Genomic DNA, 56,859 nt, shown 5'->3' on the forward strand with positions numbered 1-56,859 from the left:
GCGTGCGCCGCCGACGGCGCGCCCGATGGGCGTACCGGTGGAAAGGAGTGCGGGAAGGGGTGTGCTAGAGCGCGATGCCGCGACAACAGGCGGCGCTGCACATTCGCATCATGTCCACGTGCCGTCGCCGGGTCAGTGCGGGCGAGGGCCAACCGGCGCGGACGTCAACGACGTCGGTCGGTGCGGGGCTGCTGAGGATGCGCATGGTTCTCCCGGGTCTGTGCTGACCTGGGTGCCAGGCCACGCTTGCACCGACGTCGTGCCGGTGCCTGGTCTTCACCCGGGGCACCCCACCGCGGAGGAGGGTTGCCGGCCAGCGAGCCGGGGCTTCGCGCTGGCGCTCATGACCTGCGCCGAGGCTAGCAGCAGGAACGGGTGTGTCGTCCAGTCGTTATGACCACGCTCACCGTCCGCGACGAGCTGACCGCTCGCAGCTCAGCCGGCGTGCACGTGCGGTCGCCGGTGCGGGTCGGGCTCCTGGCGACGCAGGATCTCCCGGGTGACCGAGGCGATGGCGCCCTGCCCGAATGCCAGGTAACGCAGGAAGTTGCGAACCGGGCCGCCCTCGGACCACTCGAAGTAGATGTGTGGACGCCGACCACTGCGGTCACGGATCTCCAGCAGCAGGGCGGCGAGCGCGGTGGGCACCGACGAGCTGGCCAGACTGAGCACCGGGAAACGGCCGTCGAGCACGCTGCCGCGGACCAGCAGCTCGGTTTCGAAGTCGGACGGGTCGGTGACCTTCACCTCGACGAATATCACGTCACCGTCGTCGGGGAAGTCGTTGTCCGCCACGGTCTGGGCCAGCTTGGCGCGGTACTCCGTCTCGTCCCGCCGATCGGGCTCGTGCGCGATGAGGCGGATCCGCCGGCCGGCGCGCTCGTCGATCATCCGGGCCGCCGTGGGATCCAGGTCGACCCGGTCGACGCGCAGTTCGTAGGCCCGCATCAGCCGGGACAGCACCGACACCACGATGATCGCGCTGATGAAACAGATGGCGATCTTGACGCCGTCCGGGCGTTCCACCACGTTCGCCAGCGTGGTGTAGACGAAGATCACCGCGATGACTCCGAACGCGACGCCCCGGCCGCGCTGACGCCGCCGTAGCGTCGCGAGCGTCACCGCCGTCGCGGCCGAGGTGATCAACACCAACACACCGGTGGCGTACGCGCCGCCCTGCGCGTCCACGCTGGCCTCGAAGACGATCGTGATCAGGAACGCCACGGCGGTGAAGACCAGCACCAGCGGCCGGACGGCTCGCGCCCAGGTCGGCGCCATGCCGTACCGGGGGAGGTAGCGCGGCACGAGGTTCAGCAGACCGGCCATCGCCGAGGCGCCCGCGAACCAGAGGATCCCGATGGTGGACAGGTCGTAGACGGTGCCGAACACCTCGCCGAGGTGCGCGTGCGCCAGGTAGGCCAACGCCCGGCCGTTCGCCGGCCCGCCCGGCTTGAACGCCTCGGGTGGGATCAGCACGGTGGTCGTCACGCTGCTGGTGATCAGGAAGACGCTCATGATCAACGCGGCGGTGGTGAGCAGCCGGCGGGCGCCACGGATCCGGCCCAACGGTCGCGCCTCCGAGTCCTGCGGGTCGCCCCGGACGCTCGGCATCACCGCGACCCCGGTCTCGAAGCCGGACAGGCCCAACGCCAGCTTCGGAAAGACCAGCACCGACAGCCCGACCACCAGCCACGGATCGCCGTGCCCGGTGGTCAGCATGGTGGTCCAGTCCCGGACCGCGGTCGGATGCGTCACCACCCGCCACAGCGCGTCGACCACCACCACCGCGTTCAACGTCAGGTAGACCGCGACCAGGACGACGGCGATCCCGATGGCCTCGGTGAATCCCTTGAGGAACACCGCGCCCAGCAGCGACACGAGCAGCAGCGTGACCAGCACCTCGTGCCCCTTGAGTCCGTTCGGCCAGAACGGGTTCTCGTCGATGTGCGCGGTCGCGTCGGCGGCCGAGAGGGTGATGGTGATGATGAAGTCGGTGGCCGCGAAACCCAGCAGCACCAGCACCAGCAACTTGCCCGGCCAGTAGCCGAGCAGACGTACCAGCATCGCGATGGAGCCCTCACCGTGCGGGCTCTCCACCGCCACCCGCCGATAGACCGGCAGCGCGCCCAGCAGGGTCACCAACACCAGCACCAGGGTCGCCACCGGCGACAGCGCCCCGGCGGCCAGCGCCGCGATGCCCGGCTGGTAACCCAGCGTGGAGAAGTAGTCGACACCGGTCAGGCACATCACCTTCCACCACGGGTGGTGCCGGTGCTCCGGCGGGCGCCCGTGCGGCCCCGGGTGCTGCACGGCCTGGTCCGAGCCAGCGGCGAGCAGCCACCCCCGCAACCGGCCGGCGCGTCTGTCGACCTTCACCGGCGCGTCCCCCGTCATCCCGCCCACGGTCACCGTGAGTATCCGCCCGTCGGGTCGTCGGCGTCCGCCGGTGCGCGGAACCCGGCCGACGCCACGGCGGGTTTCGGGCCCAGGACAGGGGGGAAGCAGCGCTCCGGGCTGGACCGGACGGCACCGGGGGAGGGGACAGGGCATGGTCGGCGGCCGTCGCTTCCGCCCGGGTGGTGGCTTCGGCCGCCAACTCGACGAGTACGAGACGAGGGTCGGCGTGCCGCCGCCCACCGAGTCGCCCGCCCCGCCGCCCGGCGGCCTGGTGGACAGCGCGGTCTACCTCCGAGGGCACCGGTTCGCCTCGCCGTCCGGTCTCGCCGAGACGTACCGCTGTCTCCAGGAGCAGGACGGCGCGATGGCCTGGATCGGGTTGTACCGGCCCGACATCGGCCAGATCACCTCGCTGGCCCGTGAGTTCCGGCTGCACGACCTGGCGGTCGAGGACGCGATCAACGCTCACCAGCGGCCCAAGCTGGAGCGGTACGGGCACACCCTGTTCGTGGTGCTGCGCGCCGCCCGCTACGACGACCTCCGGGAGGAGGTCGAGTTCTCCGAACTGCACCTCTTCATCGGGCCGGGCTTCGTGGTGACCGTCCGGCACGGTGAGGCACCGGACCTGGCCGCGGTGCGGCGGCGGATGGAGATCGAGGCGCAGATGCTCGCCCGGGGCCCGGAGGCGGTCCTGTACGCGATCCTCGACCAGGTCGTCGACGGGTACGCGCCGGTGGTGGCCGGATTGGAGAACGACATCGACGAGATCGAGACCCAGGTGTTCGGCGGCGACCCGAACGCCAGCCGGCGCATCTACGGCCTCAGCCGCGAGGTCATCCAGTTCCAGCGGGCCGCCCGCCCTCTGCTCAGCGTGCTCGACGCGCTGGCCGACGGCGCCGGCAGCGTCAGCGCCGACGAGGAGCTGCGCCGCTACCTGCGCGACGTGACCGACCACCTGACCCAGGTGGTGGAGCGGGTGGACGCTTTCCGGCACCTGTTGCAGAACATCCTCACCGTCAACGCCACCCTCGTCTCGCAGCAGCAGAACGAGGAGATGCGCAGCCTCACCGCGGCCAGCTACACCCAGAACGAGGAGCTGAAGAAGGTCTCCTCCTGGGCGGCGATCCTCTTCGCGCCCACGCTCATCGGCACCGTGTACGGGATGAACTTCGTACACATGCCGGAGCTGAACTGGCGCTTCGGCTACCTGTTCGCGCTGCTGTTGATGCTGCTGGTCTGCGGCACCCTCTATGTGATCTTCAAGCGGCGCGGCTGGCTGTGAGCGGCGCGGCCGAACTCACTCGATGCCGCGCAGGATGTGCCGTTCGTCCTCGACGTCGTCGTCGCCGGCCGCGATCCGGCCGAGCAGTACGGCGGCCGCCCAGATCGTCAGTGGCGTGGCCGCCCCGGTCATCCCGCCGCCGGTCCGGTCGTCCCGGGTCTGGCTCCGCTCCGTGCGCGGTGGCCTGCGCTGAGCCTGCATGGGCCCTGCCTCTCCTCGTCGAAGCCGCCGTGGGCGGCACGGAGTGAACCCCGCGCCACCGGCCGGGCGAACCGCACGCGAGCAGCCCGCCACCGGTACGACAGCCACCCGAACCATCCCACGCCCGGCCGCATCCGCACCGCTTGTTTTCGGGTTTCCGACTGAGGCCCGCCAAACCGGACATTACGCGCCGACGGTCGAGAGACGGTCAAGGCAGCGAATGGCCGATACCGCGGCCACGACCCCACCGCGTCGACCATTTGATCACCGAGCGGCCGAGGTTTGCCCGCCGGTCTCCAGCGGTACCTGGTCGGGAACCAATCAGGAGGGCGTACCCGTGAACGTGAGTGACCTGCTGACCGAGGCGTACGACCGGCTGCCCGACCTCGTCCGCGCGGCGGTCGACGGCCTCGGCGCGGAGCAGCTGCGCCACCAGCCCGCGCCGGGCGCCAACTCGATCGGCTGGCTGGTCTGGCACCTCACCCGGGTGCAGGACCACCACGTCGCCGACCTGCTCGACGCCGACCAGCTCTGGGTGAGCGGCGACTGGGCGGGTCGGTTCGGGCTCGCCGCCGACCCCGACGACACCGGCTACGGGCACTCGCCCGCCCAGGTCGCGGCGGTGCGGCCGGAGAGCGCGCAGGCGCTGATCGACTACTACGAGGCGGTCGCGGCGCGTACCGGAAGCTTCCTGGCCGGCCTGGGCCCGGCGGACCTGGACCGGGTGGTCGACGAGGCGTGGGATCCACCGGTCACGCTCGGCGTCCGGTTGGTCAGCATCGTCGAGGACGACCTGCAACACGTGGGCCAGGCCGCCTACCTGCGCGGCCTGATCGAGGCCGGCTGACGATCGGGCCGACGTCCGCGCGGCCGTGGCGCTGCCTCACCCGTTTCGGGTGAACCGGGCTCACCCCGGCGCGGGTGATCCTGCGGGAGACCGTGGGGAGGGGACCCGATGGGCGTGACGGCGGAGCAGTACCTGCGACACCTTGACACCGGTCGGCGGCCCGACCTGCCCGAGACCATCGCGGGCACGCTGCGGCTGGATGTCCGCAGAGACGGCAGCACCGATCACTGGTACCTGACCATCGCCGACCAGCGGGTCCAGGTGGCGCGGTCGGCCGACGACGCCGACCTGGTGGTCCGCGCGGACCGGTCGGTGTTCGACCGGATGGTCAACGGTGAGCTGCATCCCGGCGCGGCGCTGCTGCGCAACGAGCTTGCCCTACAGGGCAACATGCGACTGCTGATGCTGCTGCGGCGGATCTTCGCGGGGCCGAGCGGCGCCCGTCATCCGCGCGAGCTGGGCCGGGATGCCATGGCCGCGCGAGCCTCGAGCCGGAGCGCGGCGGATTCCCGGGGGGAACGGTCGTGAGGCAGGAACTGCTCCACGTGATCGCCGGCAACGTGTTCGCGATCAGCGACGCCCAGGGCGACATCGAGGCCGACGCGCGGTCTCCGATCGGGCTCTTCGCGTACGACACCCGCTTCCTGTCGCACTGGGTGCTCAGGATCGACGGCGAACGGATCAACGCGCTCTCCCGGGACGACATGACGTACTTCGAAACCCGGTTCTTCCTGGTCCCCGGCGCGGCCAGCCACTACGTCGACGCCGACGTGTCGATCATCCGCCACCGCTCGATCCACGACTGTCTGCACGAGAACATCACCGTGCTCAACCACTCGCCACAGCCCGCCGACTTCACGATACGGCTGGAGATGGGCAGCGACTTCACCGACATCGCCGAGATCGGGCACCTGCGCCAGCGGGCCGTCGAGGTCACTGCGGACTCGGCGAACCGGCAGCTCGTGTTGCGTTACCAACGGCAGCGGTTCGTCCGCCAGACCACCGTGCGGAGCACTGTTCCGGTCGAGGTGGACGAGGGTGGCATGACGTTCCGGATCCGGGTCGCCCCGGAGGGGCAGTGGGAGGCCGACCTGCACGTCGCCATGACCATGGGCGGTGAGGACGGGCAGGACGTACGCGACGCCCTGGAATCCCACCAGCGGGCCGTGCGTACCGGGATGCGCGAGAGCCTGGCGGACTGGATGGGCCAGGCACCGCAACTGGTGGCCGAACGCGACGGGCTGGAAGACATGTACCGGGGCAGCCTGGCCGACCTGGCGGCACTGCGGTACCAGCCGCTGTCGTACGACGCCCAGGTGCCGATCGCCGGTCTGCCGTGGGAGATGTGGTTGCAGGGACGGCACAGCATCATCACGTGCCTGGAGACGTTGGCGTTCACCCCCCAACTGACCCCCGCGACGCTGCGGATGCTGGCCACCCTGCAGGGAGGCCAGCTCGACGACGATCGGGACGAGGAACCGGGCAAGATCCTGGCCCACCTCCGCTACGGCGAGTCCGGCGTGTTCGACGACCGGACGAACGGGCTGTACTACGGTGCCGCGGACACCAGCCCGCTGTTCGTCGTCCTGCTCGACGAGTACGAGCGGTGGTCCGGCGACGTGGACCTGGTGCACCAGTTGCGTCACCCGGCCCGGATGGCGCTGGACTGGATCGACGAGTACGGCGACCTGACCGGGGACGGCTACGTGCGCTACCAGCGTCGCAACGAGCGGCACGGCGCGATCAACCAGAGCTGGAAGGATTCCCCGGATGGGATCACCAGCGCCGACGACAGGCAACCAGCCTTTCCCCGCGCCACCTGCGAGTTGCAGGGCTACGCGTACGACGCGAAGAGGCGCGGGGCTCGGCTGGCCCGGGAGTTCTGGGGCGACCCCGCGTACGCCGACCGGCTGGAGCGGGAAGCCGCCGCGCTGAAGGACCGCTTCAACCGGGACTTCTGGCTGCCGCACCGGGAGTGCTACGCGTTGGCGCTCGACCCGTACGGTGAGCCGCTCGACGCGCTGGCCTCCAACATGGGGCACCTGCTGTGGAGCGGGATCGTCGCGGACGACCGGGCGGAAGCGGTCGCCGAGCACCTGGTCGGGCCGCGGCTGTTCAGCGGTTGGGGAGTGCGCACCTTCGCCACCGGGCAGCGCCCGTACAACCCGTTGGGCGCACACCTGGGCGCGGTGTGGCCGGCGGACAACGCTCTGATCGCCGCCGGGCTGCGCCGTTACCACTTCGACACGCACGCGGCCACGATCGCGGGCGGCATCTTCGACCTGGCGCAGACTCTCGGTGGTGCGGTGCCGGAGGCGATCGCCGGCCACGAGCGCAGCCTGACGAAGTATCCGGTCCAGTTGCCCGGGGCCGGCCGGCCGCAGGCCTGGTCGTCGGGCGCGCTGCTGATGCTGCTGTCCACCACAATGGGGTTGCGACCCACCGGCGACAACCTGTTGGTGGACCCGGCGGTGCCCGAGGGGTTCGGTCGGTTGGAGCTGCTGGACATCCCGGGCCGTTGGGGCCGCTCCGACGCCTACGCCAGGGACCGGACCAGCGAGGGCCGGCACCGCCCCCGACTCCGCTGAGGCCCGTCGGCGATCAACACCCCGACCCGTCGACCGCACACGCCGGGTCAGCCCATGGTCTTGGCGCCGTCGATCGACTCCCGCAGGATGTCGGCGTGCCCGGCGTGCTGGGACGTCTCGGCGATCAGGTGCAGCAGCACCCGGCGGACCGTCCAATTCGCCCCGGGCTCGAACCAGGGCGCCTGCGGCAACGGGTGCGCCGCGTCCAGGTCGAGGGTGGCGACCAGCTCGTCGGTCGCGGCGGCCACCTGCTGGAAGCGCTCGACCAGCCCGGCGAGGGTGTCGCCCGACGCCATCTGGAACTGACCGACCCAGTCGACCTCCTCACGGGCCATCGCCTCCGCGCCGCCCACGGCGAAGAGCATCCACCGGTGCTCGACGCCGGTCACGTGCTTGATCAGACCGCCGAGGCAGAGGCCGCTGACGGTGGGGCGGCTGGCCGCCTGCTCGTCGGTGAGCCCGTCGACGGTCTGCAAAAGGAAACCGCGGTGCCTGCGGAGCGCCTGCAGAAGGTCGGTGCGCTCACCGGTGAGCTGCCCAGTGCTGGTCATGCCGCCACCCTTCGTTGATGTCCAACCGGTGCCACCGTAGGACGATGCACCGACACTTCCCGGCACGACACCGGTCGACGGAAGATCGCCCAGCGGTTGCCGATCCGCGTCGATGGCGGTCCACTGAATGACATGGGTGTGATTAAGGTGGGCACGTCGTCCTGGGCGGACCAGTCCCTGTTGCGCTCCGGGTGGTATCCGCGCTCGGCCAGCACGCCGGCCCGCCGGCTGGGCTTCTACGCCAGCCAGTTCCCGTTGGTCGAGGTGGACACGTCCTACTACGCCATTCCGGTGCCGGAGACAACCCAGGGCTGGGTGGACGCGACGCCTGACGACTTCACCTTCGACGTCAAGGCGTTCAGCCTCTTCACCGGCCATCCGACCCCGGTCGCGGTGCTGCCCCGGGACCTGCGTCCAGCCGCCGGCCCGAGCCGGATCCGCCGCCGTGACCTGCCGGAGCGGACGTACGACGAGCTGTGGGCCCGGTTCCGCGCGGCCCTCGACCCGATCGCGGCGGCCGGCAAGCTGGGTGTGGTGATGTTGCAACTTCCGCCCTGGCTGGTGCGCAGCCAGGCGGCCGAACGCCGGATCGTCGAGCTGGCGCGGCGCTGCCGGCCGTGGCGGGTCGCGGTGGAGCTGCGGCACGGCTCCTGGTTCGACGACGGCGCGGCGACGGACACCGTGGATCTGCTCCGCGCCCACGACCTGTCCCTGGTCTGCGTCGACATGCCACAGGGTCACCCGTCGTCGGTGCCGCCGCTCCTGGCCATGACCGCGCAGCCGGCGATCGTCCGGTTCCACGGTCACAGCGACGCGTGGGGTGACGGCGACAAGCAGGACAAGTTTCGGTACGCGTACGCCGAGGACGAGCTTCGGCACTGGGCCGGGCTGCTCGGCGAGTTCGCCGGTCTCCCCGACGAGTTGCACGTGCTGTTCAACAACTGCTGCGCCGGGCAGGCCCAGCGTGACGCCACCCGACTGGCGCAGCTGCTCGCCGAGACGATGATCGACGATCACGCCGTCCCGGCGACCGGATGACCGTCGGGCAGGTGACGCCCGGCCGGGCTACGGCCGGGTGCGAACCGCTCTAGGAACGCCGTCCCCGGCTGCGCAGCGCGTCCTGAGTCGACTCACCGATGTCGGCGTCGTCGGGGAAGGTCCGGCCACTGGGGGCGGGGTCGGGCGGGGCACCCGGTCCGGCCATCGTGGTACGGGTCGGCTCGACCGAGCCGAAGCCGTGCCGGCCCGCCGGGTCCGACCGCCCCGCCGGGTCCGACCGCCCCGCCGGGGCGCCCGCGCGCCGCTCGCCGCGGCGCCCCTCGGGCACCGCGGTCTCCTCGCTGCCCTCGTCCATGGGTGCGTCGTCGTCCACGCCCCAGGGCGCGTCGGCGTCGAAGTCGTCGCCGGTGCCCCACGGCTTGGTCGCCTCCGGCTCCTGCCGGTCGTTGTCACCGCTGCGTCCCCTGTGCGCCGTCATGGCCACCCCGCTCGTCGGTCCGCCGCTGCCGGCGGACGGTGTGCCGTCCTCGGGCCGGGACTGCCCGCCCGACGCCGTCGCACGACGGCCACCAGCCCGCCGGTGCGGGTGGCGGCGCTCGTCGTCGCGCCGGTTCTGTCACCGTTGCGCTGGGCGCTGCCGGACCCGTCGTCGCGCTGCGTCGTCGTCGCTCCGCCGGGAGCGCTGCGTCGTCGTCGCTCCGCCGGGAGCGCTGCGTCGTCGTCGCTCCGCCGGGAGCGCAGGGCCGGCCAGCGCCCCGCCGTCGAGGTGGCGGCGGGACGCCGGCCGGCCCGACGTTCAGCGTCCGGCCATCGCCATCGGCCGCTTGCCGTTGCTCATTCCCGCCATCTTGATCATGGTCTTCGAGGCGCCCTTCATCCCACCGGCGCGACCGAACATGCCCCGGAACACCTGGCCGGGCTTCTGCTGCTCACCCATGTACGCGGTGACCACGACCAGCGTCCCGGTAAGCGCCGGAATGGCCCACTGGAGCAGCTTCATCTGCCGCTGCGAGGAGGCCACACTGGCCGGGGTCTGGTGGTTCGGCTCGGTGGCACCGCTCACCGGCGGGCCACCCGCCTTCTCCAACCGCATGCCGACCAACCGGCTGTAACCGGTGACCGCCAGCGCGCCGATCGTCAACGCGGTCTTGATGGCGCTGGCCCGGCCCACGCCGGACTGGGCGGCCACCCGTGGGCTCTCGGTCACCAACTCACCGACGGCGCCGGCCAGGTGGGCGCCGATCGCGGCCGCGTTGACCGGGGTCCACCTGGACCATCCGGCCGAGGCGACCGGGAGTCGCTGGGTCGAATCGCTGATTTTCGCCGCTGCGCCGTTGACGCCGAAGGCACCCATGAGGGAGCCGCCAAACCAGGCCGCCAGGCCCAGATCGTGCATCGAGCGCAGTGCGGTGTGCCGTTCGGACATGTGATCCCCTTCCGCCGTGTCGGGCGGTGCGGCTTACCCGCCGGTCGGGCGGCTAACCCCGCCCCGAGCGGGCCGATCCGGGCCGTGGCGGGCAGTTACCGGACGTTCGCACCGTTGTGGGTCGGCCCCGACGCCGGCAGGAGTCGTTCGCCCGGTGGCGGGTAGATCCCGAGCGATGCCGACGAGAGGGGAACACGATGTCGCAGCCGGACGAGAGCCGGGAGAAGACCCCCAAGACAGACGCGGTGCTCATGCACCCCGACAACGACCCACACCGGAACACCGCGGAGGTCGCGCCCCGCAAGGAACACGGAGAGATCCAGGTGGAGCGCGACGGTGACCTGGTGCCCCTGGACCAGGACGAGTGAACCGGGCGCCGCGACTCAGCGGGGCGGCAGGTCGCCGACGAACCCGGCGATCCGCCGCGCCAGCGGGGCGCTCGCGCGTACCCAGGTGAAGTGGTCCAACGACGCGCCCGCCTCCGCCACCGTGAACCGTTCCCGGGTCACCGGCGCGCCGGCGAGCTTCGCGCAGAGGTGGTCCATGGTCTGGTGCGGGGTGTACTGGTCGTCGTCCACACTCACGGCCAGCACCGGGGTCCGCACCGCGCGGACCGCCGACTCGGTGTCCGTACCGTTGAGTCGGGGGAACCGGCCGGTGCGCGCGGTGTGGGCCCAGTCGCGGATCACACCGCGCGCCTGCCGACCGCCGAAGCCCCAGCCGGGCCAGACCCCGAGCAGCCTCGCGGTCGCGGCGATTCCCTGGGTGTACGGCAGCACGCCGAGACCACGCCGGCCCGGATAGCTGCGCCAGTACGGGATGCCGACCGCGATCAGCGCCAACCCGTCCACCTCGGCGTCGCCGTGCAGGGCGAGGTGCAGCAGCGCGGCGTGCCCGCCGAGCGAGTGCCCGAGCAGCAGCCGGGTGCGCCCGTCCAGCCGTGGCTTGAGGGCGGCCAGCACGGCACCGACATCGTCGGCCAGCTCGGCGTACCCGTGCCGGTCGACCCGACTCGGCGCGGGCGTGCTCGCCCCGGTGCCACGCAGGTCGACCACGACCACGGCCAGCCCGGCGGCGCGCAGCGCGGCGGCGAAGGGCCGGTAGTACCGGGCGCGAACACCCATCGCGGGCCAGATCACCACCACCGGCGCGGCCGTCGTGCCAGCCGGCTCCGGATAGACCTGCACACCCAGCCGACCGCCGTCGACGTCGACGTACTCCTGCGCGTACTCCGGGTCCCCGTTCACCGGCCCAGCCTACGGCCTGACGTTACCGGCCGGTAGCCACAGGCGGTCGGACACGACGGAGGCCCCGCCGGGCGGCGGGGCCTCCGACGGGCGCTGCGGTCAGGAGACGGAGATCGTCCCGTTGCTGGCGCGCACACAGGCCACCGACCGGGCGCTGGTCGAGGCCGCGCCACTGAGGCACTGGCCGAGCACCTGGTGCCCGGTGGCGTTCGGGTGCCACGACTCCTGGCAGGTCTGGAAGTAGCTGACGCAGGTGTTGGCGATCCGCTGGATGGCGATCTTGTCCTTGCCGGCGAGGCTGGTGACGAAGGTGCCGTTCGCGCCGTCCTGAAGCCGGATCGGGGTGGCCAGCGCGCCGCTCGGGCTGCTCGTCTGCTCGCAGAGTCGGGCGCCGTTGAATGCCTGCTGCACGTTCAGGTACACCAGGTCGTCGGCCGGGAACTCGGCGGCCAGCGTGTCCCTGGTGGACTTCACGATGCCGCCCAGGCCCTGCGAGAAGCGGTGTCCCGGCGCCAGGCTGGCCCGGTGGATCGGGCAGCCGGCCGCGTACCGCTCGGCGCCCAGGTCCCGGAACTTGTCCCGGGTGTCGTCCCGGCTGTCCTCCTCGTGGAACTGCGGGTTCAGGTCCAGCGGCAGCGGGTTCGTGTAGTCCTGGAACACCACCCGGTGCTGCCCGTCCGCGTCCACCTGGTCGAGGGTGGTGAGGATCTGGCGTACGGCGGCGGTGGTCTCCGCGGTGGCGGCGCTGAGCTGCGCGGCGGTGGCCAGGTCGGCGTCACTGCACGGCTTCTGCTCGACCGGCCCGTTGAGGTACGCCCAGAACTCCCACCAACCGGTCCAGGCGTCGGCGATGAACCGGTTCGCGCACTTCTCCGCGACGCTGCCGAAGGTGAACGAGCTGTTGTTGGAGCCCAGGCCGACCAGCACCAGGTCGATGTCCTGGGTCTGCGCGACGGCGCGCAGTTGGTCGAGCTGCGCGGCCACGGTCCGGCCGTTCGCCCGTGCCTGCGAGGCGTTGGCGATGTCGTGTGGCTGACCGCCCGAGCAGGCCAGGTTGAACCGGTTCTGGATGCCGGGCAGGTTGGCCTGGTTGAGCGAGGCGTTCGCGGATCGGTGGCAGAAGAACGCGTTGTTGTTCGCCGCCGTCCAACCCGGGAAGCCCTGGCTGACGCCGTTGACATCGACCACCGGGGTGTACGACCCGGCGCCCTCGCCACTGATGAAGCTGTCTCCGAGCGCCACCGCCGCGGTGGGCAGCGCGGCGGACGCGGGTGCGGGCAGCGCGACGGCGGTCGACAGCGCGGCCATGGCGATCGTGAGTCCCGCGGCGAGCGCGGTACGCCGGAACCTGGGCATGGGGCCCCCATCCATCGAAAGATGAAAGATTCTCTGAGAGCGCGATCACATCACCCTTGTGCGACGGGCGTCAATGGCCCGTAACAGTTTCGTTCGATGAAAGACACGCGCGCGTAGGCAGCACGCCCTACCGCGCGGAGATCGCGTGTCGGCGCCCGTCGCCGCGCGACGCTACCGGGAGGGCAGGTCGCCGCGGCGGTCGCGCAGGGCTGCGCCGACGGCGTTCAGACCGACACCCCAGATCAGCAGTACGCAGAGCCACTGCGCCCACCGCAGCACGCTCATCTCTCCGGAGAGCAGGTTGCGCACGCCGCCGAACGGGGTGAGCCACGGCTGCGCCGGACGGAGGGCGTCCACGGCGCCGAGCAGCGCGAACAGCCCCAGTGGCAGGACGATGGTGGCCAGGAACGCCACCACCACCGAGCGCAGCAACAGGCCCAGTCCGGTGCCCACCAGGCCGGCGACGATCTGCACCAGCACACTGCCCACCGCGACCGTCCCGGCGAACCGCCACGGGTCGTCGGCGACGTCGGCCGGGGCGAGGGCGAGTGTCGCGGCGCAGATGAGCACGCCGACGACGCCGATGACGACCGCCGGCAGCCCCACCGCGAGCACGGTGGGCAGGACCGGCACGCGGACGGGTGCCCGGCGCAGGTCGCGTACCAGCAGGATGCCGAAGAGCGGGGTCGTGACCGACATCAGGCTCTGGACCGTGCCCGAGAGTTCGGTGAAGGTCCGGTCGGCGGGAGCCGCCGCCGCGACCAGCGCCACGGCCGCCAGCAGCCCCGCCAGCAGGGTGCCCACCAGCAGCCAGCGCCGGGCCCGCGTGCCGAGGGAGCGCCGCAGCGCGTCGCGAGTCGTCCCGTCCACCTCGACCGCCTCCTGATCTCCCCGACCCGGACCCGCGCGCATCCCGCGCGCACCGGCCGCGATCACGCGCAGCGTACCGGCGGTGGTGTCTCTGCGTGGTCCCATGATCACCCGCCGGCTGTTCGTTGGCTCACGTCCGGAGGGCCGCGCGCGGCGGGTCGTGCGGGGCCTCCGGGAGTTGTCCTAGCCTCGGGCTAGGCTCGCTGCGGCGCGCCACGCCGGCTGATGTCGCCGGTGAGCGGCAGCACACCGCCGAGACCGGGGAGTACGACCAGTTGACCGCAGAGCCTGACACCCTGTACGGGGCCGATGACCTCACCCACCTTGAGGGGCTGGACGCTGTCCGCAAGCGGCCCGGCATGTACATCGGTTCCACCGACAGCCGTGGCGTGGGTCACCTCGTCAACGAGATCCTCGACAACTCCACCGACGAGGGTGTCGCCGGTCACGCCACCCATGTCGAGGTGATCCTGCACGCCGACGGCTCGGTGCAGGTCGACGACGACGGCCGGGGCATCCCCACCGACGTGCACGCCAAGTCCGGCATCTCCGGCGTCGAGCTGGTGCTGACCCGACTGCACGCGGGCGGCAAGTTCGGCGGCTCCGGCTACAAGACCTCCGGCGGTCTGCACGGCGTCGGCGCGTCGGCTGTCAACGCGCTGTCCCGCCGCTTCGACGTGACCGTCCGGCGAGCCGGCAAGATCCACACGATGTCCTTCCGGCACGGCGTCCCGGGCATCTTCGACGGCGACGGGCCGGACGCCCCCTTCACCGCCGGCCCCGGGCTCCAGGTGACCGGCGCCATGAAGCGCAGCCAGCGCACCGGCACCTCGATCCGCTGGTGGCACGACGCCCGCTACTTCGAGACCGGCGCCGCCCTCGACGTCGACGCCGTCCGGATGAAGCTGCGCAACACCGCCTTCCTGGTCCCCGGCGTGACCTATTTGCTGCGTGACCTGACCGGTGAGGCGCCCGCCGAGGAGCGGTTCCACTATCCCAACGGGCTCAGCGACATGGTGGAGTTCCTCGCCCCGGCCGGCGACCGGCCGGTCTCCGGCATCCTGCTGGTCAACGGCGAGGGCACCTACCGGGAGAACGCCGCCGACGCCAACGGCGTCATGCAGTCCAACGTGCAGCGCCGCGCCGAGGTCGAGGTGGCGTTCCGGTGGGGCACCGGTTACGAGCGCACCGTGGAGTGCTTCACCAACACCATCCGCAACGCGCACGGCGGCACCCACCGCAAGGGCTTCGAGCGGGCCCTCGTCCGCGCGCTCGCCGACGCGATCCGCAACACCCGCGGTCTCCTCAAGCCCAAGGAGGAGCCGCCCACCCTGGACGACGTCCTGGAGGGGATGACGGCGGTGGTGCACGTGCGGATCCCCGAGCCGCAGTTCACCTCGCAGACCAAGGACGAGCTGTCCACCACCGGCATCACCAAGGTCCTCCAGACCCTGGTCGACGCGCACGTCAAGACCTGGCTGGAGGACCGGCGCACCAAGGCCGAGGCGCGCACCGTCCTCCAGAAGATCGTCGACGCCGCCCGGGTGCGGCTCACCCAGAAGCAACAGAAGGACGCCGCCCGGCGCAAGACCGCCCTGGAGGGCGCGTCCATGCCGCCGAAGCTGGTCGACTGCCGGGCCACCGGCATCGACCGCAGCGAACTGTTCATCGTCGAGGGTGACAGCGCCCTCGGCACGAGCCGGATGGCCCGTTCCTCGGAATACCAGGCGCTGCTGCCGATCCGCGGCAAGATCCTCAACGTGCAGAAGGCCAACCTCCAGCAGGTTCTGGACAATGCCGAGTGCGCGGCCATCGTGCAGGTCCTCGGCGCCGGCTCGGGGCGCACCTTCGACCTCTCCGCGCTGCGCTACGGCCGTGTGCTGATCATGGCTGACGCCGACGTGGACGGCGCCCACATCCGCACGCTGCTGATCACCCTGTTCGCCAGGTACATGCGACCGTTGATCGAGGCCGGTCGGCTGTACGCCGCGATGCCGCCCCTGCACAAGATCACCACCAAGGGGCGCAACCCGCAGACCGTCTACACCTACACCCAGGCCGAGATGGAGACGACGGTCCGCAAGCTGGAGAAGGCCGGCAAGCAGATCGTCACGCCCATCCCACGGTTCAAGGGTCTCGGTGAGATGGACGCCGACGAGTTGTGGGACACCACGATGAACCCGGCCACCCGTGCCGTCCGCCGGATCACCCTCGACGACGTCGACGCCGCCGAACGCATCCTGGAACTGCTGATGGGCGAGAAGGTCGAGCCGCGCCGCAACTGGCTCATCGACTCCGCCGACCGGGTCGACCGGGACGCGATCGACGCATGATCACCTGTCTTGTGCGAGTGGAGAGCTGAGTCATGGCACGCCGTAAGGAAAACAAGGTCGACCTCTCGTCGTTCGACCAGGCCGGCGCGCGGGTCTTCGACAACCCGCTGGTCACCGAGGTCTCCGACTCCTACCTGGAGTACGCGTTCTCGGTCATCCACTCCCGTGCCCTGCCCGACGCCCGCGACGGCCTCAAGCCCGTGCACCGGCGCATCCTCTGGTCGATGTACGAGCAGGGCTACCGCCCCGACCGTGGGCACGTGAAGTCCGCCCGAATTGTCGGGGATACGATGGGTAAGTACCACCCGCACGGCGACACGGCGATCTACGACGCCATGGTCCGCCTCGCCCAGGACTTCTCCCTCAACGTGCCGCTCATCGACGGGCACGGCAACTTCGGCAGCCCCGACGACGGCCCGGCCGCCTCGCGCTACACCGAGGCACGGATGTCCCGCGAGGCCATGCTGCTCGTCGGTGAGCTGGGCGAGGACACCGTCGACGTCGAACCCAACTACGACGGGTCGCTGACCCAGCCGACAGTGCTGCCGGCAGCCTTCCCCAACCTGCTGGTCAACGGCGCGTCCGGGATCGCGGTCGGGATGGCCACCAACATGATCCCACACAACCTGGCCGAGGTCGTCTCCGCGGCCCGCTGGCTGATCAACCACCCGGACGCCACCCTGGACAAACTCATGGAGTACGTCCCCGGCCCCGACCTGCCCACCGGCGGCGTGCTGCTCGGCCTGGACGAGGTGCGCAGGGCGTACGAGACCGGGCGTGGTGTGGTGCGGATGCGCGGCAAGGTGGAGATCGGCCCGATCGAGGGCAGCCGGGGTCGTCAGGCGATCACCGTGGTCGAGCTGCCCTACGGCGTCGGCGCGGAGAAGGTCATCGCGGCGATCACCAACGAGGTCACCAAGACCAAGCGGTTGACCGGCATCGCCGACGTCAAGGACCTCACCGACCGGGAGAGCGGCACCCGGCTCGTCGTGGAGTGCAAGGTCGGGGTCAACCCGCAGGCGCTGCTCGCCGACCTCTACCGGCTGACTCCGCTGGAGCAGTCGTTCGGTGTCAACAACCTGGTCCTGGTCGACGGGCAGCCGCGCACGCTCGGGTTGAAGGCGCTGCTGGAGGTCTTCCTGGCCCACCGGTACGAGGTGGTCACCCGGCGCACCTCGTACCGTCGGCGCAAGCGGCAGGAGCGGCTGCACCTGGTCGACGGTCTGCTGATCGCGCTGCTGGACATCGACGAGGTGGTCCGGCTGATCCGGGGCAGCGACGACGCGCAGGCCGCGAAGGACGGGCTGATGAGCCGGTTCGGCCTCTCCGACATCCAGGCCACGTACATCCTGGACACTCCGTTGCGCCGGCTGACCAAGTTCGACCGGATCGAGCTGGAGGCCGAGCAGGAGCGGCTGCGCGCCGAGATCGCCGAGTTGAGCGCGATCCTCGACGACGAGCGGGTGCTCAAGAAGCTGGTGTCCGACGAGTTGGCGGCCGTGGTCAAGCAGTTCGGCACCGAACGTCGGACGACGCTGGTCGACGGTGACCTGAAGGAGGTGCTGGCCGCGTCCGCGCCGGCCGGCCCGCTGGAGGTCGCCGACGACCCGTGCCAGGTGATCCTCTCCGCGACCGGGCTGGTCGCCCGGACCGCGGCCGAGTCGGAGGAGAGCGCCGAGGGGCGCCGCCGCAACGGTCGGGTCAAGCACGACACGGTACGCGCCATCGTGCACTCCACCGCCCGTGGTCGGGTGCTGCTGTTGACCAGCGCCGGTCGGGCGTTCAAGGTCGACGTCCTGCCACTGCCGGTGTTGCCCGAGCAGGCGGGCACGGTGTCGCTGCGGGGTGGCATGTCCGCGGCCGAGCTGGTGCCGCTGGCAGCCGGGGAGACGGTCGTCGGCCTGGCCCCGCTCGGCGGGCAGGCGGAGGGCTCACCGGGGTTGGCGCTGGGCACCCGGCAGGGTGCGGTGAAGGTCTGCGCTCCGGAGTGGCCGGTGCGCTCCGACGAGTTCGAGGTGATCGGTCTGCGCGACGGGGACGAGGTGGTCGGCGCGACCTGGCTGACCGACGGCACCGAGACGCTGACCTTCGTCACCTCGGAGGCGTCGCTGCTGCGCTTCCCCGCCGCCCTGGTCCGTCCGCAGGGCCTCAAGGGCGGTGGGATGGCCGGCATCAACCTGCCGGCCGGCGCGCGGGTGGCGTTCTTCGGCGCGGTACGCACCGACGACCCGGGGCATGGCGAGCCGATGGTGGTCACCTCCACCGGGGCGACGGTCAAGGTGACGCCGTTCAAGGCGTACCCGGCGAAGGGCCGGGCGACCGGCGGTGTGCGCGCCCACCGCTTCCTCAAGGGTGAGACGGACGTGGCCGTCGCCTGGGTGGGCCCGCGACCCGTCGGCGCGACCGCGACCGGCGACCCGGTGGAGCTGCCCGCGGCCGATCCCCGTCGCGACGGCAGTGGCTTCGCGGTGATGCTGGGCCCAACGGTGGTGGGCCACCTCATCGAACGCGACTGACCAGCCGACCTACGCTGTCCTCGGGCACACCCGACGTGCACGGTCCCCCCGAGGCGCTCGACCCTCTCGACGCGGCGGTGGAGACTCCCACGGTCGGCCATGGCCACAGCCTGACCGTCGCGGTAGCCGGCTCCCTGGTCCTCTACAAACTGGCCGGGCCCCTCTGGGCCCCGGATCAGGCGACGTTGTGCGGGCGGAACTGGACGCTCACCCGGGGGCCGACCGGGCGGGTGGTCTTGGGGATGGCGTGTTCCCAGGTGCGTTGGCAGGAGCCGCCCATGACGATCAGGTCGCCGTGGCCGACCGGGAAACGCAGACTCTCACCACCACCGCGGGGGCGCAGCAGCAGCGGTCGGGGTGCTCCGAAGGAGACGATCGCGACGATGGTGTCGGTGTGCGCGGATCGGCCGATGGTGTCACCGTGCCAGGCCACGCTGTCGCGCCCGGAGCGGTAGAGGCACATGCCGGCGGTGACGAAGGGCTCGCCCAGCTCGGGCGCGTAGTGCTCGGTCAGCGCGGCCCGCGCGGCGGCGAGCACGGGGTGGGGGAGCTGCCTCTCGCCGTCGTACCAGCAGAGCAGGCGGGGCACGTCGACCTCGGTGTCATACATGGTGCGTCGTTCGGCGCGCCAGGGCACCTCGGTGAGCAGGGTGTCGAGGACCGCGTCGGAGCCGCGCACCCAGCCGGGAAGGTGGTCGACCCAGGCGCCCCGGCTGAGGTGGTGCCGGCGGATCTGTCCGGGCAGCGGCCCCAGGGCCGGCCCGGCGTCGGCCAGGTCGAGCATCGACGGCTGGTAGGCGGCCTGCGTCATACAGCCACCCTAGCAGCACTTTCGTACACCCGTGCTAGCCGTGGACCGCGTCGGCCCGCTCCGGCTCGCCGGGATCGGGTCAGCCGGCGACGGCGGTGGTGCGAACGGCGTCGAACACCGCGTCCACGACCCGTGCCCGGCCCTGCCCGTCAACGGTGGACCAGGCGCGCGCGGCGAGCTTCGCCCGTCGCTGCGGTGAGCTGAGCAACCCGTGCAGGGTTCGCGCCGCCGTCGCGCGGGCGGCTCGTCCGGCCACCCCGGCGGCGGTCAGCTCCGGCAACTCGCCGAGGCCGGCGGCCAGGCCGTGCCGCACCACCCGGGTGTACGACTCTCGTTGGTTGTCGACCACGCAGACCAGTGCGCTGGGTGCGCCGAGGCAGCAGAGTTCCCAGGTGGACGTGCCGGCGGCGCTGACCACCAGGTCGGCTTCGGTGATCAGGGCCGGTAGCGAGGTGGTGGGCGGGACCGGTCGGATGAGCTGCCCCCGTCCGGGGGTGACGTCCTCGACCTCGGCCTCGATCTCGGGTCGGCCGACGATGACCGTGAGATCCATCGGGTGACCGGTGGCCACCAGCACCCGGGTCAGGACCGGGGCCGCGCCGACCGCGTCGGTGCCGCCGAAGAAGGCCAACACCCGGGGACGGCTGACCGCCGTGGCGGGCGGGGGGACCGGCGGCCGGGCCTTGATCACGGTGTCGCGCAGCAGGGCGTACCCGCTGCCGGCGAGCATCCGGCCGGGCAGCTCGGCTGGGGCATCCAGTCCTGGCAGCTCGGCTGGGGCATCCTGCCCCGGCAGCTCGGCTGGGGATGATCCCGGCGCCGGCAGCTCGGCTCCGAAGTTCTGGTCGAGGTAGAGGTCCGCGACCTGGCCCCGGCTGTCCCCGTCGATGATGGCGAGGGTGTACACGCCGGCGGCGCGCAGGGCACCCGCCCCGGCCGGGTCCAGTTCGTAGGAGTCGAGGACCAGCACGTCCAGCTCGTGTCGGCGGGCTGCCTCGACCAGCTCGGACGCCGAGTCCGGGCCGGGGAGCAGGGGGATGCCCCGCGCGGCCAGCTCGGCGGTGGCCCAGTCGAGCCGTTCGACGGTGCCGAACACGGCCACGTCGGCGCCCCGGGCGAGGAACTCCTCGGCGAGCGCCAGGCAGCGGACGAGATGGCCGACGCCCCGCCGTGGCCCGGCGTCGCAGCGCAACCCGACCCGCAGGGTGCTCAGGACTCCTCCAGCTGCTTCTGTCGTACGTCGGCGTTGAGCGCGCGCAGCCGGGGCTGACCCTCCAGCCAGTCGGTGAGCTTGGCGATCGGCACGCTGACGTCACCGAAGTGGTCGATGATCGCGCTGACCAGGGCCCAGTCCTGTTCGGTGTCGAGGGTCAGTCGCAGCGCGGACCGGTCCGGGGTGAGCGTCACACCGAGCACCCGGAACAGCTCCGGGTGGGTGTACGCGTACGAGGTCACGTGCACCCGGTGGTGGTCGGTGGCGAGCCGGCCCAGGGTGCGGAGCGTCTCCGCCCGGATGATCTCGACGTCCAGTCCGCGGGGCAGGGTCCGGGCGATCGACGTGCTGGCGTAGTCCAGTCCGGGGACGGCCCGGTACACCGACGCGACCAGGGTGATGATCTCCGGGTCGAGCAGCGGGCAGTCGGCGGTGAACCGCATGACGGCGTCGCCCGGGTGCGCCGCCAGGGCGCCCACGAACCGGTCCAGCACGTCGTCGACGGGCCCGCGGTGGCACGGCACGTCCAGCCGTTCGCACTCGGTGACCACCGCGTCGTCGACCGCGTCGGTGCTGGTGGCGACCACCAGGTCGGCGAGGACGCCGCTGTCCCGGGCGGCGCGTACCACCCGGCCCAGCACGGAACGTCCGGCGAGCGGGCGGAGCACCTTGCCGGGCAGCCGGGACGACCCCATGCGGGCCTGCACGATGCCGACGATCCGTGGCCCCGGGTCGGGCGCGGGGAAGAGTGGGGGCACCGGTACGCCGGTCACTGCTGCTCCTCCTGTTTGTTGGCGAGCGCCGCGGTGGCCCGGCGTTTCGCGGCGCGGGCACCGCGCTTGGCCAGCCGGGCCGGGGTGATGGCGAGCCGGCCCACCCGGTAGCTGATCGACCCGCTGAGCAGGTTGATCGTGGTCTCGGCCCGCCGCAGCGCCCGTTCCCGCGAGGTGAGTAGCTCCTCGGTCCACGCGGTCAGCGCGGCCAGCCGGGTGAGTTCCTCGCGCTGGCGCAGCCACGCCTCGCGCAGCTGCTGGTAGCTGTGCCCACCGACCGGCGGGTCGGTCGGCGCGACGGCGCGCAGCTCGGCAGCGAGGTCGCTCCTGCCGTCGGCGTCCAACCCGTGCAGTGCGGCGGCGATGGCCGCCTCGGCCTCCACCGCCTCGCCGACGGTCGCGCGGTCGAGGTCGTGGCCGGCCAGGCCGCCGAGCACCACGGTCAGGCCCGCGACGTCGAGGGTGGACGACCACGGGTGGGCGTACCCGCCGGTGAGCAGGCTCGCCGCGAAGCGCCACAGTCCACGGGCGAGCACCACGTCGGCGGGCAGCGCGGCGGTGGCCCGCCAGCTCGGGTCGAGCACCGCGTACCGCTCGCCGTCGACCACCACGTTGTCGGTGCCGGCCAGCGCCGCCGCGCCCGCGATCCGGCCGTCGGTGTCGGCCTGGTCGGCGAGCCAACCCGCGTACCCGTGCAGCAGCGCGCGTAGCGTCGCCAGGTCGCGGCGCAGGGCCGCGTCGAGCAGCAGGGTACGCAGCAGCCGGCCGGACGGCACCGGCCCGGAAAGCGCGTCCGCGTCCCGGTAGGCGGCCTCGCGGCTGGCGAACGGCGCGGCGGCCGGTGTCTTCGCCCCGGCGGTCGGGGCGAGCCCCCAACGCCAACCGGAGGGGCCGTGCAGCACCTCCTGTACGCCGATCCCGGGACGTCCGGTCTGCACCAGAGCCACCGGCAGGTCCCCGTCGGCGGTCGGCGTGGTCGGGTCCGTGGGGTCGGCGGGCCGGCGAGCCAGCGTCAACCAGCCGGGCGCGAGGTCGGCGGCCCGCCCGGCGTGCAGCGCGTCCACCGCCAGCCGGGCCGGGTCCTGGAGCACTGTGGCGCTGGTGAAACCGCCGGCGCAGGCGCCGTGCAGCACCGCGTCGAACAGGCCGGAGCCCGCGTCCCGGTCGAGGTGATCGGCGTCGAGCAGCGCCGTCGGGGTGCTGACATCGGGGTACGCGGCCCAGCAGGCGACCGGTTGCAGCCCCGCCGCGCCGAGCCGCTCGCGCAGCTGGTCCCGGTTGGCCGGGTGGGCGCGGTCCAGCACGCCGCCGATCACCCAGGCGGAGTCGTCCCGCAGCGCGTACCAGGGGGTGGTGTCGACCAGCCGGTTCAGGCCGAGCGGGTTGTCCAGGCGCACCAGCAACGCGCCACCCGGTCGTACCGCCGCGACGAGTCGCGCCAGCACACCGTCCCAGCCGAGCCGGGTGCCCTCCACCGACTCCACCGGGTCCAGCCCGGCGGCGGCGATCACCACGTCGTACGTCTCGTCGTCGGGCAGCCCGGCCGGGCTGCCCACCACCAGCCGGGCGGCCCGGTGCGCCAGCGCCACCGCGTCCGGGTGGCTGCGCAGCAGGCAGGTCACCTCGGCATGGGCGAGCTGGTCGAGCAGCGCCGGGTCGTGTGGACCGGCCACCAGGACCCGGGCGCCGCGCGGCACCAGCCGGGCGGCCAGCGCGGCGAGGGGCCCACCGTCGGCCAACCGTTCCTGCGGCAGGTCCGACCAGGCCAGCATCTCGCCGCCCGGCAGGGTGATCCGGTCGGCGGGTGCCGTCTCAGTCGTCACTGTCGTCCTCTTCTTCTTCCGGGAGGTTCGCCCAACCGAGCAGCTCGCGCAGCTCAGCCGGTGTGCAGCGGTGGTCGGTGCCCAGCTCGGCGCGGGCGGTCTCCACCGCGGTGGGCAGGTCGACAGTGGTGCCGTGCAGCTGCGGCCACTGCCGGCGGATCCGCGCGGTGCCGCCGAAGGTCGGGTCCTCGTTGGACAGGATCATCGGGTCGCCGTAGACGGCCGGCTCGCACCCCGCCGCGATCCCGTAGAAGATCGCGCTGGTCAACCGGTTGGATGCTACCCGGCGGTGGCGGCGCAGCTCGGTGAGCTGCCGGTCGAGGAACTCCGGGTCGGTGTCCTTCCACCAGTGCCCCCGGTAGCCGTGGCAGATCACCCGGAACCCGGCACGCTCGTAGAGCCGGCGCACGTTGCGCATCCGGTACTCGTGCCAGTAGAGGCAGACGGTGACCGGGCCGGGCTCGGTGTCCTGGATGAGGGCGATCAGTTTCCGGTGGTCGCCCTTGACGTGTTGGCCCTCCCAGCCGTGGAACGGGTACCAGATGGTGCCCTCCCGCTCCTCGGCCGGCGGTTCCTCGGGTCGCATGGCCAGCAGGTAGACGAACGGCGCGCCGATGACGACCACGTTGCGTCGGCCCACCGACCAGGCCCGGCGGCGGGTCTGTTCCGACCAGAGCAGGCTGGGTGTGCGCTCGGCGTACGGGTGGCCGGGCGCCAGCCCGTCGCCGATGTTCCAGCCGTGCTGCACGTACCCGTTGATCCGCGGTGGGTGCCGGTCGCCGAGGCCGGCGTAGCGGGCCAGCACGTGCGCGTGGCCGTAGAAGTGGTTGGCGTGGTGCATCAGGTCCCCATCAGGCGGCGGAACGCACCGCGCCGACCCGCACCGCCGCGGTCAGCGCGTCGATGACGCGATCCTGGTCGGCGTCGCTGAGCCCCGGGTAGAGCGGCAGCGACAGCTGTTGCGAGTAGAACGACTCGGCCACCGGGCAGGACCCGCGCCGGTACCCCAGGTCGGCGAAGGCCGGGTGCCAGTGCACCGGGATGTAGTTGACCTGCACGCCGATGCCGGCGGCCCGCATCCGGTCGTACACCTCGCGGCGACGCCCGTCGAGCACCCGGATCGGGTAGAGGTGCCAGGCCGGGTCGGCCCACGACCGGCGGTTCGGCAGCAGCACGCCGTCCAGGTCGGCCAGTGCCTCGTCGTACCGGGCGACCAGGGCGGTCCGGCGCGCCTTGAACTCGGCCAGCCGACGCAGTTGGCTGCGGCCCAGGGCGCAGAGCACGTCCGGCAGCCGGTAGTTCAGCCCGAACTCGTGCACCTCCTGGTGCCAGCCACCCTCGTCGGGGAAGCGCAGGTCGTCACGTTCGCGGACCACGCCGACGCCACGGAACCGGCGGGCCCGCTTCAGGATCTCCGGGTCCAGCGCCGCGACGCCGCCGCCCTCGGCGGTGGTCAGGTTCTTCGTGGGGAAGAACGAGAAGGTGGTCAGGTCGGCGAGGGAACCCACCGGCCGACCGTGGTACGTCCCGCCGATGGAGTGCGCCGCGTCGGCGAGCAGCAGCGCGTCGGTGCCCTCGACCGTCTTGCGCAGCGCGTCGTAGTCGGCGGGGTGACCGGCGTAGTCGACCGCGGCGACGACCTTCGTCCGCGCGGTGACCGCGGCGGCGGCCGCCGCCGGGTCGAGGCAGAACGTCTCGTCGTCGACGTCGGCGAACACGATCTTCGCGCCGAGGGCGACCGCGCTGCTCGCGGTCGCCACGAACGTCATCGGCGGGACGACCACCTCGTCGCCCGGTCCCACCCCGGCCGCCGCGTACGCCACGTGCAGCGCAGCGGTGCCGTTGGAGACGGCGGCGACGCCGACGCCGCCGGTCCACTGGGCGAGGTCGGCCTCGAAGGCGTCGACCTGCGGCCCGGTGGTGAGCCAGTCGCCGCGCAGCACGTCGGCGACGGCCGCGACGTCCTCCTCGCTGATCGACTGCCGGCCGTACGGGAGCATCCCCGTCATGCGGTGATGCCGAGCATGTCGCGCAACTGCTCGACGGTGAGCCACTCGTCGTTGGTGTCCGACTGGTAGGCGAAGCCGTCCGGCACCGGGTCGCAGTCGACCGGCGGCTGGTAGCCCCAGGTGGCGATGGTCGGCTGGACGATGAACCGACCGTCGGCGCGCAGCGTCCGCCGGCTGTCGTCGGGCGCGATCATCTCCTCGTGCAGCTTCTCGCCCGGCCGGATCCCGATCTCGTGGGTGGTGGCGTCCGGGGCCACGGCCTCGACCAGGTCGAGGATGCGCATGCTCGGGATCCGCGGCACGAACAGCTCGCCGCCCTGCATCTGGTCGAACGAGTCCATGACGAACTGCACGGCCTGGTCGAGCGTGATCCAGAAGCGGGTCATCCGCTTGTCGGTGATCGGCAGGCTCTTGCCCTCGGCGGCGAGCCGGCGGAACAGCGGAACGACCGAGCCGCGGCTGCCCACCACGTTGCCGTAGCGCACCACGGCGAACCGGGTGGGGTGCTGGGCGGCGTAGTGGTTGGCCGAGACGAACAACTTGTCGCCGACCAGCTTCGTCGCGCCGTACAGGTTGATCGGGCTGGACGCCTTGTCGGTGGAGAGCGCGATGACCTTCTTGACGCCGGCCTCGATCGCCGCGTCGACGACGTGCTGCGAGCCGGTGATGTTGGTGGCGATGTACTCCGAGGGGTTGTACTCCGCGGTGTCCACCTGCTTGAGGGCGGCGGCGTGCACCACGTGGTCCACGCCGTGCATGGCCCGGGTCAGGCGGTGCCGGTCTCGGATGTCGCCGATGAACCACCGCAGCCGCGGGTCGTCGCCGAGTTGCTGGCGCAACTCGTACTGCTTGAGTTCGTCACGGGAGAACACCACCACTCGGGCGGGGTCGGCCTCGTTGAGGATGTGCCGGAGGAACGTCCTGCCGAAGGAACCAGTTCCTCCGGTGATCAGAATGGACGATCCATTCAACTCACTCAATGTGGTGCTCCCGTGTTCGTGGATGAACGAGCGGCCCTGGGCCGGCCGACCGGGGTGACACGCTAGCCATGGCGGGTTAACTCCTCGGCGCTCGCGGGTGAACCACAACCTCTGCTCCCGTGAATGCCGGGCACCGGGTAGGCGAACACTTCCGACCGAACGGGATGTGGGCTGACCTGGCCGGATCGGGCCGCTACAGTGACCGCGCGAACGACCCGGCGGCCCTACGCGCAGCCGGCTTCCGCGTTCGCCCGACATCCCACCAGCTCGGCGCGAGCGGGCCGCCCCGACCGTCACACACGTGGGCCGACGGGCCCGTCGGATCCGCGCGGGCCCGGTCGGCAGGCAACTCTGGAGGCGTTGATGGCACCCGGTAGTGACGTGATCGACCGGCCGGTGGTGGTGGCCGGGACGTCGAGCGGCGCGCCCGCCCGGCGTTGGCTGGTGCCGTTGCTGCTGGTCGTCGGCTGGGTGCTCGGTGTGGCCTGGCGGATGTGGTTGTCCCGGCACATCGTGCTGCCGATCGCGCACACCGACGAGGACAGCTACCTCAACACCGCCCGCGCGCTGGCCGGCGGGCCGGGCGGCTTCAGCAGCGAGAACGAGCTGTTGCGCCGGGTCGGCTACCCGATGCTGATCTCGCCGGCGTTCCTCGGGGACCGGGACTTCGGCGACAGCTACCGGATCGTCCAGCTGATCAACGCGATGGTCAACTCGGCGCTGCTGCCGCTGGCGTACCTGCTGGGGCGCCGGCTGTTCACGTTGCGTCGGTCGTACGCGCTGCTCGGCGCGGTCGTGGCGGCGACCCTGCCGGCCACCGTCTTCTACGCGGGCGTCGCCATGATCGACGCGGTGATGGCGCCGCTGGTGGTCGCCTGGCTGCTCGCCGTGCACCGCTGGATCACCCGGCCCGGTGCGCTCGCCGCGGCCACCGTCGGCCTGCTCGTCGGCGGCTTCCACCTGCTGCACTCCCGCGGCCTGGTGATCGTGGCGGTGCACGCCGGGTTGGTCCTGCTGCTGTTCGTCCGCCGCCGGATCAACCCGCCCGTGGTGCTCGCGGCGCTGCTGCCGGTGCTCGCGATGGCACTCGTCAACGAGGCCGCCATCCGGTACCTCGGCAGCAGGGTGTACCTGCTGGGCAACACCCCCGGCGGCAGCACGATCGAGGCGGTCGCCTCCGTCCAGGGTGTGGTCCGTGCCGGCGCTGCCGTCACCACCCAGCTCTGGTACCTCGTAGTGATCACCTTCGGGTTGGCGGGGGTGGCCTGGGCCGCCGCCGTCCGCGAGCTGTGGCGCCCACGCCACGGCGACCCTGCCCGCTGGACGCTGGGCGTGGCGCTGGTGGTGACCGTCGGAGTCGCCGGCGGCTCGTCGGTGATCCTGGCCGGCATCACCGGCAAGCCGCTGGACGCGATCTACGGCCGCTACGTGCAGATGCTGGCGCCGTTCTGGCTGCTGGTCGGGCTGGGGGTGCTGTTCACCGCCGGCCGCCGGGTGGTGGTGCGGCGGGCGGCCGTCGCGGTGGCCCTGCTGGTCGTCGGCGGCACGGTCATCGCCGTCCGGCTCGCGTACGTGGCCGCTCAGGGGCACTCGCTGCGCTACGGCGGGTTCAGCGCGCCGGAGTTGATGGTGTTGACCGGGGGGTGGCGGGAACTGCGGCCGGTGACCGGGACGCTGGTCGGCGTCGCCGGCTGTCTCCTGCTCGTCGGCGCCGCGTTGCTGCCCCGGCTGCGGCTGCCGATCCTCGGTGCCCTCGTGGTGGTCAACCTCGTCACGATGCAGGTGATCGAGCAACGGATCGTGCGGCCGTTCGTCGCGAGCGCCACGCCGACGCCTCAGGTGGCCGACGTCGGCGTACGCCCCGGCGAGCGGGTGTGGGCCTCGACCGGCGTGCCGTACATCCTCCGGTTCAACCTCAGTCACCAGGTGACCTGGACCGACGTCCGGTGGTTCGGCGACGGGCAGCCGCCGGCCGCGGCGCAGGTGGTCTTCGTGCGGTGGGCACCCGGGCAGGCCGACGACTGGGACGGCGCGGCGTACGGCTTCGTCCGGCTCGGCGGCAACCAGGCGCAGCACTGGGCGGCGTGGCGGCGGATCTGACCCGCCCCGCTCCGGTGGACGCCGCTATTCGTGAACGGCGGATGTCCACCGGGGGCATGGCCGGTTAATGGTTTACGTCCATTGCGGAGAAGTGCCCGACAATCAGCGCTGACGGCGGTCCGCCCGAGCCAGGGAAATCGGGATGACGGTGATTTCCCGACCGTCGGACAGCTCCTGTCTCGGGGTGCCCTCGACGAATCGGAAACGCCGGTTCATCTGCCGTACGACGGTATTGTGGCCGAGCACTTCGCCGTCGAGTCGGTCCAGGTGCAGCCCGTCGAAGGCGTACTCGACGGCCTCCCGCATGACCCCCAGCCAGGCGGGCAGCGTCTCGCCCCGCAGGTCCAGCCCGTCGGCGTCCAGATAGAAGCCCCACGCGCCGGTGCGGGGTCCGTCCAGGCGCAGGTCGAAGAAGGTGACCACACCGCAGGGCAGGTCGTCGCGGACGTACATCAGCACCCGCCGGGACGGGTCGTCGCGGACCGCCGACCACCACCGGGTGTGCTCCTCCTTGGTGATCTCGTGACTGGTCTTGCTGACCTGTCGATTGGTTTCCTGATTACGCCAGGACAACATCAGATGAACGTCGTCCGCCGTCGCTTCGCGCAGCACCTGCGTCTCGCTTTCCTAGCTGAACTCGTCGGGTCTGGGCACCTTACCCGGGCCCACCGGGAAATCAGATATCCATTCCGTGGGTTGTAGACTGCGGCGCATGAACGAATTGAGTCGCGCGCAGATCCGCGACCTCATGGCTCAGGTGCTCAAGAACCAGGACAAGGAGCTGCCCGCGGACGACGCGGCGCAGTTGCGGGAGATCGGCTTCCGGTCGCTCGACTTCTCCGAGTTGGCCCTGCGGGTGGAGGACGAGACGGGGGAGGAGCTCAACTTCGACGCCCCCGGCCTGCGTCGCATCGCCACCGTCGGGGACGTGCTCGACTTCCTCGTCGAGCTTCAGCACCAGTGACCGTCGCGACGTCGCGCGACCGGGCCGCCGCGCACCCGGAGCCGGCCGGTGTGGACAACCGCCTCGTCGTCGGTGGCGCCGCGCTGACCTGGCGCTCGCTGCCAACGCCTGACCTGCCCGATCCGGCGGCCGTGCTTGCCCACTCCGCGTTGCACGCGCTCACCGCCGCGCGGCAGCACGCCGCGCACGGCACCGAACTGTTGCTCAGCACCGCGAGTCGGGTCGACGCGGCGATGCGTACGGAGCTGCTGGAGGCCGGGTTCACCGTCAGCGTCCTCGACGACGACGGCGTGCACCCCGACGCCCCGGCCCGGCCGCGCGCCGGCGAGCCCGGTCGGCTCTGGCTGCTGACCTCGGGCTCGACCGGGCGTCCGAAGCGGGTCGGACACACCCTCGACACGCTGACCACGGTGCGGGCCGACCAGCCCGACCGGACCTGGCTGTGCCCGTACGCCCCCGGCACGTACGCCTGGTGGCAGGTGGTGACCCTGTCGCTGACCCAGCCCGGTCAGCATCTCGTGGTGGTCGAGCCCGACGAGTTGGACGACTGGCCGACCGTCGCGGCGGCGCACGGCGTCGATGCGGCCTCCGGCACCCCGACCTTCTGGCGCCGCAGCCTCTACCGCGACGCGGACGCGCTGGCCCGGGTGCCGCTGCGCCAGATCACCCTTGGCGGAGAGCCGGTGGACCAGGCGATCCTGGACCAGCTGCGGGAGGTCTTCCCGACGGCCCGGATCTCCTGGATCTACGCGTCCTCCGAGGTGGGGGCGTCCATCGTGGTGCATGACGGACGGGCCGGGTTCCCGGTCGACTGGCTGGACCGGGAGACCCCGGGCCGGCCGACGCTCTCCGTCCGGGATGACGAGTTGGTGGTCACGTCGCCGTACCACGGTGTCGGTCTGGCCGGTCCGATCCGCACCGGGGACCGGGTGCAGGTGCTCGACGGCCGGGTGCTGATCACCGGTCGACTGGACTCCGACGAGATCAACGTGGGCGGCAGCAAGGTGTCCGCCGGCGTGGTTCGCGGCGTGCTGGCCGGGCATCCGGCGGTGGCCTGGGCCCGGGTGACCGGGCGCCGTGCCCCGGTGCTCGGGCGGATGGTGGTCGCCGAGGTGGTCCTCACCCCCGCCGACCCGTCCGGGCCGGCGCCCGCCGACACCGGTGTGCCCGACGAGGCCGCGTTGGTCCGCTGGTGCGCAGACCGGCTTCCCGAGCACGCGGTGCCACGTCGCATCCGCGTCCTGACCGACATTCCCGTCAAGGAGACCCTGAAGAGCGATGTCTGAGCCCGTCGACACCCAGCTCGTCCCGCCCAGCTCCGTGGTCCTCGTCTCCGGCGGTTCCCGTGGGCTGGGCCTGGCCATCGTCACCGACCTGCTCGACGCGGGCGTACGGGTGGCCGCGTTCGCCCGGACCATCACCCCGGAGCTGGAGAAGCTTGCCGCCGAACACCCCGACCGGGTGCACGTCGGCTCGGTGGACGTCACCGACCTGCGCGCCGCGCAGAGCTTCGTCCGTGAGGTCGAGCAGCGCCTCGGCCCGATCGACGGCATCGTCAACAACGCCGCGATGGGGCAGGACTCGCTGCACGCGCACACCTCCAGCGACGACATCGCCCGGATCATCGAGACCAACCTGACCGCCCCGCTGCAACTGACCCGGTTGGTGATCCGCCGGATGCTCGCCAAGGGTTTGCGCGGGCGGATCGTCAACATCACCTCGATCTGCGGGCAGCGCGGCTTCCCGGGCCTCGTCGCGTACTCGGCCACCAAGGGCGGCATGGACGCCGCCACCCGTTCCCTGGCCCGGGAGTTGGGCGGGCGGATGCTGGTCAACTCGGTCGCGCCCGGTTTCTTCGCCTCGGAGATGTCCGCCGTGCTCGGCCCGACCCAGCTCGACCAGATCGTGCGCCGCACCCCGACCGGTCACCTGACCGAGCCGGTGGAGGTCACACCTGTGGTGCGGATGCTGCTGCGGGAGCACACCAACATCAACGGCCAGGTCATCGTGGTGGACGGTGCCGCCTCCATCTGACCTGGACCGGCTGCTCCGGCCCCGTCCGGTGCCGGGGCTGCTCGCCGCCGCCGAGCGGCACCTGCGCGTCGGCGCCCCCGCCGACCTGGCCGACGCGGTGACCCGCAGCCACCTCGACGACGGCCGGTGTGTCGGCTGGTACGGCCCGCCGACGCCCGGGTGGCGGGTGGCGATCGACGCGGAGCGCGCGAACGCCGCGGTGCCGCCGGCCCTGGCCCGCCGGTTCGGGGTGCAGGACTTCTGGGCGCGGTGGACTCGCGCCGAGTGCTGCTGCAAGCTGACCGACGTGCCGGTCGCGGCCTGGTGGCGGCGTCACGGCCTGGGCACGCCGGCCGACGGATCGGCGGTCTGGCGGACCCTCACGATGGCCGACCTGGTCGTCACCGTCGGCTTCGCCCCCGCCCCGGCGCTCGCTCCCGCCCTGCCACCTCGGCACCAGGACCTGCGGGAAGCTGCCGCCGGTCGGTAGCCGCCTCGTGTGGTGGGTGCCCTGTCGAGCTGCCCCGTTTCTGGGGCAGCCGCCTGCGTCGTCGGTAGGCCGAACGCCTGTCGAGCTGCCCTATTTCTGGGGCAGCCGCCTGCCTTGCCGGTAGGCCGAACGCCTGTCGAGCCGCCCCATTTCTGGGGCAGCTCGACAGGCGTTCAGCACTGCTCTACCGGGTTGCTGCGTGGGGCGGCCGTCCCGGCACAGTCCGGAAAGCCCGGCAGCCCGGCAGCCCGGACGGGTCAGATCAGGTCCCAGCTCAGCGGAGTGCCGCGCGGGACGTCGGTGGCGAACGTGCGGCCGAGCACCCGGTCGATCTCCACGGGGGCCAGCCCGCCGGCCGGGCGGATCGAGCGGACATTGTCCGCGGTCACCGGGTCGCCGGCCCGAACGTCGGCGACCACGAACAAGGAACGGCGGAACCGCAGCCCCTCCTGCTCGGCGGGGGTCGGGCCGATCGCGGTGCCGCCCAGTGCCGCGTACGCGCGTCCCGACTCGGCGACCAGGGCGGTGAGCTCCGCCGGGTTCAGCGAGAAGTCCGAGTCCACGCCGCCGTCGGCCCGGTCCAGCGTCACGTGCTTCTCGATGAAGCAGGCGCCGAGCGCCACCGAGGCGACCGCCACCCCGATGCCGGGCGTGTGGTCGGAGAGCCCGACCGGCACGTCGAACGCGCCGGCCAGCACCGGCAGCCGGCGCAGGTTGCTGTCCGCCGGCGGCGCCGGGTAGGACGCGGTGCAGGCCAGCAGCACGATGCCCGCCGCGCCGCCGTCGCGCGCGGTGCGTACCGCGGCGTCGATCTCGGCAACCGTCGCCATGCCGGTGGAGATCACCATCGGCTTGCCGGTGCTGGCCACCAGGCGGATCAGCGGCAGGTCGACCAGCTCCGACGAGGCGATCTTGTACGCGGGCGCGTCCAGCGACTCCAGCAGCTCCACGGCGGTCGCGTCGAACGGCGACGAGAAGACGGTCAGGCCACGCTCGCGGGCCCGCTCGAAGATCGGGGCGTGCCACTCGTACGGGGTGTGCGCGCGCTCGTAGAGGCGGTACAGGTTCTCCCCGCCCCACAGCTCGTGCCCGCTGGAGATCCGGAAGGCCGGGGTGTCGACGTCGATGGTGATCGTGTCGGGCCGGTACGTCTGGAGCTTGAGCGCGTGCGCGCCGCTCTCGGCCACCGCGTCGACGATGGCCAGCGCCCGGGACAGATCGCCGTTGTGGTTTCCGGACATCTCGGCGACCACGAACGGTCGCTCGCCGGCACCGACCGCGTGCGGTCCGATCTTGATTGTCGCCGTCATTCCGACCTCTGCTCAGGTACGTCCGCACCGGAGTGCGGTGGTGCTGTCGTCGTCCGCCCGGCGGGCGGACAACCTGGAAAACCAGGGCGCCGGGAGCCGACCCGGCCCCCGGCGTGGTGTGCGTCGGGGTCGATCACGGCAGGCGGCCACCGGTCAGCGCGTCGCGCCGCTCGGGCGCGAGCCCACCGTCGCGCACCGTCGTGGCGGCCCCCGCTCGGCCGGGGTCCTCGTCGGCGGCGAGTGAACCGGTGTCGACGCCGCCCACCGTGCCAGGCCGACGCAGCCGGCCAGCGACCCGGTGGGCCTGGCGCAGCGCCGAGTACGCCAGCCAGTCACCCCGCCCGACGAGGCGGTGCTTCAGCCCGGTCACGCCCGGCGGCAGCGGGTAGCCGCCGGCCGGCAGGTACCGACGGTAGTGCGCGGCGGCGCGGTGGAAGAAGTCCCGCCGCAGGTGTGGGTGCAGCCGCCCGTCGTTGCCCACCACCACCAGGTAGTGGCTGATCATCAGCTCGAACAGCTCGGCCTGCAACCGCTCGTCCGGGTGCCGGCGCGCCACCCAGTCCATCAGCCGCTCGTACTGGGTGAAGGCGTCGAAGTGCCGGCCGCTGCGGGTGGAGGTGATCGCTCCCTGCCGACCCTGCCGGTACAGGTAGCAGACCCGGTCCAGCACCGAGACCTTCTCGGCCCCGATCAGCAGCGGGTGGCTGAACGGGATGTCCTCGTACCAGCCGGGAAAGAAGCGCAGGTCCAGCTCGTCCATGAAGTCCCGGCGCACCACCTTGTTCCAGGCGGTGTGCTGCACCCGCAGCAGCTGCGGCTGGTCGGCGAGGCGGGTCACGCCGGAGATGCCGCGCAGCAGGTGACTGCTCGCGTCGACCTCGCGTCGGCCGTCCTCGTGCACCCGCAGGTGGTCCAGCATCAGCACGTCGGGCTGGTGCTGGCGCAGCCGGTCCAGCACCGCCGCGATCGTGCCCGGTGGCAACCAGTCGTCGCTGTCGACGAACCAGACGTACCGGCCGGTGGCCACGTCTAGCCCGGCGTTGCGGGCCAGCCCCAGACCCACGTTGCTGCTCAGGTGCACGACGCGGACGCCGTCGCGGCCCGCCGCGTACGAGCGGAGCATGTCGCCGCAGCCGTCCGGGGACGCGTCGTCGACGGCGATCAGCTCGACCGCGGCCGACTCGCCCGCCGGGACGTCGGCCCGAATCGACTCGAGGCACTGGTACAGGTACGCCTCGACGCCGTACACGGGCACGACGATGCTCAGCAGCGGTGCGTGCGTCGGCTCATTGACCACGTCCGCCACCTTCGACGACCCGGGTGGCCGGCCCCGAAACCTGACGTTGCCGCCGATGGTGGAGTCGCTGAACTCCCGCCCAGCGGAAGGTTAACGACCCGATAGGGTGCCTCGGTGCGGCCCTGCTGGGCCGTCGCGGGCGTCGCCGTCGCGCCGTCCGACGCCGCGCCGAGGAGGATACGACCGTGCTGGTGACCCTGCCGAACGTCGGGATCCCGGCATGACGAGCACCGCCGCGGTGTCCGCCGGGCCCGTGACCGCCCCGCCCCGGCTGCCCTCGCTGACCGGGCTGCGCTGGATCGCCGCCCTGCTGGTCTTCGGTTTCCACGCCGGGACGATGCGGATCATCGCGGAGCCGGACTACAAGGCGGTGGTCGACGCGCTGTTCACCCTCGGCCTCTCCGGGGTGCAGTTCTTCTTCATCCTCAGCGGTTTCGTGCTGGTCTGGTCGGCCCGCGTGGGGGACTCACGGCGTACCTTCTGGCGGCGACGGTTCGCCAAGATTTACCCGAACCACCTGGTGTTGTGGGCGGCCACGCTGGTGGTCGCCGCGTGGTTCGCGGATCCGGTGCTACCGGCGGCCGCGCTGGAGAACCTGGTGCTGTTGCAGGCCTGGGATCCCCGGCCGGGTTGGTTCTACAGCCTCAACACCGTCAGCTGGTCGCTCTCCTGCGAGTTCTTCTTCTACCTCTGCCTGCCGCTGGCGCTGCCGCTGCTGCGCCGGGCCCGGCCGAAGCTGCTCTGGGCGCTGGTCGTCGCTCTGCCGCTGCTGATCCTCGCGCTCTGGCCGGCCCAGGAGTTGGTGCCGGAGGTGAGTCGCTGGTGGTTCACCCAGATCTTCCCGCCGGTACGGTCACTGGAGTTCTGGTTGGGCGCGGTGGCGGCCGAGCTGATGCGCCGGGGCCTCTGGCGCGGTCCCGGTCTGGCCGTGGCGAGCGGGATCTTCCTGGTCACCTGGGTGGTGGCCGCGCAGTGGATCCGGGCCGAGCTGTGGACCACCCTGCTCGCGGTCGCGTACCTGCTGGTGATCGCCGCCGCCGCGGACGCGGACGTGCGGGGTCGGCGCTCACCGTGGCGGTCCCGGCCGCTGGTGTGGCTCGGTGAGGTCTCGTTCGCCTTCTACCTGGTGCACGTGTTGGTGATGACGAGCGTGCTGCGCTGGAGCGGGGACTGGGGGACCGGCTTCACCGGCTGGCGCGGCCCGGCCGTGGTGCTCGGCTTCCTGCTGGTGAACCTGGTCCTCGCCGGGCTGCTGCACCGCTTCGTGGAGACCCCGATGATGCGCCGCCTCGCGCCGCGCCGCCCGGCCCGCCCGGCGCCCGTTCCCCGGCAACGCACGGCTGGTTCGCAGGCCGCCGGCAACGACGACGCACGGGACGCCCAGGCCGGGGCCACCGGCCCCGCCGACGAGGTCGGCCAGGCTCGCGGTCGAGCAACCTACGTCGACTCGCGCTGACAGCGTCCACCCTGGTCAACGGGGTCGGCGCGGCGTGCTCCGACACGCCCGTGGTCGGTGCGCGCGGGTCGGTGCGACGGTAGCGTGGGGACGTGCTCCCGGTCGCGTTCACCTGTCCGCTGTGGTGGGTGGCGCGCTGGGCGACCCGGGTGCTGACCAGCCTCGCCGTCGTCGCGGCCCTGACGCTCGGCGCGGGCCCGGCAACGGCCGCGGCGCCCGCCCCGAGCGCGACCTCCACCCCGAGCGCGGTGCCTGCCTTCTTCGTTGCTGCCGGGCCGCTGGCGGCGTCCAGCCGGCACACCGGGGCGCAGGGCACCGCCCGGTCCGCCCCGGTGATCCCACCGGTCGCCGCCGAGCGGGCCGCCCCGGCACCATCGGTCGACGCGCCGGCGGCGCTCCCCGCCGACCAGGGCACCGTCGTGGCCGGCGTGTTGCCGGTCGGTGCGGTCGAGTCTGACCGGCTGCCCCTCGTCGACCCCGCGAGCAGTCAGGCACCCCGGGGTCCACCCGGGCGCTGAGCCACCGGGACGACCGTCCCGTCGCCGCGCCCTGTCGACCCACCCGCTCCGACCCCACCGACCCGTGGCCCGCCGTGGGCCCGCTGGCCGGTGCGGCCCATCGCACTGCTTTCCTTTCGAGGTGCCGACCATGGAGACCGTCGTCTTCTACCAGTTCGTTTCCGAGGTGCCGCAGGCCGCCGCCATCTGGTCCACCCTGATCCTGCTGACCCTGGGCCTGCTCACCGTGCTGGTGGCCCGTCCCGATCGGGACCGGCCCACGGACGACCCGCCCCCGAGTGCGCCCACCGCTCGGGAGGTGGCCGCGGCCGAGGCTGTCGACCTGCGCCGCTACGCCGAGGAAGTGGCCGTCGCCGCGGCCGGCGCGGCCACCACCGCCCGGCGGCGACGCGCCGCCTGGCTGACCGCTCAGGAGCGGATGGAACTGGCCTGGGCCGGCTACGACGAGGCGGACACCGCCGCGCGTCGGTTCGCGGGCGCGGGGGCGTTGCCCACCCCGCAGACCCCGCACACCCCTGCCGAGTACGCCGCCCGGGAGCGCTACCTGCACCGCGCCGCGATGGCCGCGTACTGGCGGGGCGACCTGACCATGGCGCAGCTCGGCGACGTGTTCGGCCACCGGCACGGCTGGGATCCCCGCCGACACCCGGTCGAGCAGGAGGTGCTGATCAGCCGGGTGATCCGGGATGCGCGGCTGGCCGACTACCAGGTGGCCGCGAGCCGTGAGCGGGCCGCCTGGCGCGACGCGGAGCTGGCCGCCGAGTCGGCTCGTATCCTCGCCGAGGAGGCGTACGCGGCGGCGGCCCGGCTGCGCCCGACTCCGGTGCCCGCCCGCCGGAAGGTGGCCGGCGCGTTGCGTCCCGCCGTCGTGGCACGGTGGCGCCCGGCCCGGGTGAGTTGAGCCCGATCCGTGATGTGAGGCCGGTCACGCCATTGCGAAATCGGACGTCCGGCGCGGGCGGCGTCATTGTTCCCGCGATTGCGGTCCCGTTCTCTGCGACCTGTCCGGTTGTCGCCCGCAGGCGTCACCGTAACCGGTTGTCCCATCGAGTCGCATCATCGGCAATACGCGCAGAAATTGTCGCGCCAATTGAGGTTTACGCAGGTGAACCTGGCTTGGCAGGGCGCACAGACACCAGTAGTGTCGTCCCGTCCGGTGCGGTAACCGATCGCAAGACGCGACGCCGCATCGACCCGCTTAATCGTGTTCAACGAACCGGGGACCCACCAGTAAGTCCGGGGTGAATCCGCGAGCCACGGCCCGCGGTAGGGCGATCTTCCCGCCCGAATCCGTCAGCTAACCCGGTAGGCGGCGTCGGAAGGAGTCCCATCCTCGTGCAGCACCTTTCCACCCCTCGGTTGTTCCTTCGCCTCCACGGCGTGGCGGTGCACCCGCTCATTCGTCGAGCGACGGTGAGCTGACCCCCCGGGTCATCGCCCTTCCCGCCCGGCCGCGCCGGGCGTTCCCCTGAGCGGTTCACCATCCGCGGACCACGGTCCGTGCGCTGGCGCCTGCCCGGATACCGGTCCGGCCCCGGTGTGCCGCTCTCCCCCCGATCCGTGGAGGACCCCGTGAAGCACACCCTGAAGCGTCAGCTCCGCCGCCTCGCCACCGAGCGCCCGTACCAGATCGTCGCCGCCTCCGCCGCGGCCCTCGCGATCGCCACCACCACCGGCGCCCTGCTCACCACAGCCGACGACGCCCCGGCCGGGCAGCGCACCGCGACCACGGTCGCCGAGATGCGCAGCGACGTCGCCGCCTCCCGCGGCGAGGTTCGGGACGCGTCCCCCTCGGCCAGCGCAGCGCCGACCACGGCCGCCCCGGCCACCACCGCCGCGTCGCCCGCCGCCAAGGCCAACCCGGACCTGACCCGCAAGCCGGAGCGACCGAAGCCGCCCGCGACCAAGGTGCTCGACTACGACTACGAGGCGCAGAACACCTACTACAACTGCGGACCGGCGGCCACCCGGAACGCGCTCAGCGCCGCCGGCATCGACCGCACCCAGGAGGAGCTCGGCGCCGAGCTGGGCACCACCGAGATGGGCACCAACTCGGCCGAGGACACCACCCGGGTGCTCAACGCCGAGGTGAAGGGTTCCCCGTACCAGACCCGGATGTTCCCCAGCGCGCCCAGCCCGGCGCAGATGGACCGGCTCCAGGCCGACGTCGTGGAGGCCATCACCGACGGCCGGGGCGTCGTGGCCAACGTCGTCGGGGACGCCACCGACACCGACGGCGGCTGGCACTCGTACGGCGGCGGGCACTACATCGCCGTCGTGGGCTACAAGGACAACGGTCGTACCGTGCGGATCGCCGACTCGGCGAACCCGGCCGACCCGTCGTACTGGATCACCACCATCGACCTGGCCAACTGGATCACCAGCCGGGGCTACTCCGCCTGACCCGGGCACGCTGACCGCCGCGGGCGCCGTCTCCCACGAGGAGCCGGCGCCCGCGGCGTCTTCGTCGACGAGTCAGGGCACCCACTCCACAGTGGATCTTCAAGTCCCGGGGCGGCGCGCAGGACGACTCTCGTACCCGGCCGTGAACCATGGGAGACTGCGGCCGTGGTGGAGAAATCGGGTGGTCACGGCGGCCGTAGGCCGGTCCTGTTGCTGCTGCACGGCATGGGGGCGACCGGTGACGTGTGGCTGCCCTGGGCGCCGCACCTCGAGCAGCACTGGCCCGGACGATGGCTGGCACCGGACCTCGCCGGCCACGGCTGGGCGCCACCGCTGCCGTCGTACTCGTTCGCGGGCCTCGCCGAGCGGATCGCGCAGGCCCTCGCCCCCGACGACCGGATCGTCGTGCTCGGGCACTCGCTGGGTGGGGTGGTGGGTCTGGCGCTGGCCGCCCGCGACGCCGGAACCCCGGTCGACGCCGTGGTCGGGCTGGGCATCAAGGCGCTCTGGTCGCCCGCGGAGCTGACCCGGGCCGCCGAGGTCGCCGCCCGCCCGGTGAGCTGGTTCGCCAGCCGCACCGAGGCGGCTCGTCGCTACCTGCGCGTGTCCGGCCTGGCCGGGCTGGTCCCACCCGATCACCCCGTGGTGGATGCCGGGCTGCGCCAGGTCGACGGCCGCTGGCGGCTCGCCATGGACCCGACCGCCTTCGCGGTCGGCGAGCCCGACCTGGCGGCGCTGCTGGCGGCGACCGACGTGCCGGTGGTGCTGGCGCGCGGGGAGAACGACCCGATGGTCACCGACGAGCAGCTCAAGGAGTACGGCGTGCCGGTCGCCACGCTGCCCGGTCTCGGGCACAACGCGCACGTGGAGGACCCGGCGGCGGTGCTGGAGCTGCTCGACCCGTACCGCTGAATGGTTACGCCGGCGCGGACGCGGTCAGGGTCCGCGCGGGCGTCAACTCCCGACGGGCGGCGGTCAGGAACGCCTCCGCGTACGAGTCGGCCGGGAAGTCGCCCAGGTAGCGGCGGCGGGTGGCCCAGCGCGCCTCGGCCAGCGGGTCGGTGTCCAGTAGCGCGGTCAGCACCTCGTCCACGTTGGACATGTCCCGGCGCAGCACGTAACCCGACCCGGCCAGCGGGAAACGCCGCACGAACCGGTCGCCCTCGTCGCCCATGTCGGTGACCGCGTACGGCTTGCCGGAGTAGAGGAAGTCGGAGATCACTCCGGACACGTCGGAGACCAGCGCGTCGGCGGAGTTGACGCACTCGGTCAGGCTCAGCTCCCGAGCCGCCGCGCCCACCACGTGCTGACGGCCGGTGCGGGCCCGGTCGGCGACGAGCAGTTCGGTCAGGCGGCCCAGTTGGCGGGCCGACGCCGGGTTCTGCGCGGTGTACGGGTGGGCCCGCAGGATCACCGTCGCGCCGCGCTCCAGCAGCCGGCGCAGCAACCCCTCGGCCACCGGCAACGAGCAGTAGTCGGCGTCGGCGTGGTGCCCGGTCCAGGTCGGGGTGTACAGCACCGTGGGGTGTGCCAACCCCCGCGCCGGCTCCGGGCGTACCTCGATCGACTCGACCTGGGGGCGACCCACCACCACGAACTTGTCCGCCGGGATCTGCACCCCGGCGCGGGCGTACCTGTCGATCGCCGCCTGCCCGGCCACGAAGATCCGGTCGAAGATCCCCGACACCGGGTTGGCGCTCGGCGCCTTGTCGCTGTCGCCGTGGTGCAGCTGGATGTGGGTGAGCTGGGTGAACCGGACGCAGTGGCTGTTCTTCGCCCCGTGGTTGACGTAGAACGCCACCCGTAGGCTCGGCACCAACGCCTCGTCCATCGCCCGCAGGGTGGGGCAGTAGATGACCGGCGCGTCGGTGGCCGCCGCGATCGGCGCCAGGAACTCCGGCTCCCGCACCAGCACCAGAAACGGCCGGCCGATCCGTTCCAGATACGGCAGCCACATGGTGACCTGGTATTCCGATCCGGGAGGCGCGGAGAAGTAGAGCAGGAACTCCGGCTGGTGCCGGCGCAGGGCAGCGCCCACCGGCCCGCCACCGGCCCCCGGCCGGAACCGCCGCCGGGCCAGGTCCAGTGCGACCACACCGGCGCCCGCCCCGACCAGCAGGCTGGCGGCCAGCGCCACACCGGCCGGCAGGGCGAGCGCGGCGGCGAGCGCCAGGGCGGCGAGCAGCCCGAGCAGGGCCGTGCCGAGCCGGCCGGCGACCAGCGCCGTCCAGGCGCGTACCGGCAGGTTGGCCGCCCGGATCTCCAGGTTGCCGGCGGTGCGCAGCGGCCCCACCAGCAGCACCAGCCCCAGCAGGACCAGCCCGGTGGCGACCAGCGCGAGGTCGAGCCCGTCGTCGAGCCGCCGGGAGTAACCGACCAGGATCGCGGCGGCGATCAGCGTCGTCTCCGCCACCAGGTCGGCGCCGGGCCGGATCCGCTGTTCGGCGGCTGCGGCGGCCACCGCGGCGACGGCCAGCGCCAGCCCCCAACCGGTGGCGCCGCTGAGCGCCAGCACGACAAAGGCCAGCACGGCCAACCCGGTGCTCAGGCACCGAGCGGCCAGCTTTCGGACCAGGTCGCCGCGCATGTCGCTCCGTTCGTGGTTCCGCAGCCGTCGGCGTCAGTTCGGGGACGCGGCGCCGGCCGGCGCCTCGACCCGACCCGGCCCGGACTGGGCCGGCACGCTCGGCGTGGGCCCGTCACCGGGCGCCCGGCGTACGTCGATCACCTGACCGGTCAGGTCGGAGATCAGCACGTCCAGCGACGACTGGGCGACGGCCTCCGCGGCGAGCAGGGTGTGCTCCGGCTCCTCGCCGAAGGCCCGCGTCCGCATCGGGGTGGCGGTGCGCTCCGGGTTGATGCAGTTGACGCGCACGCCGACGTCGGCCCACTCGTCGGCGAGCGCCTGAGTGAGGTTGACCAGTGCGGCCTTGGTGGCCGAGTAGAGCGCGTAGCGGGCCCGACCCCGGGTGTACGAGCTGGAGGTGTAGAGCAGCAGCTGGCCCTTGGTCTGCTGCAGGTACGGCAGGGCCTGGCGGGCGATGGTCACCGGGCCGACGAAGTTGACCTGGAGCAGTCGGTCCATGGTCTCCTCGTCCATCTCGGCGAGGGCGCCCTTCTCCAGGATGCCGGCGGTGACCACGACGTGGTCGATCCGGCCGGTGGCCTCGAAGGCGGTCGTCAGCGCGGCCTCGACGTCCTCGGCGCGCTCCACGTGGGTGCCGGTGCTGGACCGGCTGAACGGGAAGACCTGGGCGCCGTAGCGTCGGGCCAGCTCGGTCAGCTCGTGGCCGATGCCGTAGCTGCCGCCGAACACCACGATGGTGCGGCCGGTCAGCTCCTCGCTGTAGCTGCGGTGGTCGGTCAGCCGGGGCGCCTGCGCCGCGGCGAGCTGGAAGAGCTTGTCCGCGAGGTGCACGTCGACCGGGTGGGTGACCTTGATGTTCTCGTCCGAGCCGTCGATCACCTTGATCGGGGTGCCGGGCAGGTAGCGCAGCACCACACCGCAGTCGTCGGTGGCGGCGAAGTCCGGGTCGTCCTCGGCGATCCGGTACGCCTCCCGGATGGTCGGGGAGCGGAACGCCTGCGGGGTCTGGCCCCGGCGCAGCCGCGAGCGCACCGGAATGTCGGTGATGCAGTCGTTGTCGTCGACCTGGATGATCGTGTCCGCCGAGGGGATGGCCACGTCCACGGCGTCGTAGGTCCAGAGCGCGTTCACGCACTCGCGGACGATCCGGCCGCTGAGCAGCGGGCGTACCGCGTCGTGGAAGAGGATGTTGCAGTCTTCCGGGCCGACCGCGTCCAGAGCGATCCGGGTGGTGGCGTTGCGGGTGTCGCCACCCTCGATCACCTTGGTGACCTTGCGCAGGCCGGCCTTCTCGACGATCTGCTGGGCGTCCTCGACGTGGCCGGTGGCCATCAGCACGATGATCTCGTCGATCTCCGGTGCCGCCTCGAAGACCGCCAGGGTGTGCTCGATGATCGGCTTACCGGCGATCTTCAGCAGCTGCTTCGGGATGCCCAGGCCCAGCCGGGTCCCGGTGCCTCCGGCCAGGACCACCGCCACTGTCCGCGCGGGCCGCCACGGCGTCGGGGTCTCCGCTTCGGCGTCCGGGCCAGTGGTCTGGTCCTGCGTCATTGCCGGATCCTCACTCTCAGGGATGCGTTAACGGAAGGTTCCGCCCGAGCGGCGACGGAATGAACCTTAACGCGCGGACCGCGTCGCCCCAACGTGGGCGACGCGGTCCTCAGGTGCCGTGTCGATGCCGGACGTTCGCCGGAACTCTACTTGCTGTTCGCGTACGCCTCGTACGCCCGGATGACCTCGTCGGTGGGGCCGTCCATCCGGATGAGGCCCGATTCCAGCCAGATCGTCCGTTCGCAGGTGTCCCGGACGGAGGAGAGCTGGTGGCTGACCAGGAACACCGTTCCCGCGCCCTCGCGCAACTCCCGCACCCGCTGTTCGCTGCGCTTGCGGAAGCCCTTGTCGCCGGTGGCGAGCGCCTCGTCGATGAGCAGCACGTCGTGCTTCTTGGCGGCGGCGATGGAGAACCGCAGCCGGGCGGCCATGCCGGACGAGTACGTCCGCATCGGCAGGCTGGCGAAGTCACCCCGCTCGTTGATCCCGGAGAAGTCGATGATCCCCGCGGCCTGCTTGGCCACCTCGTCGGGGTGCATGCCCATGGCCAGGCAGCCGAGGACGACGTTGCGCTCCCCGGAGAGGTCGTTGAGCAGCGCGGCGTTCACGCCCAGCAGCGACGGCTGCCCCTGGGTGTGGATGGCGCCCCGGTTGACCGGCAACAGGCCGGCGATGGCCCGCAGGATGGTCGACTTGCCGGAGCCGTTGCTGCCGATCAGCCCGATCGCCTCGCCCCGGTACGCGGTGAAGGAGACCCCCTTGACCGCGTGCACCTCCCGGACGTTCGGCGCGTGGGTGCGCTTGACCAGCCGGCGCAGCGCGGCCACCGGCGTGGTGCCACCGGCGGCGCCCTGGTGCACCCGGTAGATGATGTGCGCGTCGTCCACGACCACGGTCGGGATGCGCTCCTGCGTCCGGGTCATCGTCGCGCTCGCCTCGGGGGCGGCGTCGAAGTGCTCAACCACGGCCGTACTCCTGTTCGCCGCGCCAGAAGTAGATGAAACCGCCGATGCCGGCCACCAGCGCCCAACCGGCGCCGACCAGCCAGAGCTGGGTCAGCGACTCGTTGAGCAGCGGTGCCTCCTCCAGCAGCGTGTAGCGCGCCAGCTCGATGTAGACCAGCAGCGGGTTGAACTGCACCAGCGTCGTCGCCCAGCCGGGCAGCCGGTCGAAGAGGCTGACGCTGTACAGGACGCCCGAGCCGTACATCCAGGTCCGCATGATGAACGGCATGACCTGCTTCAGGTCGGTCGACTTGGCGCCGAGGCGGGCCACCAGCAGCACCACACCCGCGTTGAACCCCGCCTGGAGCAGCAGGGCCGGCACCAGCAGCAACCACTCCCAGGTGAGCGGCTCGCCGGTGACCAGCACGATGCCGATCAGCACCACCATCGAGGCCAGCAGTTGCTGGAACTGGGTCATCGTGGTGGACAGCGGCAGGCTGGCCCGGGGGAAGTGCAGCGCCCGGATCAGCCCCAGGTTGCTGCTGATCGACTGGGTGCCGGCCAGGACCGCGCTCTGGGTGAAGTTGAAGATGAACAACCCGGTGGTCAGGTAGGCGATGAAGTTCGGGATGCTGTTCTGTGCCAGCACCACCCCGAAGATCAGGTAGTAGACCGCCGCGTTGGTGAGCGGGGTGAGCACCTGCCAGAGCTGACCCAGCTTGGCGTTGCTGTACGAGGCGACGAGCTTGGCGTTGGCGTACGCGGCGATGAAGTGCCGGTAGGCCCATAGTCGGCGGCTGTACTCGACGAGGCTGGGGCGCTCACCGGCGACCCGTAGCCCGTGCCGAGCGGCCAGCTGCGCCTGGGTCAGGCCCGTGTCGGGGTCGACCAGCGCGGTGGTGGCCATGGAAATGGCGCTCCGATCTTTCGTGCAGACGGGGTTGCTCGCGACGATCGAATCCTAGTGGGACATGTGCGCGGGGCGCCGCCTCGTCGCTGCGTGGACAGTAGTCCGAAACACGTCGGGACGCAACCGTACCGTCGTTGCGCTACGCTGTCCGGCGTGACCTGCGATAAGAGCCCTCGATGACCACCGAAAAGAGGCGGGCCCCGGCCGGAGCGGCGGTGCTGCGCGACGAGATCACCACGGCGATCCGTCGCGCCCTGATGCAGGAGCTCGCCGCGGTCGGCTACGGCCGGCTCTCCATCGAGGCGGTGGCCCGGCGGGCCGGCGTGAGCAAGACGGCGATCTACCGTCGGTGGAGCTCGAAGCTCGATCTCGTGCTGGAGATCGTCGCCGCGGCGGCGCACGGCAAGCTGCCCGCACTGGACACCGGCACCCTGCGCGGTGATCTCACGCTGTTGTTCCAGGCGGTGGCCCACGCGCTCCGTCACCCGCTGGCGTCGCAGATCATCCCGGACCTGCTGGCCGAGGCCGCCCGCAACCCCAGCATCGACGTGACCCTGCGTCAGGTGCTGCACGCCCGGCAGCAGGAGATCGGCGGTCGCCTGGTCACCCGTGCCGTGCAGCGTGGCGAACTGCCCGCCGACACCGAGCTGGACGCCGCCGTCGACCTCATCGTGGGCCCGCTCTACTGGCGGCTCGCCATCGCCCGTCTCCCGCTCACCGACGGCTACCTCGACAACCTGGTCGAATCCGTGGCCGCCGGGCTCGGCGCCGACAGCGTGCTGCCGCGACCCCGGGCGGCCCCGGCACCGGGTTGACCAGCGACCGACACTCGGCCGCCGGTAGCAGCGGTCATCCTGTCCGATTCCGCTACGCTGCCCCCTTGACACCCGGCCGTCACCGTGCCGACACCTCTCATCCGCCCGACGAGTAAGGACGCCCGTGGCCAACGTCGACAGCATCGCCGTAGCGCCCGCCGAACCGGACCCGACGTCGCGGTCCGAGCCGGCCTCCCGGTCCGACGCCGGTCGCGCCGGGCTGTCCCGGGTACGCGCACTGGTGGCCGTCGCCCCGACGCTGCTCACCGACGGCGCCGTGCTCGCGTTCGCGCTCTTCACCGTGCTCTACCACCTGGCCTTCCTGGGGGACCTGCGTCCGTCGGTGACCTTCCGGATCTGGCTGCTGGCCTGTGTGGTGCTCGCGGTCGTGGCCCTGCTGCGCGCCCGCCGCCGTTTCGCCGCCACCCCGGCCGACGGCGAGCCGGGCCGCGCGCCCGCCGACGCCGTGCCGGCGGCACCGGCCGCCGTCGACCGCCGCCTGCTGACCGGGGTGCTGGCCGCCGCCGCCGTGGCCGCCGTCTCCGCAGGGCTGGCCGGGACCGGCGTCCGCGTCTCGTGGTGGATCCCGGCCGTGACCGGCCTGCTCGCGGCGGTCGGCGGGATCCTGTTGCTGCGTCAGGTCTGGTTGGGCGGCCCGGTGTCCACCCCGGCCGCCCCGACGCCCACCGCGACCCAGTCCGCGTACGCGCTGGTCGTGTCGGTGTTGGTCGGCATCTCCTCGTTCTTCATGGCCCGTAACACCCCGGACGACGTCTACTACGTCGGTAAGTCGGTGTGGATCGCCGAGCGTGACCTGATCCCGCTCAACGACTTCCTCTTCTCCGAGAACGTGCTGCCGCCCATGGGGTCACAGCCGCCGATCCCGTCGATCGAGGTCTTCGACGGCGCGTTCGCCAACGTCGTCGGCATCCACGCCAGCTCGGCCCTCTGGTACGTGCTGCTGCCGATCATGGCGGTGCTCGCGGCGCTGGCGCTGTGGCGGTTGACGCACCGGTGGGCCCCGCGTCGCCCGGTGCTCGCCTTCACCGTGGCGATCGCGTACCTGTACCTCGTCGCGGGCGGGGACGCCGCCCTGGGCACGTTCCACCTTCCCCGGCTGCACGAGGGCAAGGGCATGTTCGTCTCGGCGGTCATCCCGCTGATGTGGCTCTACCTGACCGAGTGGTTCGACAACCGCTCGCGGCGCAGCCTGCTGCTCATCGTGGCGCTGTCGATCACCGCGATCGGCCTCACCAACACCGCGGCGATCATCCTGCCGATGCTGGTCGGCGCCGCCGGCTTCGCCATGCTGCTGGTCGGCCGCTGGAAGGCGGCCGTCGTCGCGGCGGTCGCAGCCCTCGCGTACCCGATCGGCTCGTTGGTGGTGTCCCGCCTGGTGCTCGGCGGGATGACCGCGACCGGCGCGGACGACGCGTTCTTCGACGCGGCGTCCACCTACCGGCGGACCCTGCTGTTCGGTGTGGTCGGCGTGATCAGCGGTCTGGCGCTGTGGTGCGGTCCACTGCTCGCCCGTCGGCGCACGCCCGCGCTGCTCGCCGCCGGCGCCACCCTGGCGTTGAGCGTGATGTTCGTGCCCGGCGTGCTGGAGGTGCTGAGCGCGTTGAGCGGCATCTCGGTGGTGCTCTGGCGGGTGCCGTGGCTGCTCGCCCTGCCGACGCTTGTCGGTCTGCTCTGCACCGTGCGCGTGCCGGCGCCGACTCCGGCGCTGCGCCGCGCGGCGGCCGGCGGTCTCGCGGTGCTGCTGGTCGCCTCGTTCGCGCTGTTCGCCACCCCGATGTGGTCGTCGAAGAGCTGGGTCGAGGTGCACACCCGTCCCACCTGGAAGCTTCCGCAGCAGCGTCAGGCGATCGCGTTCTGGATCAAGGGCCTGGACCGTCCGCAGGGCATGCTGCTCGCCCCGAAGACGATCATGCGTACGACGCCGATCGTCACCAGCGAGGTCCGGGTCGTCCTGCCCCGTGACTTCTACCTCGTCGAGTACGACCTCAGCTCCCAGTTCGCCAAGGACCGGTTGCTGCTCGCCGACTTCGCCGACGGCACCGCGAGCCCGGCACCGGCCGAGCTGAAACCGGCCCTGGACCGTGTGGACGTGGGCACCATCTGCGTCTACAACGGCAACCAGTACGCCCGCGACACCGCGCCCCAGCTGGGCTACCAGGAGTTCGCCACGCGCAAGGCCCCCGGCGCGACGATCTGCTTCCGGCGGGTCGACTGACCGCTTCTCGGCGCCCGGACGACGCCCGACCCCGGTACCGGGGTCGGGCGCGGCACGGCACGAACTTTGCCCGAATTGGTGCGCGATACCCGAGCGACACCCAGCCGTCCCCTCGCGTTAAGGTCGCAGTCACACGCAGCCGGCCGCCGTCGACCCGCTGCGCGACGGGGGAGTGACGTCGGTCCATCACGGGCACCGCCCGCAACGAAATCTCGTAGGGAGCGAACTCTTTGTTCGGCACGTTGACAGGACGCCTCGGAGTGGCCGCCCACAGTGCGCTACTGGTACTGGCCTACCTGGTCATGCTCGTCGGTGGCGTATTCGGCTGGGTCGGCCTGTTCGCCGTCGCCGGGTTGGCCGCCATCTTCGGCGAGTTCGCCGTGGCCCGCTGGTCACCGCCATCGCAGCTGCTGTTGGAGAAGGTGGGCCTGCACTGGTCGTACCGGCAGCTCACCCGCGACCTGGCCGCCGTGCTGCTGGTCGTCGCCGAGGTGCGGCTCAGCGGCGGCGAGCTGACCCTGCTGCTGGTGCTGCCGGCCGCCGTGTGGGTCGTGTCGGTATTCGCCGGGGCGCTCTCCACCATGATCGAGCGTCGTAACCCGCTCTCCGCCATGGTGCGCAACATCGAGCTGGGTCCGCTGTCCAGCGCCCCCCAGCCGCCCGCCTGGGCGGCGGCCGTCGCCGGTGACCGGATGCCCCTGCTCAACCTGCTGCTGGTGCCGGCCGCCGTGGCCGCCGCGGTGCAGCACGACCCGACGCCGTTCTTCGCCGCCGCCGCGGTGGCGGTCGTGGCGACCGGTCTGGTGGGCGCCATCATCGCGCTGACCTGGCTGCGGGGTCGAGGCGCGGGGCAGAGCCCGCTGCTACCGGCGGTCCAGCGGTGGCTGGACAGCTACCGGCCCGAGGTGGCGCTCTACTTCGCCGGCCCGGCCAAGGACGTCTACCAGGCGAACATGTGGCTCGCCCCGACCGAGGCGCTCCAGCAGCGCGCGGTGGTGCTGATGCGCAGCCGGGAGGCGTTCCTGGAGTTGGCCGACACCCGGCTGCCGGTGATCTGCGTACCGACCGGTGTCGACTTCATGAACCTCGACCTCGGTGGCATCCGCGCGGCGCTCTACTCCGCCAACGTCGGCGCGAACATCCACATGCTCCGCGAGCCGGGCACGAAGCACGTCTTCGTCGGGCACGGCGACAGCGACAAGCAGGCCAGCGTCAACCCCTACAGCAAGGTGTACGACGAGGTCTGGGTCGCCGGCCTGGCCGGTCGGGAGCGCTACGCGCGGGCCGGAGTGGGTGTGCTCGACGCGGACATCGTCGAGATCGGTCGGCCGCAGCTCGCCGGGGTGCACACGTTCGGCGCCGAGTCGGTGGACCGGCCGTTCACCGTGCTCTACGCGCCCACCTGGGAGGGCTGGCTCGACGACGACCCGTACCACACCTCGCTGGTGCTGATGGGTGAGCGGATCGTCAAGGGGCTGCTCGCCACGAACCCCCGGGTCCGTCTGATCTACAAGCCGCACCCGCTCACCGGGTCGCGGTCCAAGGCGGCCAAGGCCGTGCACGACCGCGTCGTCGGGGCGATCCGCGCCGCCGGCGGCAACCCGGACGCGTCCTCCCTGGACGGCACCGCGCACCTGGTGGTCACCGGCCGTACGCCGGCGCTGTTCGACTGCTTCAACCAGACCGACCTGCTGATCAGCGACGTGTCCAGTGTGGTGTCCGACTTCGTGCAGAGCCAGCGGCCGTACGTGGTGGCCAACCCGGCCGGCCTGTCCGAGGACGACTTCCGCCGGGAGTACCCGACGGCTCGGGCCGCGTACCTGCTCTCCAAGGACTGCGGCGAGTTGGAGAAGATCGTGACGGTCACCCGGGCCGGTGACGACCCGATGACCGAGGCCCGCCGGGAGTTGAAGACCTACCTGCTCGGCCCCGCCGAGGCGAACCCGATGGACCGGTTCCAGGAGGAGATCGACCGGCTCTGCCGCCGCTGACTGCGCGTACGGCAGCACGCGCCCGGTCCGACATCGTCGGGCCGGGCGCGACCGTGTCAGCCCACGGCCGGGTGTCAGCTCAGCAGGGCGGCCACCGCGTCGGCGGGCGGAAGGTCCGCCGGCAACGCCCGCGCCGCCACCACCGCGGCGACCGGCAGCGGACCGTACACGTGCGGGAAGAGCTGCCCGCCGCGCGACGGCTCCCACCGCAGCGTCGCACCCAGTCGCTCCTCGTCGACGCTGAGCAGGGTCAACCCGGTCGCCCCGGCGAAGTGCCGCCGAGCCGTCTCCACCACCTGGTCGGCGCCGGAGAGGTGGATGAAGCCGTCCTGCCGGTCCACGGCGGAGCCGGCGAAGGCACCGGCGGCGAGGGCGTCGTCCCATTCCGTGCTCGACAGCAGTTTGTAGATCACCACGGCAGCCTACGGGGCCGGCGTCGGCGCGCTCGCCCGGTTTTCGCCGGTACCGCCGCGCCCGTCGCCCCCCGCCGGGCATGCTCAGGTCAAGGGCCGCGGAGGGATGGGCGATGCAGAGCTACGACGATGACTGGACCGACAGCCAGCGCGCGCTGTACGACGAGTGCTACCGGGCCGGCGGCGAGTGGGCCGAGGACCCGGACACCCCGTCCGATGACGTACAGCATGTGATCAACCTGGCCGAGGCGGACGACGACGCCTTCCAGGATGCCGAGATCGACTATCCGCCCCTGGTCGACGCGGTCACCCAGGCCGGCGGGGTCACCGTCACCAGCGTGCCGGCCAGCCACGAGGACCCGGGCTTCCGCGGGTTCACCGACGGCGTTCGGGACGCCACCGCCGACGACGTCTTCGGCCTGTGACCTGCGGCTTCGGCCGGTAACCCGCCCCGCGCGGGCGGGCGGCCTCCCGGTGCGCGCGCGCTTCTGCCACCATTCGCAGAACAGCGCTGCGAGGGACGGGGGCACGGGTGCGGATCCTGCTGGTGGAGGACGACCGCCGGGTGGCCGCCGCGCTGTCCTCCGCCCTCACCCGCCGTGGCTACGAGGTCGAGCACGCGGCCACCGTCGCCGCCGCGCTCTCCGCCGCCCCGTGCGACCTGGTGCTGCTCGACCTGACCCTGCCCGACGGGGACGGCACCGACCTGTGCCGGGAGCTGCGTCGGCGCAGCAGCCAGCTCGGCATCATCGCGGTGACCGCCCGGGGTGAGGAACGCGACCGGGTGCTGGGTCTGCGCCTCGGCGCGGACGACTACGTCGTCAAGCCGTTCTCGATGGTGGAGTTGCAGGCCCGGATCGAGGCGGTGCTGCGCCGCGCCGCGAACGCCGCGCCCGAGCGACACCTCATCGAGGTCGGGTCGGTCCGCATCGACGTGGCCGCCCGAACGGTGACCGTGGACGGCCGCGCGGTCACGTTGACCCGCAAGGAGTTCGACGTGCTCCTCTCGCTGGCCCGCCAGCCCGGGGTGGCGGTGCCCCGCGATCGCATCCTGCTGGACGCCTGGGGCACCACCTGGACCGACCGGCACACCGTCGAGGTGCACGTCGGGTCGCTTCGCGGCAAGCTCGGCGACGCCCGCCTGGTGGAGACCGTACGCGGCGTCGGCTACCGGCTGCGCGACGCGTGAGGAGCTGACGTGCGTCGTCGACTGGTGATCAGCTACCTGCTGCTGATGGTTCTCGTCCTCATCGCGTTGGAGACGCCGTTGGCCGCCACCATGGCCAGCCGCGAGACCGAACGGGTGCGTGCCGACCGGCTCGCCGACGCCACCCGGTTCGCCTCGCTGGCCGGTCCGGCGTTGCGCGACGGCGGGCCGGGCCCGATCGAGTCCGAGCTGGCCAGCTACGACGACCTGTACGCGATCGGCGCCGCGATCGTCGACCGGGACCGCGACACCACGGTCTCCTCGCCGAGGTGGCAGCCCGGCCCGGGGACGGCGACGGTGCTGGACATCGCGCTGTCCGGGCAGCAGAGCAGCGCCCCCGAGTCGGTCTGGCCCTGGACGACCGACCCGGTGGTGGTGGCGGTGCCGATCAACGACGGGGGTGAGGTGCTCGGCGCGGTGGTGATCGTGACCCCGTCCGACCCGATCCGCCGGGCTGTCGTCGCCTGGTGGCTGCTGCTCACCCTGGCCGGCCTGCTCGCCGTGCTGGCCTGCGTGCTCACCGCGTTCGGGCTGGCCGGTTGGGTGCTGCGCCCGGTCACCGAACTGGACGCGGTCACCCACGAGATCGCCGAGGGCGACCGGGGCGCCCGGGTGCAGCACCGGCTGGGCCCGCCGGAGCTGCGTCGCCTCGCGGCCAGCTTCAACCACATGGCCGACGTGGTGTCCGACGTGATGGACCGGCAGCGTGCCTTCGTCGCGCACGCCAGTCACCAACTGCGCAATCCGCTGACCGCGCTGCGGTTGCGGGTGGAGGAGTTGGGGCCCAGCCTCACCGACCCGGACGGTCGGTCGGAGCATCGGCTGGCGTTGGAGGAGACCGACCGGCTCGCGTTGGTGCTCGACGCCCTGCTCACCCTCGCCCGTGCCGAACGGGAGGAGAACGAGCGCGTCACGGTGGACGCCGCCGCGGTGGCCGCCTCCCGGGTGGCCGCCTGGGCGCCGCTGGCCCGGCACCGGTCGGTCGCGTTGCGGCTGGTCACCACCGACGCCCCGGCGTACGCCCAGACCGTGCCGACCGCCGTCGACCAGGCGCTCGACGCGCTCATCGACAACGCGGTGAAGTTCAGCGGGGCGGGCGGGGCGGTGACGGTGACCGTGGCCCGTCGCGACGGCGGGGTGGCGCTGGAGGTACGCGACTCCGGCCCCGGCATGACCGAGAGTCAGCTCGGCCAGGCGACCGAGCGGTTCTGGCGGGCGCCGGACGCGCAGAACGTGGACGGCGCGGGGCTCGGCCTGACCATCGCCGCCGTGCTGGTGGACGCCTCGGACGGGCGGCTCACCATGCGTCCGGGGCGGTCGCGGGGGCTGGTCGCCGCGCTGTGGTTCCCGACCCCGGCCCTCCCGGAGGATCCGGTGGAGGAGGAACCGGCCGCCGACCTGCGGCCCTTTCCGGCGCGGTGACGCCCGGCCGTCACGGTTTGGCCGCCCGGTACCAGGCGGCGGCCCCCGGGTGCAGCGACAGCGGCGCGGTGACGATGGCCGAGCGAGGGCTCATCCGTCCCGCCGCCGGATGGGCGGCGGCCAACTCGGCCCGGCGTTCCATCAGCAGCCGGGTCACCTCACGGACCAACGACTCCGGCAGGTTGGCCCGGACGATGAGGTAGTTCGGGTCGGCCACCGTGGTCACCGCGTCCACCCCGTACACCGAGCGGGGGATGTCCCGGGAGACGTAGACCTGGCCGTAGCGGGAGCGCAGCGGCTCGGTCCACTCGTTGAGGTCGACGATCCGGATGGCGCTGTCCTCGGCCAGCTCCTCGATGCCCCGCACCGGCAACCCGCCGGAGAAGAAGAACGCGTCGATCCGCCCGGTCCGCAGCGCAGCCACCGAATCGTCCAGGCCGAGCCGCTCGCGGCGTACCTCGTCGCCACCGAGGCGGGCCACCTCCAGCAGCCGGGTCGCGGTGATCTCGGTACCCGATCCGGCCGCGCCTACCGAGATCCGCCGGCCCCGCAGGTCGGCGACCGTGCGGACCGGGCCGCCGCTCGTGGTGACCAGGTGCAGCTGGTCGTCGTAGACCCGGGCGACCGCGTTGACCGTCGGGCTGCCCGCCGGCCCGGTGGGCAGCACGTCGGCCTGGGTGAAGCCCAGCTCGGCCCCGCCGGACCCGACGAGCTGAACGTTCTCCGCCGAGGCGGCGGTGATCACCACACTGGCCCGGACGTGGGGCAGTTCCCGGTTGAGGATGGCGGCCAGGGACTGCCCGAACGCGTAGTAGACAGCGGTGGGGCTGCCGGTGGCGATCCGGATCGTCGTCGGCTCGGTCGGGGCGTCCCGGCAGCTGGCGACGGCCAGGTTCGTGATCAGCAACACCGCCAACAGGGCGCCCGGCCCGGTGCGGCGCAGGCCGGGCCAGCCGGACGAGGTACGACTCACGCGGTGCACTGTGCGCCGTCGGGCCGGCGCGCGCAAGCCCGGGTCGGTCGGGCGCCGCGCGGGCCGGGTCGACGCTGCGATCAGCAGGCCGGACGGCCCGCCGGCAGCACCACCGCGCCGTGCGCCGACGACCCGACCGGGCCGCGTGCCGACGCCGGGCCGCGTGCCGGCTCCAACGCGGCGCTGCTCAGGATCCGCTGCCGGTCCGGCCCGTCGGCCACGCTGACCAGGAAGCAGCCGGTGCCCGGACGGAGCCGGGCCGGCACGTCGAGCACGGCCGCGCCCCGAATCAGCACCGCGGCCAGTTCGCGGTCGGTGAGCCGTACGCCGAGGATGTGCCGGCGGACGTGCCGCCCGGCGGCCAGCAACGCCGAACGCCAGGCCGCCTCCGCCAGCCGGGTCACCAACCGTCGGCGGGCCGGCGAGGCGCCGGGCAGCGGCCCGCCGAGCAGCTCGCGCCGCCCCTGCCACCAGCCCGCGTCCAACATCCGGGTGTACGCCCCCTGGTGCTTTCGGGGCACCCAGAGCCGGTGCAACTCGTAGCGGCGGCGCAGACCGCCGACGGCCACCTCGTGGGTGACCGGGATGTCCAGCCGGGCGAGCAGTTGCCGCATCCGCTGCGCGGCGTCCTCCCGGTTGAACTCCACCCCTGGCGTGTGCGCGGCGGCGCCGCTCGGCCGGGCGGTGCTCGGCCGGGCCGCGGTCGGCGGCGGTGTGCAGCGCAGCAGGCAGGCGGCCTCGAACGCGTCTCCCAGTGTCAGCCAGCCCAGCGGGGGTGGTGGCGTTGGCGGGCGGGGCCGGTCGAGCAGGGCGGGTTCGCGGGTCAACGGAGGCTCCCTTGTCGGAGTCTGGGTTTTCCTACCGTGGCCCCTGCGTCGCCGTTACGGAACCGGTGCGGCCCAGCCTTGAGCAAATCTTGCGGCTGCCCGGATCTGCCCCGCCCCTACAGGTCGGTGACCACCAGGTCCACCTGCCGCACCCGGCCGGACGCGCTGGCCTGCTCCACCACGGTGTGCTTCAGCTCCCGCAGCGCGCCCACCAGTTGCGCGGCGGTGCGCGGCCGGGCGCCGGCGACGAGCAGGTCCCGGACCAGTCGCCCCTTCGTCGCCTTGTTGAAGTGGCTGACCACCGAGCGGACCGGCACGCCGTCGACCTCCCGCTCGTGCAGCACCCGTACGGTGACCGTCCGCTCGGCCAACTCCCCGCGCGGCGTCCAGGTGGCCGCGTACGCGCCGGAGCGTAGGTCCAGCACCGGGCCGCGTCCGGCGGCGGCCTCCACCGCCGGCGTCAGCTCCCTGCGCCAGTACGCCGACAGCGCCCCGACGCCGGGTAGGCGGGCGCCGATCGGGCAGCGGTACGGCGGGATCCGGTCGGCCAGGCGGACCGCACCCCACAGCCCGGAGCTGATCAGGATCGTCCGGCGGGCCGCCCGTTGCGCCGCCGCCGGCAACGAGGCCAGGTCCAACGCCTCGTAGAGCACCCCGGTGTAGAGCCGCTCCGCCGGCGCGGTGGCCGCCTCCCGCAGTCGGGCGTTGCGCCGCAGCTCGCCCCGCTGGCCCTCGCTGAGCCCGAGCGCCGCCAGCGCGGCCTCCTCGTCCGGGCCGGCGCTCAACGTCACCAGCGCGTCCAGCACCCGCTCGCGGGCCGGGTTCAGCTCGGGCAGGGAGAGCCGGTCCGGGGCCCACCGCCGTCCGGTGCCGGCGTCGGCCTTCCCCTCCGAGGGCGGCAGCAGGATGAGCATGGTTCTCCTCGTCGGGCGCAACGGCGGCGCCCCACGCGCCGGCCCGGCCAGCGTACGACCAGGCCCTACCGCCAGGGCCGCACCGGGGTGTCCGGGTGGTACACGCGATAGCCGCCGACCTCCCGCACCAGCGCGGCGTCGGCCCGGTCGGCGAGCAGCCGGCGCAGCCGCCGGTCCATCGGCGAGCCGGCCTCCACCACGTAGCCCGGCCGCGCGGCCCGGCCCACCTGCCGCCAGTACGGCCGGTAGCGGTTCTGCCCCGGGGACAGGTCCCCGTCGAGCACCCCGCAGACCACCGTCTCGTTGGTATTGAAGATCAACCGGTTGCAGGTCCAGTAGTCCCCGTACACCTCGTGGGGCCCGTCGGCGCGCAGCGCGGCGGCCAACTCCCGGGCCTGGCGTTCCTCGGTCCGTGACGCGGCGGTGCCGGTGGCCGCGAAGAGCACGGTGATCACCAGGGCGGTCACGGTCAGCGCGGCCAGCACGGCGGTGGACAGCGCGCCGGTGAACCGCCCGAGCGCGCCGACGGTGCCCCGCCAGCAGGCCACCGCCGCCACCCAGAGCGGCCAGAGCACCGCCGGCAGCGACAGTTGCAGCACCGACAGGTAGCGGGCGTTGTCCAGCGGACTGGTCGCGGCGAGCGGGCTACGCACGTACGACAGCAGGGTCAACGCGGCGCCGACGACCAGGGCGAGCTGCACGACCGGCCCGACCCGCTCCCCGCGCGGCGCCCCCGCCGCGCGGCGGTACGCGAGCACCGCGAGTGCCGCGCCGCCCACCAGCAGCACCGGATACAGCACGCCGAACCACTGCTGCCACCGTCCGCAGCCGTCCACCGGGCAGAGCCCGTGCGCCAGTGGCACTCCTTCCAGCAGGCCGCCCCGGATCCGGTCGGACCACGACGGCAGCGGCCCGGCCTTGGTGCTGACCGCCCGGAACACCGACAGCGAGTCGTCACCGGGCCCGGCCCGCAGGTTGTCGACGATCATCGGGGCCACGCCGACGACCACGCCCGCCACCAGCAGCAGGCCGGCCCAGCCCAGCAGCTCCCGCCGGACCGCCCACACCAGGGCCAGCCCGGCCACCGCGAGGTACGGCAGGATCAGCCAGTCCGACCAGGCGGCCAGCCCGACGAGCAACCCGAACAGCCCGATCGCGAGCCGTCGGCGGTGCACCGTGCCGGCGGCCAACCCCACGGTGATCAGCAGCATCAGCAGCACCGCCGGCTTCACCTCCGGCCGCCCGCCGACGACGGTGAGCTGGTCGCGCACCACCCGCTCCGGCCCGAGCGCCAGC

General features: G+C 72.4%; 51 protein-coding genes and 2 riboswitches (1 of these 53 cut by a window edge). Of the genes, 24 read left to right on the forward strand and 27 right to left on the reverse strand.

The genetic code is table 11. From position 1 onward, the window contains the following. Nucleotides 1-237: 237 nt before the first annotated feature. Nucleotides 238-349, reverse strand: a riboswitch (SAM riboswitch). An 86-nt stretch (nt 350-435) separates the two neighbouring features. After that, on the reverse strand, nt 436-2,394 hold the full coding sequence (locus AB0J33_RS13350) for an amino acid transporter (protein ID WP_363613054.1): 1,959 nt from the start codon (nt 2,392-2,394) through the stop codon (nt 436-438). Nucleotides 2,395-2,548: 154 nt separating this feature from the next. Between AB0J33_RS13350 and corA the strand changes: the two genes are divergently transcribed. Next, nucleotides 2,549-3,679, forward strand: a complete 1,131-nt coding sequence (corA, locus tag AB0J33_RS13355; RefSeq protein ID WP_363613056.1) for a magnesium/cobalt transporter CorA — start codon at nt 2,549-2,551, stop codon at nt 3,677-3,679. 15 nt (nt 3,680-3,694) lie between these two features. Here the strand turns inward: corA and AB0J33_RS13360 are convergent, their stop codons facing one another. Beyond that, entirely contained in the window at nt 3,695-3,880 is a 186-nt protein-coding gene (locus tag AB0J33_RS13360) for a hypothetical protein (protein ID WP_363613058.1), read from the reverse strand. A gap of 337 nt (nt 3,881-4,217) precedes the next feature. On the opposite strand from AB0J33_RS13360, the gene AB0J33_RS13365 reads away from it, so the two are divergent. From AB0J33_RS13365 to AB0J33_RS13375, 3 genes are all read left to right on the forward strand, one after another. Next, nucleotides 4,218-4,727, forward strand: coding sequence for a DUF664 domain-containing protein (locus AB0J33_RS13365; RefSeq protein WP_363613060.1), 510 nt, complete (start codon nt 4,218-4,220; stop codon nt 4,725-4,727). Between the two features lie 108 nt (nt 4,728-4,835). Next, on the forward strand, nt 4,836-5,255 hold the full coding sequence (locus tag AB0J33_RS13370; RefSeq protein ID WP_363613062.1) for an SCP2 sterol-binding domain-containing protein: 420 nt from the start codon (nt 4,836-4,838) through the stop codon (nt 5,253-5,255). Further along, complete coding sequence (locus AB0J33_RS13375) at nt 5,252-7,315, forward strand: glycogen debranching N-terminal domain-containing protein (protein ID WP_363613064.1); 2,064 nt, start codon at nt 5,252-5,254, stop codon at nt 7,313-7,315. Before AB0J33_RS13370 ends, AB0J33_RS13375 begins: the two co-directional genes overlap by 4 nt. A 47-nt stretch (nt 7,316-7,362) precedes the next feature. On the opposite strand, the gene AB0J33_RS13380 is transcribed toward AB0J33_RS13375, so the two are convergent. Next, nucleotides 7,363-7,866, reverse strand: a complete 504-nt coding sequence (locus AB0J33_RS13380; RefSeq protein WP_363613066.1) for a DinB family protein — start codon at nt 7,864-7,866, stop codon at nt 7,363-7,365. Between the two features lie 132 nt (nt 7,867-7,998). Here AB0J33_RS13380 and AB0J33_RS13385 point away from each other — a divergent pair, with 132 nt between their 5' ends. Beyond that, complete coding sequence (locus AB0J33_RS13385; protein ID WP_363613068.1) at nt 7,999-8,904, forward strand: DUF72 domain-containing protein; 906 nt, start codon at nt 7,999-8,001, stop codon at nt 8,902-8,904. A gap of 49 nt (nt 8,905-8,953) precedes the next feature. Here the strand turns inward: AB0J33_RS13385 and AB0J33_RS13390 are convergent, their stop codons facing one another. Both AB0J33_RS13390 and AB0J33_RS13395 read right to left on the reverse strand, forming a co-directional pair. After that, nucleotides 8,954-9,343 carry a hypothetical protein gene (locus AB0J33_RS13390; RefSeq protein WP_363613070.1) on the reverse strand — a complete coding sequence of 130 codons (390 nt, stop codon included), beginning with the start codon at nt 9,341-9,343 and terminating at the stop codon, nt 8,954-8,956. A 318-nt stretch (nt 9,344-9,661) separates the two neighbouring features. Continuing rightward, nucleotides 9,662-10,291, reverse strand: coding sequence for a hypothetical protein (locus tag AB0J33_RS13395; protein ID WP_363613072.1), 630 nt, complete (start codon nt 10,289-10,291; stop codon nt 9,662-9,664). Between the two features lie 197 nt (nt 10,292-10,488). Between AB0J33_RS13395 and AB0J33_RS13400 the strand changes: the two genes are divergently transcribed. Then, nucleotides 10,489-10,659 (forward strand): hypothetical protein, encoded by a 171-nt coding sequence (locus AB0J33_RS13400; RefSeq protein ID WP_363613074.1) that lies wholly within the window; start codon nt 10,489-10,491, stop codon nt 10,657-10,659. A gap of 15 nt (nt 10,660-10,674) precedes the next feature. Here AB0J33_RS13400 and AB0J33_RS13405 read toward each other — a convergent pair whose 3' ends face one another. The 3 genes from AB0J33_RS13405 to AB0J33_RS13415 form a co-directional block, all read right to left on the reverse strand. Then, nucleotides 10,675-11,538, reverse strand: coding sequence for an alpha/beta fold hydrolase (locus tag AB0J33_RS13405; protein WP_363613075.1), 864 nt, complete (start codon nt 11,536-11,538; stop codon nt 10,675-10,677). A 99-nt stretch (nt 11,539-11,637) separates the two neighbouring features. Next, nucleotides 11,638-12,894, reverse strand: coding sequence for a hypothetical protein (locus AB0J33_RS13410; protein WP_363613077.1), 1,257 nt, complete (start codon nt 12,892-12,894; stop codon nt 11,638-11,640). 171 nt (nt 12,895-13,065) lie between these two features. Then, nucleotides 13,066-13,869 carry a hypothetical protein gene (locus AB0J33_RS13415; RefSeq protein WP_363613079.1) on the reverse strand — a complete coding sequence of 268 codons (804 nt, stop codon included), beginning with the start codon at nt 13,867-13,869 and terminating at the stop codon, nt 13,066-13,068. Nucleotides 13,870-14,039: 170 nt separating this feature from the next. Between AB0J33_RS13415 and AB0J33_RS13420 the strand changes: the two genes are divergently transcribed. Continuing rightward, on the forward strand, nt 14,040-16,097 hold the full coding sequence (locus AB0J33_RS13420; protein ID WP_363613081.1) for a DNA topoisomerase IV subunit B: 2,058 nt from the start codon (nt 14,040-14,042) through the stop codon (nt 16,095-16,097). Nucleotides 16,098-16,129: 32 nt separating this feature from the next. Next, nucleotides 16,130-18,613 carry a DNA topoisomerase IV subunit A gene (locus AB0J33_RS13425; protein ID WP_363613083.1) on the forward strand — a complete coding sequence of 828 codons (2,484 nt, stop codon included), beginning with the start codon at nt 16,130-16,132 and terminating at the stop codon, nt 18,611-18,613. A 175-nt stretch (nt 18,614-18,788) separates the two neighbouring features. Here AB0J33_RS13425 and AB0J33_RS13430 read toward each other — a convergent pair whose 3' ends face one another. The 7 genes from AB0J33_RS13430 to pseB form a co-directional block, all read right to left on the reverse strand. Continuing rightward, a complete protein-coding gene (locus AB0J33_RS13430) occupies nt 18,789-19,424 on the reverse strand; it encodes an alpha-ketoglutarate-dependent dioxygenase AlkB (protein ID WP_363613085.1) in 636 nt (211 codons plus the stop codon). Nucleotides 19,425-19,503: 79 nt separating this feature from the next. Continuing rightward, nucleotides 19,504-20,637, reverse strand: coding sequence for a spore coat protein (locus tag AB0J33_RS13435; protein ID WP_363613209.1), 1,134 nt, complete (start codon nt 20,635-20,637; stop codon nt 19,504-19,506). Further along, the gene (locus AB0J33_RS13440) at nt 20,634-21,410 is read right to left on the reverse strand and encodes a glycosyltransferase family protein (RefSeq protein ID WP_363613087.1); all 777 of its coding nucleotides are present in this window, start codon (nt 21,408-21,410) and stop codon (nt 20,634-20,636) included. The genes AB0J33_RS13435 and AB0J33_RS13440 overlap by 4 nt, the downstream gene beginning before the upstream one ends. Further along, a complete protein-coding gene (locus tag AB0J33_RS13445; RefSeq protein ID WP_363613089.1) occupies nt 21,407-23,233 on the reverse strand; it encodes a class I SAM-dependent methyltransferase in 1,827 nt (608 codons plus the stop codon). Before AB0J33_RS13445 ends, AB0J33_RS13440 begins: the two co-directional genes overlap by 4 nt. Continuing rightward, nucleotides 23,223-24,074 carry a hypothetical protein gene (locus tag AB0J33_RS13450; protein WP_363613091.1) on the reverse strand — a complete coding sequence of 284 codons (852 nt, stop codon included), beginning with the start codon at nt 24,072-24,074 and terminating at the stop codon, nt 23,223-23,225. The genes AB0J33_RS13445 and AB0J33_RS13450 overlap by 11 nt, the downstream gene beginning before the upstream one ends. A 10-nt stretch (nt 24,075-24,084) precedes the next feature. Then, nucleotides 24,085-25,242: an aminotransferase class I/II-fold pyridoxal phosphate-dependent enzyme gene (locus tag AB0J33_RS13455; RefSeq protein WP_363613093.1), complete on the reverse strand. Its 1,158-nt coding sequence runs from the start codon at nt 25,240-25,242 to the stop codon at nt 24,085-24,087. Beyond that, complete coding sequence (gene pseB, locus AB0J33_RS13460; RefSeq protein ID WP_363613095.1) at nt 25,239-26,222, reverse strand: UDP-N-acetylglucosamine 4,6-dehydratase (inverting); 984 nt, start codon at nt 26,220-26,222, stop codon at nt 25,239-25,241. The genes AB0J33_RS13455 and pseB overlap by 4 nt, the downstream gene beginning before the upstream one ends. 363 nt (nt 26,223-26,585) lie before the next feature. On the opposite strand from pseB, the gene AB0J33_RS13465 reads away from it, so the two are divergent. Further along, entirely contained in the window at nt 26,586-28,322 is a 1,737-nt protein-coding gene (locus AB0J33_RS13465) for a hypothetical protein (RefSeq protein ID WP_363613097.1), read from the forward strand. A gap of 102 nt (nt 28,323-28,424) precedes the next feature. On the opposite strand, the gene AB0J33_RS13470 is transcribed toward AB0J33_RS13465, so the two are convergent. Further along, nucleotides 28,425-28,934 (reverse strand): GNAT family N-acetyltransferase, encoded by a 510-nt coding sequence (locus AB0J33_RS13470; RefSeq protein WP_363613100.1) that lies wholly within the window; start codon nt 28,932-28,934, stop codon nt 28,425-28,427. 100 nt (nt 28,935-29,034) lie between these two features. Here AB0J33_RS13470 and AB0J33_RS13475 point away from each other — a divergent pair, with 100 nt between their 5' ends. From AB0J33_RS13475 to AB0J33_RS13490, 4 genes are read left to right on the forward strand one after another with little or no spacing between them, the layout of a single operon-like run. After that, a complete protein-coding gene (locus tag AB0J33_RS13475) occupies nt 29,035-29,286 on the forward strand; it encodes an acyl carrier protein (protein WP_091401397.1) in 252 nt (83 codons plus the stop codon). Beyond that, nucleotides 29,283-30,572, forward strand: coding sequence for an AMP-binding protein (locus tag AB0J33_RS13480; protein ID WP_363613102.1), 1,290 nt, complete (start codon nt 29,283-29,285; stop codon nt 30,570-30,572). Before AB0J33_RS13475 ends, AB0J33_RS13480 begins: the two co-directional genes overlap by 4 nt. Then, complete coding sequence (locus AB0J33_RS13485) at nt 30,565-31,320, forward strand: SDR family NAD(P)-dependent oxidoreductase (RefSeq protein ID WP_363613104.1); 756 nt, start codon at nt 30,565-30,567, stop codon at nt 31,318-31,320. The genes AB0J33_RS13480 and AB0J33_RS13485 overlap by 8 nt, the downstream gene beginning before the upstream one ends. Beyond that, the gene (locus tag AB0J33_RS13490) at nt 31,304-31,789 is read left to right on the forward strand and encodes a hypothetical protein (protein ID WP_363613106.1); all 486 of its coding nucleotides are present in this window, start codon (nt 31,304-31,306) and stop codon (nt 31,787-31,789) included. Before AB0J33_RS13485 ends, AB0J33_RS13490 begins: the two co-directional genes overlap by 17 nt. A gap of 257 nt (nt 31,790-32,046) precedes the next feature. Here AB0J33_RS13490 and pseI read toward each other — a convergent pair whose 3' ends face one another. Further along, nucleotides 32,047-33,099, reverse strand: a complete 1,053-nt coding sequence (gene pseI / locus AB0J33_RS13495; RefSeq protein ID WP_363613108.1) for a pseudaminic acid synthase — start codon at nt 33,097-33,099, stop codon at nt 32,047-32,049. 133 nt (nt 33,100-33,232) lie between these two features. Further along, on the reverse strand, nt 33,233-34,396 hold the full coding sequence (locus AB0J33_RS13500; RefSeq protein ID WP_363613110.1) for a glycosyltransferase: 1,164 nt from the start codon (nt 34,394-34,396) through the stop codon (nt 33,233-33,235). 220 nt (nt 34,397-34,616) lie between these two features. Between AB0J33_RS13500 and AB0J33_RS13505 the strand changes: the two genes are divergently transcribed. The 5 genes from AB0J33_RS13505 to AB0J33_RS13525 all read left to right on the forward strand — a co-directional run bounded on the left by AB0J33_RS13505 (nt 34,617) and on the right by AB0J33_RS13525 (nt 39,685). Then, nucleotides 34,617-35,852, forward strand: a complete 1,236-nt coding sequence (locus tag AB0J33_RS13505) for an acyltransferase (protein ID WP_363613112.1) — start codon at nt 34,617-34,619, stop codon at nt 35,850-35,852. 92 nt (nt 35,853-35,944) lie between these two features. Next, complete coding sequence (locus tag AB0J33_RS13510; protein ID WP_363613114.1) at nt 35,945-36,370, forward strand: hypothetical protein; 426 nt, start codon at nt 35,945-35,947, stop codon at nt 36,368-36,370. 130 nt (nt 36,371-36,500) lie between these two features. Then, nucleotides 36,501-37,271, forward strand: coding sequence for a hypothetical protein (locus AB0J33_RS13515; protein WP_363613116.1), 771 nt, complete (start codon nt 36,501-36,503; stop codon nt 37,269-37,271). Between the two features lie 284 nt (nt 37,272-37,555). Continuing rightward, a riboswitch (cyclic di-AMP (ydaO/yuaA leader) is annotated at nt 37,556-37,697 on the forward strand. Between the two features lie 233 nt (nt 37,698-37,930). Beyond that, the gene (locus tag AB0J33_RS13520) at nt 37,931-38,773 is read left to right on the forward strand and encodes a C39 family peptidase (protein WP_363613117.1); all 843 of its coding nucleotides are present in this window, start codon (nt 37,931-37,933) and stop codon (nt 38,771-38,773) included. A 165-nt stretch (nt 38,774-38,938) separates the two neighbouring features. After that, nucleotides 38,939-39,685, forward strand: a complete 747-nt coding sequence (locus AB0J33_RS13525; protein ID WP_363613118.1) for an alpha/beta fold hydrolase — start codon at nt 38,939-38,941, stop codon at nt 39,683-39,685. Nucleotides 39,686-39,689: 4 nt separating this feature from the next. Here AB0J33_RS13525 and AB0J33_RS13530 read toward each other — a convergent pair whose 3' ends face one another. The 4 genes from AB0J33_RS13530 to AB0J33_RS13545 all read right to left on the reverse strand — a co-directional run bounded on the left by AB0J33_RS13530 (nt 39,690) and on the right by AB0J33_RS13545 (nt 44,762). Further along, the gene (locus AB0J33_RS13530; protein ID WP_363613120.1) at nt 39,690-41,360 is read right to left on the reverse strand and encodes a CDP-glycerol glycerophosphotransferase family protein; all 1,671 of its coding nucleotides are present in this window, start codon (nt 41,358-41,360) and stop codon (nt 39,690-39,692) included. 33 nt (nt 41,361-41,393) lie between these two features. Next, nucleotides 41,394-42,911, reverse strand: a complete 1,518-nt coding sequence (locus tag AB0J33_RS13535) for a bifunctional cytidylyltransferase/SDR family oxidoreductase (protein ID WP_363613122.1) — start codon at nt 42,909-42,911, stop codon at nt 41,394-41,396. A gap of 146 nt (nt 42,912-43,057) precedes the next feature. Next, the gene (locus AB0J33_RS13540) at nt 43,058-43,834 is read right to left on the reverse strand and encodes an ABC transporter ATP-binding protein (RefSeq protein ID WP_363613211.1); all 777 of its coding nucleotides are present in this window, start codon (nt 43,832-43,834) and stop codon (nt 43,058-43,060) included. Nucleotides 43,835-43,868: 34 nt separating this feature from the next. Further along, a complete protein-coding gene (locus tag AB0J33_RS13545) occupies nt 43,869-44,762 on the reverse strand; it encodes an ABC transporter permease (RefSeq protein WP_363613124.1) in 894 nt (297 codons plus the stop codon). 179 nt (nt 44,763-44,941) lie between these two features. On the opposite strand from AB0J33_RS13545, the gene AB0J33_RS13550 reads away from it, so the two are divergent. The 3 genes from AB0J33_RS13550 (at nt 44,942) to AB0J33_RS13560 (ending at nt 49,807) form a co-directional block, all read left to right on the forward strand. Continuing rightward, complete coding sequence (locus tag AB0J33_RS13550; RefSeq protein WP_363613126.1) at nt 44,942-45,580, forward strand: TetR/AcrR family transcriptional regulator; 639 nt, start codon at nt 44,942-44,944, stop codon at nt 45,578-45,580. 124 nt (nt 45,581-45,704) lie between these two features. Continuing rightward, complete coding sequence (locus AB0J33_RS13555; protein WP_363613128.1) at nt 45,705-47,816, forward strand: DUF6077 domain-containing protein; 2,112 nt, start codon at nt 45,705-45,707, stop codon at nt 47,814-47,816. Nucleotides 47,817-48,046: 230 nt separating this feature from the next. Further along, complete coding sequence (locus AB0J33_RS13560; protein WP_363613130.1) at nt 48,047-49,807, forward strand: CDP-glycerol glycerophosphotransferase family protein; 1,761 nt, start codon at nt 48,047-48,049, stop codon at nt 49,805-49,807. Between the two features lie 74 nt (nt 49,808-49,881). On the opposite strand, the gene AB0J33_RS13565 is transcribed toward AB0J33_RS13560, so the two are convergent. Then, complete coding sequence (locus AB0J33_RS13565; RefSeq protein ID WP_363613132.1) at nt 49,882-50,220, reverse strand: DUF952 domain-containing protein; 339 nt, start codon at nt 50,218-50,220, stop codon at nt 49,882-49,884. A 113-nt stretch (nt 50,221-50,333) separates the two neighbouring features. Between AB0J33_RS13565 and AB0J33_RS13570 the strand changes: the two genes are divergently transcribed. The 3 genes from AB0J33_RS13570 (at nt 50,334) to AB0J33_RS13580 (ending at nt 52,849) form a co-directional block, all read left to right on the forward strand. Beyond that, the gene (locus AB0J33_RS13570; RefSeq protein ID WP_269680093.1) at nt 50,334-50,645 is read left to right on the forward strand and encodes a hypothetical protein; all 312 of its coding nucleotides are present in this window, start codon (nt 50,334-50,336) and stop codon (nt 50,643-50,645) included. 107 nt (nt 50,646-50,752) lie between these two features. Then, nucleotides 50,753-51,409, forward strand: a complete 657-nt coding sequence (locus tag AB0J33_RS13575) for a response regulator transcription factor (RefSeq protein WP_363613134.1) — start codon at nt 50,753-50,755, stop codon at nt 51,407-51,409. Nucleotides 51,410-51,418: 9 nt separating this feature from the next. Next, nucleotides 51,419-52,849, forward strand: coding sequence for a HAMP domain-containing sensor histidine kinase (locus AB0J33_RS13580; RefSeq protein ID WP_363613136.1), 1,431 nt, complete (start codon nt 51,419-51,421; stop codon nt 52,847-52,849). 10 nt (nt 52,850-52,859) lie between these two features. On the opposite strand, the gene AB0J33_RS13585 is transcribed toward AB0J33_RS13580, so the two are convergent. The 4 genes from AB0J33_RS13585 to AB0J33_RS13600 all read right to left on the reverse strand — a co-directional run. Continuing rightward, complete coding sequence (locus tag AB0J33_RS13585) at nt 52,860-53,822, reverse strand: TAXI family TRAP transporter solute-binding subunit (protein WP_363613138.1); 963 nt, start codon at nt 53,820-53,822, stop codon at nt 52,860-52,862. A gap of 80 nt (nt 53,823-53,902) precedes the next feature. After that, entirely contained in the window at nt 53,903-54,649 is a 747-nt protein-coding gene (locus tag AB0J33_RS13590) for a hypothetical protein (protein WP_363613140.1), read from the reverse strand. A 116-nt stretch (nt 54,650-54,765) separates the two neighbouring features. Continuing rightward, nucleotides 54,766-55,563 (reverse strand): peroxide stress protein YaaA, encoded by a 798-nt coding sequence (yaaA, locus tag AB0J33_RS13595; RefSeq protein WP_363613142.1) that lies wholly within the window; start codon nt 55,561-55,563, stop codon nt 54,766-54,768. Between the two features lie 65 nt (nt 55,564-55,628). Continuing rightward, nucleotides 55,629-56,859 carry the 3' portion of a hypothetical protein gene (locus tag AB0J33_RS13600; protein WP_363613144.1) on the reverse strand. The gene runs 389 nt beyond the window's last position, so the window shows 1,231 of its 1,620 coding nt (coding positions 390-1,620); its start codon lies off the right edge, out of view; the stop codon is at nt 55,629-55,631.

Origin of the sequence: Micromonospora sp. NPDC049645 (genome assembly GCF_040675155.1) — a bacterium.
Taxonomy (GTDB): domain Bacteria; phylum Actinomycetota; class Actinomycetes; order Mycobacteriales; family Micromonosporaceae; genus Micromonospora.

What these genes read in the sequence shown, in the direction of transcription:
- AB0J33_RS13350 (WP_363613054.1), bottom strand. Translation starts at nt 2,394, where the DNA reads ATGACGGGGGACGCGCCGGTGAAGGTCGACAGACGCGCCGGCCGGTTG.
- corA (WP_363613056.1), top strand. Translation starts at nt 2,549, where the DNA reads ATGGTCGGCGGCCGTCGCTTCCGCCCGGGTGGTGGCTTCGGCCGCCAA.
- AB0J33_RS13360 (WP_363613058.1), bottom strand. Translation starts at nt 3,880, where the DNA reads ATGCAGGCTCAGCGCAGGCCACCGCGCACGGAGCGGAGCCAGACCCGG.
- AB0J33_RS13370 (WP_363613062.1), top strand. Translation starts at nt 4,836, where the DNA reads ATGGGCGTGACGGCGGAGCAGTACCTGCGACACCTTGACACCGGTCGG.
- AB0J33_RS13380 (WP_363613066.1), bottom strand. Translation starts at nt 7,866, where the DNA reads ATGACCAGCACTGGGCAGCTCACCGGTGAGCGCACCGACCTTCTGCAG.
- AB0J33_RS13385 (WP_363613068.1), top strand. Translation starts at nt 7,999, where the DNA reads ATGGGTGTGATTAAGGTGGGCACGTCGTCCTGGGCGGACCAGTCCCTG.
- AB0J33_RS13390 (WP_363613070.1), bottom strand. Translation starts at nt 9,343, where the DNA reads ATGACGGCGCACAGGGGACGCAGCGGTGACAACGACCGGCAGGAGCCG.
- AB0J33_RS13395 (WP_363613072.1), bottom strand. Translation starts at nt 10,291, where the DNA reads ATGTCCGAACGGCACACCGCACTGCGCTCGATGCACGATCTGGGCCTG.
- AB0J33_RS13400 (WP_363613074.1), top strand. Translation starts at nt 10,489, where the DNA reads ATGTCGCAGCCGGACGAGAGCCGGGAGAAGACCCCCAAGACAGACGCG.
- AB0J33_RS13410 (WP_363613077.1), bottom strand. Translation starts at nt 12,894, where the DNA reads ATGCCCAGGTTCCGGCGTACCGCGCTCGCCGCGGGACTCACGATCGCC.
- AB0J33_RS13415 (WP_363613079.1), bottom strand. Translation starts at nt 13,869, where the DNA reads ATGGGACCACGCAGAGACACCACCGCCGGTACGCTGCGCGTGATCGCG.
- AB0J33_RS13425 (WP_363613083.1), top strand. Translation starts at nt 16,130, where the DNA reads ATGGCACGCCGTAAGGAAAACAAGGTCGACCTCTCGTCGTTCGACCAG.
- AB0J33_RS13430 (WP_363613085.1), bottom strand. Translation starts at nt 19,424, where the DNA reads ATGACGCAGGCCGCCTACCAGCCGTCGATGCTCGACCTGGCCGACGCC.
- AB0J33_RS13450 (WP_363613091.1), bottom strand. Translation starts at nt 24,074, where the DNA reads ATGCACCACGCCAACCACTTCTACGGCCACGCGCACGTGCTGGCCCGC.
- AB0J33_RS13455 (WP_363613093.1), bottom strand. Translation starts at nt 25,242, where the DNA reads ATGACGGGGATGCTCCCGTACGGCCGGCAGTCGATCAGCGAGGAGGAC.
- AB0J33_RS13465 (WP_363613097.1), top strand. Translation starts at nt 26,586, where the DNA reads ATGGCACCCGGTAGTGACGTGATCGACCGGCCGGTGGTGGTGGCCGGG.
- AB0J33_RS13475 (WP_091401397.1), top strand. Translation starts at nt 29,035, where the DNA reads ATGAACGAATTGAGTCGCGCGCAGATCCGCGACCTCATGGCTCAGGTG.
- AB0J33_RS13485 (WP_363613104.1), top strand. Translation starts at nt 30,565, where the DNA reads ATGTCTGAGCCCGTCGACACCCAGCTCGTCCCGCCCAGCTCCGTGGTC.
- pseI (WP_363613108.1), bottom strand. Translation starts at nt 33,099, where the DNA reads ATGACGGCGACAATCAAGATCGGACCGCACGCGGTCGGTGCCGGCGAG.
- AB0J33_RS13505 (WP_363613112.1), top strand. Translation starts at nt 34,617, where the DNA reads ATGACGAGCACCGCCGCGGTGTCCGCCGGGCCCGTGACCGCCCCGCCC.
- AB0J33_RS13515 (WP_363613116.1), top strand. Translation starts at nt 36,501, where the DNA reads ATGGAGACCGTCGTCTTCTACCAGTTCGTTTCCGAGGTGCCGCAGGCC.
- AB0J33_RS13530 (WP_363613120.1), bottom strand. Translation starts at nt 41,360, where the DNA reads ATGCGCGGCGACCTGGTCCGAAAGCTGGCCGCTCGGTGCCTGAGCACC.
- AB0J33_RS13535 (WP_363613122.1), bottom strand. Translation starts at nt 42,911, where the DNA reads ATGACGCAGGACCAGACCACTGGCCCGGACGCCGAAGCGGAGACCCCG.
- AB0J33_RS13540 (WP_363613211.1), bottom strand. Translation starts at nt 43,834, where the DNA reads ATGACCCGGACGCAGGAGCGCATCCCGACCGTGGTCGTGGACGACGCG.
- AB0J33_RS13545 (WP_363613124.1), bottom strand. Translation starts at nt 44,762, where the DNA reads ATGGCCACCACCGCGCTGGTCGACCCCGACACGGGCCTGACCCAGGCG.
- AB0J33_RS13550 (WP_363613126.1), top strand. Translation starts at nt 44,942, where the DNA reads ATGACCACCGAAAAGAGGCGGGCCCCGGCCGGAGCGGCGGTGCTGCGC.
- AB0J33_RS13570 (WP_269680093.1), top strand. Translation starts at nt 50,334, where the DNA reads ATGCAGAGCTACGACGATGACTGGACCGACAGCCAGCGCGCGCTGTAC.
- yaaA (WP_363613142.1), bottom strand. Translation starts at nt 55,563, where the DNA reads ATGCTCATCCTGCTGCCGCCCTCGGAGGGGAAGGCCGACGCCGGCACC.